50 protein-coding genes and 1 tRNA gene are annotated in these 53,802 nt (G+C 48.3%); 23 read left to right on the top strand and 28 right to left on the bottom strand.

Features of this window, described 5'->3' with window-relative positions:
• Positions 1–87: 87 nt before the first annotated feature.
• The 6 genes from fabG to yceD all read right to left on the bottom strand — a co-directional run bounded on the left by fabG (position 88) and on the right by yceD (position 4,613).
• A complete protein-coding gene (gene fabG / locus N3Z11_RS07765; RefSeq protein WP_409566859.1) occupies positions 88–819 on the bottom strand; it encodes a 3-oxoacyl-ACP reductase FabG in 732 nt (243 codons plus the stop codon).
• A gap of 25 nt (positions 820–844) precedes the next feature.
• On the bottom strand, positions 845–1,786 hold the full coding sequence (gene fabD / locus N3Z11_RS07770; RefSeq protein WP_260656593.1) for an ACP S-malonyltransferase: 942 nt from the start codon (positions 1,784–1,786) through the stop codon (positions 845–847).
• A gap of 108 nt (positions 1,787–1,894) precedes the next feature.
• Positions 1,895–2,854 carry a beta-ketoacyl-ACP synthase III gene (locus tag N3Z11_RS07775; RefSeq protein ID WP_260656594.1) on the bottom strand — a complete coding sequence of 320 codons (960 nt, stop codon included), beginning with the start codon at positions 2,852–2,854 and terminating at the stop codon, positions 1,895–1,897.
• Between the two features lie 6 nt (positions 2,855–2,860).
• On the bottom strand, positions 2,861–3,901 hold the full coding sequence (gene plsX / locus N3Z11_RS07780; protein ID WP_260656595.1) for a phosphate acyltransferase PlsX: 1,041 nt from the start codon (positions 3,899–3,901) through the stop codon (positions 2,861–2,863).
• 6 nt (positions 3,902–3,907) lie between these two features.
• Positions 3,908–4,072 carry a 50S ribosomal protein L32 gene (rpmF, locus tag N3Z11_RS07785; protein ID WP_031564938.1) on the bottom strand — a complete coding sequence of 55 codons (165 nt, stop codon included), beginning with the start codon at positions 4,070–4,072 and terminating at the stop codon, positions 3,908–3,910.
• 16 nt (positions 4,073–4,088) lie between these two features.
• Positions 4,089–4,613, bottom strand: coding sequence for a 23S rRNA accumulation protein YceD (gene yceD / locus N3Z11_RS07790; protein ID WP_260656596.1), 525 nt, complete (start codon positions 4,611–4,613; stop codon positions 4,089–4,091).
• 139 nt (positions 4,614–4,752) lie between these two features.
• Between yceD and N3Z11_RS07795 the strand changes: the two genes are divergently transcribed.
• Entirely contained in the window at positions 4,753–5,343 is a 591-nt protein-coding gene (locus N3Z11_RS07795) for a Maf family protein (protein ID WP_260656597.1), read from the top strand.
• 12 nt (positions 5,344–5,355) lie between these two features.
• Here the strand turns inward: N3Z11_RS07795 and N3Z11_RS07800 are convergent, their stop codons facing one another.
• Both N3Z11_RS07800 and rluC read right to left on the bottom strand, forming a co-directional pair.
• Positions 5,356–6,003, bottom strand: coding sequence for an HAD-IA family hydrolase (locus tag N3Z11_RS07800; protein WP_260656598.1), 648 nt, complete (start codon positions 6,001–6,003; stop codon positions 5,356–5,358).
• 92 nt (positions 6,004–6,095) lie between these two features.
• A complete protein-coding gene (gene rluC, locus N3Z11_RS07805; protein WP_260656599.1) occupies positions 6,096–7,049 on the bottom strand; it encodes a 23S rRNA pseudouridine(955/2504/2580) synthase RluC in 954 nt (317 codons plus the stop codon).
• Positions 7,050–7,586: 537 nt separating this feature from the next.
• Between rluC and rne the strand changes: the two genes are divergently transcribed.
• A complete protein-coding gene (gene rne, locus N3Z11_RS07810; RefSeq protein ID WP_260656600.1) occupies positions 7,587–10,766 on the top strand; it encodes a ribonuclease E in 3,180 nt (1,059 codons plus the stop codon).
• Between the two features lie 122 nt (positions 10,767–10,888).
• Here rne and N3Z11_RS07815 read toward each other — a convergent pair whose 3' ends face one another.
• The 5 genes from N3Z11_RS07815 to N3Z11_RS07835 all read right to left on the bottom strand — a co-directional run bounded on the left by N3Z11_RS07815 (position 10,889) and on the right by N3Z11_RS07835 (position 14,820).
• Positions 10,889–11,992, bottom strand: a complete 1,104-nt coding sequence (locus N3Z11_RS07815; RefSeq protein WP_260656601.1) for an alpha/beta fold hydrolase — start codon at positions 11,990–11,992, stop codon at positions 10,889–10,891.
• Positions 11,993–11,996: 4 nt separating this feature from the next.
• Positions 11,997–12,548, bottom strand: a complete 552-nt coding sequence (locus N3Z11_RS07820) for an NADPH-dependent FMN reductase (protein WP_260656602.1) — start codon at positions 12,546–12,548, stop codon at positions 11,997–11,999.
• Between the two features lie 57 nt (positions 12,549–12,605).
• The gene (locus N3Z11_RS07825; RefSeq protein WP_260656603.1) at positions 12,606–13,049 is read right to left on the bottom strand and encodes a hypothetical protein; all 444 of its coding nucleotides are present in this window, start codon (positions 13,047–13,049) and stop codon (positions 12,606–12,608) included.
• Positions 13,050–13,167: 118 nt separating this feature from the next.
• A complete protein-coding gene (locus N3Z11_RS07830; protein ID WP_260656604.1) occupies positions 13,168–14,142 on the bottom strand; it encodes a CPBP family intramembrane glutamic endopeptidase in 975 nt (324 codons plus the stop codon).
• An 18-nt stretch (positions 14,143–14,160) separates the two neighbouring features.
• On the bottom strand, positions 14,161–14,820 hold the full coding sequence (locus tag N3Z11_RS07835; RefSeq protein ID WP_260656605.1) for a class I SAM-dependent methyltransferase: 660 nt from the start codon (positions 14,818–14,820) through the stop codon (positions 14,161–14,163).
• A gap of 137 nt (positions 14,821–14,957) precedes the next feature.
• Between N3Z11_RS07835 and N3Z11_RS07840 the strand changes: the two genes are divergently transcribed.
• Entirely contained in the window at positions 14,958–16,061 is a 1,104-nt protein-coding gene (locus N3Z11_RS07840; RefSeq protein WP_260656606.1) for a phosphoribosylaminoimidazolesuccinocarboxamide synthase, read from the top strand.
• 111 nt (positions 16,062–16,172) lie between these two features.
• Here the strand turns inward: N3Z11_RS07840 and N3Z11_RS07845 are convergent, their stop codons facing one another.
• From N3Z11_RS07845 to N3Z11_RS07875, 7 genes are all read right to left on the bottom strand, one after another.
• Complete coding sequence (locus N3Z11_RS07845) at positions 16,173–16,931, bottom strand: SDR family oxidoreductase (protein WP_260656607.1); 759 nt, start codon at positions 16,929–16,931, stop codon at positions 16,173–16,175.
• A gap of 71 nt (positions 16,932–17,002) precedes the next feature.
• The gene (gene mmsB, locus N3Z11_RS07850; protein WP_260656608.1) at positions 17,003–17,890 is read right to left on the bottom strand and encodes a 3-hydroxyisobutyrate dehydrogenase; all 888 of its coding nucleotides are present in this window, start codon (positions 17,888–17,890) and stop codon (positions 17,003–17,005) included.
• Between the two features lie 214 nt (positions 17,891–18,104).
• Complete coding sequence (locus tag N3Z11_RS07855; protein ID WP_260656609.1) at positions 18,105–19,256, bottom strand: enoyl-CoA hydratase/isomerase family protein; 1,152 nt, start codon at positions 19,254–19,256, stop codon at positions 18,105–18,107.
• A complete protein-coding gene (locus tag N3Z11_RS07860; RefSeq protein ID WP_260656610.1) occupies positions 19,256–20,029 on the bottom strand; it encodes an enoyl-CoA hydratase in 774 nt (257 codons plus the stop codon). Before N3Z11_RS07860 ends, N3Z11_RS07855 begins: the two co-directional genes overlap by 1 nt.
• 104 nt (positions 20,030–20,133) lie before the next feature.
• On the bottom strand, positions 20,134–21,291 hold the full coding sequence (locus tag N3Z11_RS07865) for an acyl-CoA dehydrogenase family protein (RefSeq protein ID WP_260656611.1): 1,158 nt from the start codon (positions 21,289–21,291) through the stop codon (positions 20,134–20,136).
• A 158-nt stretch (positions 21,292–21,449) separates the two neighbouring features.
• Positions 21,450–22,946, bottom strand: a complete 1,497-nt coding sequence (locus tag N3Z11_RS07870; RefSeq protein ID WP_260656612.1) for a CoA-acylating methylmalonate-semialdehyde dehydrogenase — start codon at positions 22,944–22,946, stop codon at positions 21,450–21,452.
• Between the two features lie 223 nt (positions 22,947–23,169).
• Entirely contained in the window at positions 23,170–24,354 is a 1,185-nt protein-coding gene (locus N3Z11_RS07875) for an acetyl-CoA C-acyltransferase (protein WP_260656613.1), read from the bottom strand.
• A gap of 435 nt (positions 24,355–24,789) precedes the next feature.
• Here N3Z11_RS07875 and N3Z11_RS07880 point away from each other — a divergent pair, with 435 nt between their 5' ends.
• The 8 genes from N3Z11_RS07880 to N3Z11_RS07915 all read left to right on the top strand — a co-directional run bounded on the left by N3Z11_RS07880 (position 24,790) and on the right by N3Z11_RS07915 (position 33,466).
• Positions 24,790–25,227: a MerR family transcriptional regulator gene (locus N3Z11_RS07880; protein ID WP_260656614.1), complete on the top strand. Its 438-nt coding sequence runs from the start codon at positions 24,790–24,792 to the stop codon at positions 25,225–25,227.
• Entirely contained in the window at positions 25,224–26,393 is a 1,170-nt protein-coding gene (locus N3Z11_RS07885) for an isovaleryl-CoA dehydrogenase (RefSeq protein WP_260656615.1), read from the top strand. The genes N3Z11_RS07880 and N3Z11_RS07885 overlap by 4 nt, the downstream gene beginning before the upstream one ends.
• Before the next feature lie 340 nt (positions 26,394–26,733).
• Positions 26,734–28,278, top strand: coding sequence for a carboxyl transferase domain-containing protein (locus tag N3Z11_RS07890; RefSeq protein WP_409566860.1), 1,545 nt, complete (start codon positions 26,734–26,736; stop codon positions 28,276–28,278).
• A 13-nt stretch (positions 28,279–28,291) separates the two neighbouring features.
• Positions 28,292–29,131: an enoyl-CoA hydratase-related protein gene (locus N3Z11_RS07895; RefSeq protein ID WP_260656617.1), complete on the top strand. Its 840-nt coding sequence runs from the start codon at positions 28,292–28,294 to the stop codon at positions 29,129–29,131.
• Position 29,132: 1 nt separating this feature from the next.
• Positions 29,133–31,109 (top strand): acetyl/propionyl/methylcrotonyl-CoA carboxylase subunit alpha, encoded by a 1,977-nt coding sequence (locus N3Z11_RS07900; RefSeq protein ID WP_260656618.1) that lies wholly within the window; start codon positions 29,133–29,135, stop codon positions 31,107–31,109.
• A 1-nt stretch (position 31,110) separates the two neighbouring features.
• A complete protein-coding gene (locus N3Z11_RS07905) occupies positions 31,111–32,037 on the top strand; it encodes a hydroxymethylglutaryl-CoA lyase (RefSeq protein WP_260656619.1) in 927 nt (308 codons plus the stop codon).
• Between the two features lie 56 nt (positions 32,038–32,093).
• The gene (locus tag N3Z11_RS07910; RefSeq protein ID WP_260656620.1) at positions 32,094–32,795 is read left to right on the top strand and encodes a CoA transferase subunit A; all 702 of its coding nucleotides are present in this window, start codon (positions 32,094–32,096) and stop codon (positions 32,793–32,795) included.
• Positions 32,796–32,806: 11 nt separating this feature from the next.
• Positions 32,807–33,466 (top strand): CoA transferase subunit B, encoded by a 660-nt coding sequence (locus tag N3Z11_RS07915; protein WP_260656621.1) that lies wholly within the window; start codon positions 32,807–32,809, stop codon positions 33,464–33,466.
• A gap of 100 nt (positions 33,467–33,566) precedes the next feature.
• Here N3Z11_RS07915 and N3Z11_RS07920 read toward each other — a convergent pair whose 3' ends face one another.
• A complete protein-coding gene (locus tag N3Z11_RS07920; protein ID WP_260656622.1) occupies positions 33,567–34,064 on the bottom strand; it encodes a hypothetical protein in 498 nt (165 codons plus the stop codon).
• 187 nt (positions 34,065–34,251) lie between these two features.
• Positions 34,252–35,151: an NAD(P)-dependent oxidoreductase gene (locus tag N3Z11_RS07925; protein WP_260656623.1), complete on the bottom strand. Its 900-nt coding sequence runs from the start codon at positions 35,149–35,151 to the stop codon at positions 34,252–34,254.
• 86 nt (positions 35,152–35,237) lie between these two features.
• Between N3Z11_RS07925 and N3Z11_RS07930 the strand changes: the two genes are divergently transcribed.
• Both N3Z11_RS07930 and N3Z11_RS07935 read left to right on the top strand, forming a co-directional pair.
• Complete coding sequence (locus N3Z11_RS07930) at positions 35,238–35,738, top strand: glutathione peroxidase (RefSeq protein ID WP_260656624.1); 501 nt, start codon at positions 35,238–35,240, stop codon at positions 35,736–35,738.
• A gap of 60 nt (positions 35,739–35,798) precedes the next feature.
• Positions 35,799–36,782, top strand: coding sequence for a 2-hydroxyacid dehydrogenase (locus N3Z11_RS07935; protein ID WP_260656625.1), 984 nt, complete (start codon positions 35,799–35,801; stop codon positions 36,780–36,782).
• A gap of 88 nt (positions 36,783–36,870) precedes the next feature.
• On the opposite strand, the gene N3Z11_RS07940 is transcribed toward N3Z11_RS07935, so the two are convergent.
• Positions 36,871–39,099, bottom strand: coding sequence for a S9 family peptidase (locus N3Z11_RS07940; RefSeq protein ID WP_260656626.1), 2,229 nt, complete (start codon positions 39,097–39,099; stop codon positions 36,871–36,873).
• Positions 39,100–39,398: 299 nt separating this feature from the next.
• Between N3Z11_RS07940 and N3Z11_RS07945 the strand changes: the two genes are divergently transcribed.
• The 4 genes from N3Z11_RS07945 to N3Z11_RS07960 all read left to right on the top strand — a co-directional run bounded on the left by N3Z11_RS07945 (position 39,399) and on the right by N3Z11_RS07960 (position 44,844).
• Positions 39,399–42,017, top strand: a complete 2,619-nt coding sequence (locus tag N3Z11_RS07945; protein ID WP_260656627.1) for a TonB-dependent siderophore receptor — start codon at positions 39,399–39,401, stop codon at positions 42,015–42,017.
• A gap of 262 nt (positions 42,018–42,279) precedes the next feature.
• Positions 42,280–43,152 (top strand): alpha/beta fold hydrolase, encoded by an 873-nt coding sequence (locus N3Z11_RS07950; RefSeq protein ID WP_260656628.1) that lies wholly within the window; start codon positions 42,280–42,282, stop codon positions 43,150–43,152.
• Between the two features lie 123 nt (positions 43,153–43,275).
• Complete coding sequence (locus tag N3Z11_RS07955; RefSeq protein ID WP_260656629.1) at positions 43,276–44,376, top strand: META domain-containing protein; 1,101 nt, start codon at positions 43,276–43,278, stop codon at positions 44,374–44,376.
• A gap of 93 nt (positions 44,377–44,469) precedes the next feature.
• On the top strand, positions 44,470–44,844 hold the full coding sequence (locus N3Z11_RS07960) for a potassium channel family protein (protein WP_260656630.1): 375 nt from the start codon (positions 44,470–44,472) through the stop codon (positions 44,842–44,844).
• Positions 44,845–44,909: 65 nt separating this feature from the next.
• Here N3Z11_RS07960 and rplT read toward each other — a convergent pair whose 3' ends face one another.
• The 4 genes from rplT to thrS all read right to left on the bottom strand — a co-directional run bounded on the left by rplT (position 44,910) and on the right by thrS (position 48,067).
• Positions 44,910–45,269, bottom strand: a complete 360-nt coding sequence (gene rplT / locus N3Z11_RS07965; protein WP_260656631.1) for a 50S ribosomal protein L20 — start codon at positions 45,267–45,269, stop codon at positions 44,910–44,912.
• 16 nt (positions 45,270–45,285) lie between these two features.
• On the bottom strand, positions 45,286–45,483 hold the full coding sequence (gene rpmI, locus N3Z11_RS07970; RefSeq protein ID WP_068069322.1) for a 50S ribosomal protein L35: 198 nt from the start codon (positions 45,481–45,483) through the stop codon (positions 45,286–45,288).
• 103 nt (positions 45,484–45,586) lie between these two features.
• On the bottom strand, positions 45,587–46,129 hold the full coding sequence (gene infC, locus N3Z11_RS07975; RefSeq protein ID WP_313771345.1) for a translation initiation factor IF-3: 543 nt from the start codon (positions 46,127–46,129) through the stop codon (positions 45,587–45,589).
• A 27-nt stretch (positions 46,130–46,156) separates the two neighbouring features.
• Positions 46,157–48,067 carry a threonine--tRNA ligase gene (gene thrS / locus N3Z11_RS07980; RefSeq protein WP_260656633.1) on the bottom strand — a complete coding sequence of 637 codons (1,911 nt, stop codon included), beginning with the start codon at positions 48,065–48,067 and terminating at the stop codon, positions 46,157–46,159.
• Positions 48,068–48,340: 273 nt separating this feature from the next.
• Between thrS and N3Z11_RS07985 the strand changes: the two genes are divergently transcribed.
• From N3Z11_RS07985 to N3Z11_RS07995, 3 genes are all read left to right on the top strand, one after another.
• Complete coding sequence (locus N3Z11_RS07985; RefSeq protein WP_260656634.1) at positions 48,341–49,201, top strand: fructosamine kinase family protein; 861 nt, start codon at positions 48,341–48,343, stop codon at positions 49,199–49,201.
• A 23-nt stretch (positions 49,202–49,224) separates the two neighbouring features.
• The gene (gene hxpB / locus N3Z11_RS07990) at positions 49,225–49,872 is read left to right on the top strand and encodes a hexitol phosphatase HxpB (RefSeq protein WP_260656635.1); all 648 of its coding nucleotides are present in this window, start codon (positions 49,225–49,227) and stop codon (positions 49,870–49,872) included.
• A gap of 153 nt (positions 49,873–50,025) precedes the next feature.
• Positions 50,026–50,226, top strand: a complete 201-nt coding sequence (locus N3Z11_RS07995; protein ID WP_260656636.1) for a CPXCG motif-containing cysteine-rich protein — start codon at positions 50,026–50,028, stop codon at positions 50,224–50,226.
• A 76-nt stretch (positions 50,227–50,302) separates the two neighbouring features.
• Here the strand turns inward: N3Z11_RS07995 and N3Z11_RS08000 are convergent, their stop codons facing one another.
• Positions 50,303–50,947 carry a riboflavin synthase subunit alpha gene (locus N3Z11_RS08000; RefSeq protein ID WP_260656637.1) on the bottom strand — a complete coding sequence of 215 codons (645 nt, stop codon included), beginning with the start codon at positions 50,945–50,947 and terminating at the stop codon, positions 50,303–50,305.
• A gap of 78 nt (positions 50,948–51,025) precedes the next feature.
• Between N3Z11_RS08000 and N3Z11_RS08005 the strand changes: the two genes are divergently transcribed.
• The 3 genes from N3Z11_RS08005 to N3Z11_RS08015 all read left to right on the top strand — a co-directional run bounded on the left by N3Z11_RS08005 (position 51,026) and on the right by N3Z11_RS08015 (position 53,674).
• Entirely contained in the window at positions 51,026–52,426 is a 1,401-nt protein-coding gene (locus N3Z11_RS08005) for an MATE family efflux transporter (RefSeq protein ID WP_260656638.1), read from the top strand.
• Complete coding sequence (locus N3Z11_RS08010) at positions 52,371–53,468, top strand: DUF3080 domain-containing protein (RefSeq protein ID WP_260656639.1); 1,098 nt, start codon at positions 52,371–52,373, stop codon at positions 53,466–53,468. Before N3Z11_RS08005 ends, N3Z11_RS08010 begins: the two co-directional genes overlap by 56 nt.
• 129 nt (positions 53,469–53,597) lie before the next feature.
• A tRNA-Val gene (locus tag N3Z11_RS08015) sits at positions 53,598–53,674 on the top strand.
• Positions 53,675–53,802 lie beyond the last annotated feature (128 nt).

Here is a 53,802-nt window from a genome sequence, read left to right on the forward strand (position 1 = left end):
AATTTTGGATGGCGGCTAGTTTAGTGGCAAGCGCGGTCTGATGCAAGCAATGAGCGTTTCATTTCCTGCTGGTCAAACCTGATTCGCTTACACCATGTACATGCCACCGTTTACGTGAATCGTTTCACCGGTGATATAAGCCGCCTGGCGGGATGCCAAAAACGCGACCGTTGCCGCAATTTCTTCAGGCTGACCGAGACGATTCGCCGGTACCTGACTAAAGATTGCTTGCTTTTGCTCATCTGACAGATCTTTGGTCATATCGGTGTCGATAAAACCAGGTGCAATAGCGTTGACAGTTATACCACGAGACGCCACTTCTTTCGCAAGAGATTTTGTAAAACCAAGTACACCGGCTTTAGCAGCTGAGTAGTTGGTCTGACCGGCGTTACCCATTGATCCTACTACAGATCCAATAGTGATAATACGGCCTTGACGTTTTTTCATCATGCTGCGAAGCACGGCTTTGCTCATGCGAAATACCGAAGTTAAGTTGGTTTGCATAATGTCAAACCACTCTTCATCTTTCATCCGCATTAATAGGTTGTCGCGGGTAATACCGGCGTTATTCACCAGAATATCAATGTCACCAAAGTTGGTTTTAATGCTTTCGAGGCATTGGTCGATAGATTCTGCGTTAGCTACATCCAATACCAAACCCTGACCTGCGCCTAAATAATCGGCAATGGCCTGAGCGCCTTTTTCAGTGGTGGCGGTGCCAATCACTTTGGCGCCCAGTGCAGCAAGCTGCTCAGCAATAGCACGGCCGATACCACGGCTGGCACCTGTCACCAACGCGACCTGGCCTTCTAATGAAATAAAAGCTGTCATTTATGAAAATTCCTTATTCTGCAGCCGGAGTTAAGGCCGCTTTTAAACTGGCAACATCGTTCACCGAAGTTGTCAGCAGATTTTTATCAATACGTTTAATCAAACCGGCCAGTACTTTGCCTGCCCCAAGTTCAATCACTTCGGTGACGCCCTGAGCGGCCAGCCATTCGATACTTTCTGTCCAGCGTACCGGGCTGAATAACTGACGCACCAGCGCATCTTTAATTGCTGCTGCGTCGTTGGTAACGGCAACATCAACATTATTCAGCACCGGGATGACAGGGCTGTGAAATGACAGCGCTGCTAAGTCAGCGGCCAGTTTATCCGCGGCCGGCTTCATCAGGGCACAATGTGACGGCACGCTGACCGGCAGTGGTAATGCTCTTTTTGCACCATAACTTTTGCAAAGTTCGCCAGCCCGTTCAACAGCGGCTTTATTGCCGGCAATCACCACCTGGCCTGGTGAATTAAAATTGACCGGTGACACTACTTCGCCCTGCGCTGCTTCTTCACAGGCTTTGGCAATCAGCGCATCATCCAGACCAATAATGGCTTGCATAGCGCCAGTGCCGGCAGGCACTGCTGTCTGCATATAATGGCCGCGGTTTTCTACCAGCTTTACCGCATCTTTCAGGCTTAACACTCCGGCACAAACCAAAGCTGAATATTCACCTAAAGAGTGACCCGCCAGATAAGCCGGCGTCTTACCGCCCTGCTGTTGCCATAAACGCCATACCGCCACCGATGCGGTAAGCAGTGCAGGTTGAGTGCGGAAAGTTTCATTTAATGCTTCTTCCGGGCCATTGGCGACCAGCGCCCATAAGTCGTAGCCCAAAGCTTCGGAAGCTTCGGTAAAAGTGTCACGAACCAGAGGAAATTCGGCATAAAGTTCAGCTAACATGCCAAGGCTTTGTGAACCCTGACCCGGGAATACCAATGCAAGTTTGTTGGTCATTATTTTGCTCGCTTTGTATTTGTATTGTTTGGATAGCACAGCGCACTGCGCAACAACGGCCAGCAAACGACTGTTGTGCAGCAGTACTTCTCAGGCTTTATGCCGCTGTTAATATTTCACCAGCGCCGAAGCCCAGGCAAAACCACCACCAAAAGCTTCCAGCAGCAGGGTTTGTCCACGTTTGATACGGCCATCGCGGACTGCTTCATCCAGCGCTGTTGGCACTGTTGCCGCTGAGGTATTGCCATAACGGTCCAGGTTGATTACCACCTGGTCCATCGACATCTCCAGTTTGCGGGCAACTGCGGAGATAATGCGTAAATTCGCTTGATGCGGCACCAGCCAGTCAATCTGAGATTTATCCAGATTATTGGCAGCCAGCGTTTGTTCTACTACTTCAGACAATTTAGTGACGGCCACTTTAAACACGTCATTGCCTTTCATAACACCCCAGCTGTTGTGGATAGAAGCTTCATCACCACGGCGCGGGTTGTTGACGTATAAAAGCTCTGAATATTTACCGTCAGAGTGAATATGAGTTGATAAAATGCCCGGCTCTTCGGAGGCTTCCAGTACCACAGCACCGGCAGCATCCCCAAATAAAATCACCATAGAGCGATCTTCCGGACTGACTAACTGCGATAAACAGTCAGCACCAATCACCAGCACCCTCTTTGCCATGCCACCTTTAATATATTGATCAGCAATACTTAAGGCATAACAAAAACCGGCACAGGCCGCAGAAATATCAAAGGCGGGAATATTCGGAATATCCAGTTCACGCTGTACTTCACAGGCTGAACTGGGTAAAGCGCGTGAACCACTGGTGGTGGCCAGCACTATCATATCAATAGAATTTTTATCAATACCTGCAGCTTCAATGGCTTTTAATGAAGCTTGTGTACTCATGGTGGCCACAGTTTCGTGTTCACCAATAATACGGCGTTCACGGATGCCGGTACGTTCAATAATCCACTCGTCGGTGGTTTCTACCATGCTTTCTAAATCGGCATTGGTACGGATTTGCGCCGGGAAATAACTGCCGGTGCCTATAATGCGTGAATACATGAGGACCTACGCTTTATCGATTAATACGTGTTCCAACCGGTCTTTTATTTTTGCGGGCACCTGGCGTTCAACCTCGCGCACCGCCTGCCGGATGGCACTGAGAAATGCTTCTTTTGTCGCATTTCCATGACTTTTCACTACAATTCCGCGCAATCCTATCAGACTTGCACCGTTATAGTGGTCGGGGTTCACGCCGGTTCCGATACTTTTTAACAAAGGTTTGATCATCCAGCCGAATAAATGCGCAGACATACTGTTTTTCAGCGCCTGTTCAAACCTTTTAATAATGAGTTTGGCCACACCTTCACAGGTTTTTAGTGCCACGTTGCCAACAAAACCATCACAGACAATGACGTCGGCTTTGCCGGAGAAGATATCATTGCCTTCGATATAACCTATGTAGTTAATATCAGCGCATTCAGACAATAATAAAGAAGTGCGTTTGATTTGATCCGAACCTTTTATTTCTTCTTCGCCCATATTCAACAGCGCTACTTTGGGCCGGTGAATACCTTCAACTTCTTCGGCCATCACAGCGCCCATCACGGCAAACTGAAACAAGGTGTCGGAATCACAGTTCACCGTAGCGCCTAAGTCCAGCATAAAGACCGGGCTGCCAACTGTGGTGGGTAAAGCACTAATCAAGGCAGGTCGTTCTACGCCACCCAGCATTTTTAAGACAAAATGCGCCATCGCAATTAAAGCACCGGTATTACCGGCACTGACACAGGCATGCACCTGTTGTTTTTCTGCTAAATCCAGGGCAACACGCATTGAAGAGTCGCGTTTATTTCGCAGCGCTACCGAGGGTTTATCGGTCATTAGCACCTGTTGGGATGCATGTTTTACAGAAAGTTGCGGATGGTTAGAGATGCCAGCTTCAAGCAATTGCTGCTCAAGCGTCGTGGCGTCACCACAAAGAATTAAATCAAGATTGGGAAATTCTTCTACAGCAGCTATGGCTGCAGGAATAGTAGACAGGGGGCCATGATCGCCCCCCATCATATCTAAAGCTATTTTAAGCCGTTCTGGTTGCAACGAGTGCACCGCGACTTATTTAACTTTACGGCCTTTGTAGAAACCGTCAGCAGTGATGTGGTGACGACGGTGCGTTTCACCAGTTGTTGCGTCTACAGACAGCGTTGGGCCTGTCAACGCATCATGAGAACGACGCATATCACGTCTTGCACGAGATTTTTTGTTCTGTTGTACAGCCATTGCTATTCTCCTAAATTCACTTTTTCTTCAATTCTTGCAATATTGCAAATGGGTTCGGTTTTTCTGGTTCCGGCTCTATATGCCCGAAGCTCGTTTGCAACTTCGCTGGATCACATTGATCAGCATCATGCATCGGGAACAACGGTAAAGCCAGAATTAATTCGTCCTCAACCAATTGCCTCAAGTTAACTTCGCCGTGTTCGTCTTTTTCGATCACGTCGTAGCGTTCCGGAATTTCATCGTGAGCCGAATCATCCCCTTTTACAGGGGTATATGCAAAACTGCTGTCAATCGTCAGCGACATTTCGTCACCACACCTTTCACAGGTCAGACTGACAGTACACTGGGCTTCACCTTTAATAAAGACCAAGCCTTGTTCGTCGGTTCCGCAATCGATGATTACAGCAACATCACCTTCCGTGCTCAGCAATGACTCAGTAAAACGCGTCAGCGTGTTCAGCGGAATGATCCCTTCGTAACTCAGCCTTTTTTGTGCAGTACGGGACGGATCTATAGTGATTGGGATTTTTACCTTTTGCATAAGGCGCGCATCATATAGATCAAGGCCTGCACTGTCAAAGGGTTGATCACACTTTTGTCAATTTTTCACGCGCAAATCGGTGAAAAAATAAGTATAGTGCCGCCATTCATTTGCTTCAGAGAGAAAACGGAGCTGTTTTATGCCACAAAACCTTTGGCTCGCCTCAACTTCAGTCTATCGTAAAGCCTTATTAGAAAAACTCACCCCCAATTTTCAAACCGCTAAACCAGAAGTAGACGAAACAGCCCTGCCCGGCGAAACAGCAGAGGCGCTGGTAGAGCGGCTCGCTATTGCCAAAGCACGCGCAATTGCAGATAAGCTTAATGCGGGTCTGGTGATAGGTTCAGATCAGGTTGCTTTATTTAATGGTGCCATTCTTGGCAAACCTCATACTGTGGAAAACGCCTATAAGCAGTTAAAAGCTTTTAGCGGTCATAAAGTTACTTTTTTGACCGGTCTTGCCGTAGTTAATGCCGCAACGGGTAACGTCAGTCACTGTGTTGAGCCTTTTTATGTGCATTTTCGCGAGCTGAGCGATGATGACATCCACACTTATATCAAACGCGAACAACCGCTGAACTGTGCCGGTAGTTTTAAAAGTGAAGGATTAGGCATTACGCTGTTTTCCAGACTGGAAGGTGATGATCCGAACAGCCTGATTGGTTTACCACTGATTAAACTGCATCAGTTGTTAAAACAACAGGGCCGCGATTTACTGCTGCAGCCCTAACCCACATCAGACTCAGGCACAATGCGCCAACAGCTCCGGCAGCGAGTGGATCACCGCTTTTGGGGCAAATGGCGCAAAATCCAAAGCACTATGCACACCATGAGTAATGCCAACTCTTGGCATATCAATAGCGTGCGCCATTGCCAAATCATGAGTGGTATCCCCCACCATCAACGCCTGGTCTGCCGGGCAAGCAAGCTCAGCGAGAATAAGTTGCAGCATTTGTGGATCTGGTTTGGACTTTGCTTCGTCAGCACAGCGACTGGTGGCAAAAAAATGTGCGGTATTGGTTTCTTCCAACATCCGGTTGAGACCAATTCTGGTTTTACCTGTTGCCACGGCCAATAAATAGTCCTGTTGCCTGAGCCTTTCAAAAAGCTCGACAGCACCGGTAAAAAGTGGCGTCGCTGTTTTATCCTGATGCAGATATATATCTTTATAAGCTTCACATAACAATAAAACTGTTGGCTTATCAACATTGGGAAACAGAGTGGCAAAAGCGGTTTCCAGGCTCAGACCAATAATCTGTTTGGCCTGATGATGGTCTGGCACCGGAATATTCAGCGCTTTGGCTGCGCCTTGCACACAATTGACAATCTTGCCAATAGAGTCCATCACTGTGCCATCCCAATCAAAAATCACGACTTTTTGTGACGACATTTATTGCTACTACCTTTTATGCGAATAAAAAGCCGGCCGAGGCCGGCTTTTTAATCATCTGAACAAATGAAGGGGCTTTATGCTGTGTCTGGTTATTTTTTGGTGAGTTTCTGCAGAATTCGCTCAAGCTCAGCATCAAGCGGCGCTTCACACTTCATCACCGCCCCGGTATTGGGGTGGGTAAAAGCCAAAGTTTTGGCATGCAGATACAGCCGTTTTAACCCCAGCGCATTCATCTGCGCGGTAAATTCGTTGTCACCATATTTATCATCACAGGCTATAGGATGGCCAACACAGGCTGTGTGAACCCTAATTTGGTGCGTACGGCCTGTGACCGGAAAAGCTTCCACCAGGGTGCCTTCCACATAACGCTGCAGAATTTTAAAACGGGTTTCTGAGGGCTTACCGTCTTTTTCATCCACCCTTACCACCCGCTCACCGGACTGCAGGGTATTTTTCTTTAAAGGCTCTGTGACTTTTTTATTGCGGGCATCCCACTGGCCAGCCACTAAAGCCCAGTATTTTTTCTCGACAGTTTTTAACCGCAGCTGCTCATGCAAATGCGTCAGCACCGAGCGTTTTTTGGCAATTAATAAACAGCCTGAGGTATCGCGGTCAAGCCGGTGCACCAGCTCTAAAAACTTGGCGGTTGGACGCAAAGCACGTAAGGCTTCAATCACACCAAACTGCAAACCACTGCCGCCATGAACTGCCATGCCGGTAGGTTTGTTAATCACAATTAAATCGTTGTCTTCAAACAAAATATGGCTTTCAAGATTCTTTACCAGTGACAACTTGGTTGAGACCTGATCTTTTTCAGCCGACACCACCAGAGGCGGCACCCGCACCTGGTCACCGGCCTGTAATTTGTATTCAGGTTTGATCCGGCCTTTGTTCACCCGAACCTCACCTTTACGCACCACCCGATAGATCACACTTTTAGGCACACCTTTGAGCCTGGCCAGCAAAAAATTATCCAGGCGCTGTCCTGCATATTCTTCATCCACATCAATAAATTGGATCGGGGTTTTTATTTCATCAGTCATGCGTATTTGCTGCTCTGCTACTTCGGGTTTTAACAATATTTTCGGTTGCTATTATTTACTGATTGATGGGATAATCAGCCCGCTAATTGTGCCAGTGGTTTGAACCACTTACGGCCATTAGGGCGCTCATCAAGACGTAAGAGAAGATGTGAGGCACCGGTCGGGAGACAGATCATACCTAATTCGTGGTGAAAACCAACGACTTTATCTATCCCGAACGACAATAACGCCAGATGCTTGAGGTAATGCTGCGTAATTTGTTACCAACACCAGCACAACACCGCTTCCGGTCAATGAGCAAAAAAATAAAAGTAAAACGCTATAACGCAGCGCTCAAAAGCGATGTGGATCAGAGCAAATTTGTAATACGGCGGGGGTTTCAATCCGGCCGGATAAACAAGATTGACAATAACAATTGATAAATAATTGATTATTCAAGCATTCCAGTCGGGAGACTGCACCAGAATATGTTTGACAACATCTGACACGCAAACGCATGTTCGCTGTCGTTGTGGCTGAATGGACGAGTCAGACACAATGAAAAGAATGCTCATTAACGCCACGCAGGAAGAAGAAATCCGCGTAGCACTGGTCGATGGCCAGAAATTATACGACCTGGATATTGAAAGCCCGGGCCATGAACAAAAAAAGGCCAATATTTATAAAGGCCGTATCACCCGCGTAGAGCCAAGCCTCGAAGCTGCTTTTGTTGATTATGGTGCTGAGCGCCATGGTTTCCTGCCACTCAAAGAAATCTCCCGTGAATATTTCCCGCAAGGTTATTCTTTTGACGGTCGCCCGAATATCAAAGAAGTGGTGCGTGAAGGTCAGGAAGTGATTATCCAGATTGATAAAGAAGAACGTGGCCAGAAAGGCGCTGCGCTGACGACTTTTATCAGTCTGGCAGGCTCTTACCTGGTACTGATGCCAAACAACCCACGTGCCGGCGGTATTTCACGCCGTATCGAAGGTGATGAACGTCAGGAACTCAAAGACTCTTTAGGTCAGCTGGAAATGCCGGATGGCATGGGTTTGATTGTGCGCACCGCTGGTGTTGGCAAATCATACGAAGAGCTGGATTACGACTTAAAAGCGCTGATGAAACACTGGTCAGCCATTACCACTGAAGCACAGAACCGCCCTGCGCCTTTCCTTATTCACCAGGAAAGCAACGTGGTGTTCCGTGCCATCCGTGATTACCTGCGCCGCGATGTGGGTGAAATCCTCATCGACAACACCCGTATTTTTGAAGAAGCAAAACTGTATATTCAGCAGTTCCGCCCGGATTTTGCCCATCGCGTCAAAATGTACCAGGGTGAAGTACCGCTGTTTATGCATTTCCAGATTGAAACCCAGATTGAAACGGCCTTCCGCCGTGAAGTGCGGTTACCATCAGGCGGTTCAATCGTTATCGACTCTACCGAAGCTTTAACGGCTATTGATATCAACTCATCAAAAGCCACCAAGGGCGGCGATATTGAAGAGACAGCCTTTAACACCAACTTAGAAGCAGCGGATGAAATTGCCCGCCAATTACGACTGCGCGACTTAGGTGGTTTGATTGTCATCGACTTTATTGATATGACGCCGGTACGGCATCAGCGTGAAGTGGAAAACCGCTTAAAAGAAGCAGTGAAACAAGACCGCGCCCGGGTACAGATTGGCCGCATTTCCCGTTTTGGTTTATTGGAAATGTCACGTCAGCGTCTGCGTCCATCTTTAGGTGAGTCCGCCACTCATGTGTGCCCACGTTGTCATGGCCGCGGCACTATCCGCAGTACAGAGTCATCAGCTTTATCGATTTTACGGTTAATCGAAGAAGAAGCCATTAAAGACAACACCAGCCAAATCCATGCTCAGGTGCCGGTATCAGTTGCTACCTACCTGATGAATGAAAAACGCGAATCTATCCGCCGTATCGAAAGCCGGTTAGGCGTGCGCGTTTACATCATTCCAAACGAGCATATGGAAACACCCCACTATGAAGTAACGCGCATTCGCTTTGATGAAGAAATCGAAGAATCCAGTTACAACATGGTCAAAGCACCGGCAGTACAAAATACGTTGTATCAACCAGTGTCTGATGCTGTGAAAGAAAAACCGGCCATTGCCGCTATTTCTTTGCAGGAAACAGCTCCTGCACCGGCACCTGTTGCAAAAGCACAACCACAGGTTCAGGTGGCCGCAGCGGTCGAAACTGGACTGGTTGCTAAAGTCACTGGTTTCTTTAAATCGCTGTTTGGCGCTGCCCCGGCCAAGGTTGAAGAGAAACCTGAGCAGCCACAACGCCGTGTTAACAACCGCGACAACAAAAACCGTCGTAACGGCCGTAACCAAAACCGTCGTAATGAAGGTCAGGAAGAACGTGCACCGCAGCAACAACGTGAAGACGGCAAACCAGCGCGTCCGCAGCAGGATCGCCAGTCTCGTAACGAACGCAACGAACGCGCTGAGCGCCCTGCCCGTGGCGATCGTAATGAACGCACTGAGCGCGCTGAGCGTCCGGAACGTGCTGAGCGTACCGAACGTTTAGATCGCAACGAAAGCAAAAAACCAGTGGCGGAAAAACCAGCCAAGGTTGTTGCCGTTGACAGCGACGATGAAGTACCAAGTTCAAGCAAAGTGGCTGAACGCCGTCAGCGTCGTAACATGCGTAAATCAGTACGTCTGGAAAAAGCAGTTGCGGCAGACCAGGTAATTACCGCTTTAGAAGCTGCACCACAAAACCAGCCAGTAGCGGATACTGAAAGTGCCGGAGTTGCCCATGTTGCTGCAGCTGTTATGGCAGAAACCGTCACTTTGGCTACCACGCCTGAGCCAGAAACTGAGGTGGTCATTGATTCTGTTGCCACAGCAGAATCGGCAGCGGCAGAGATTGCTGTTGACGCTCAGACAGAAGCAGCTGAAGCCCAGACAGGCGAAAGTGCGGAGAAAGACAACAGCGAAAATCGCAGCCGTTCACGTCGTTCACCACGTCATTTACGTGCTGCTGGCCAAAAACGCAAAAAAGAGCAACAAAACGGCGAAGCGGACGAATCTGTTGAAGCCCGTTATCCGGCCGATGATGTTCAGCTGTCAACAGAGCAGCAGCTGGATCTGCCAATTCTGCCGGAGACTGTGGCTGAACCTGTAGCAGAAACTCAGCTTGAAGCTGTGACAGTGGCAACTGACGCTGAACAAGCGCCGGAAGCTGCCGCTAAACCACGTAGCCGCAGCCGTGCCAAAGCCGCTGTCCAGGCTGACGTCACAGCAGAAACTCAGGCGACGCCAGAACCAGCTGCAGTTAACGTCGCAGTAGCGACTGAGCCAGCCACTGCTGAAGTGGTTGCGCAGGCTGAGGTTGTGGTCGCAGTCCCTGCGGTTGAAGTTGCACCAGCTCCTGTTGCCGCTCCAGCTTCAGCAGCTGCGGTTGCACAAGCTGAAGCCCCGGCGACTAAACCAGCCCCTGTTGAGTCTGCTGAGCCTGTTGTGGCAGTTGCACAAGCTGTTATTACGCCTGCACCTGTTGCAGCGCCGGCAGCAGCCAAAGGCAACCGCTACGGCAATATGGTGACCTCCACCATGACTAAACCAGTTGTGGTCGATGCTGAACCTGCATCTGAAGTGCCAACCGGCATGCCGGCAGCTGAACGTCCGGTAGTGGTATCCACACCACGCACCGCAGCACGTCAGGTCACAGCAGCGCCTATGACCAAACCAAAAGCTGTGGATGAATAAGCTGCAGCACAAAGCCGGGGTGAACCCCAGCTTGTAATCGATACAAAAAGCCAGACTTGAGTCTGGCTTTTTTATGCTTTGCAATAAAGTTGCGACAGCGGATATCAACTAAACCCGGCAGCTTAAAGCGCCAGTTGTTGCTGATAAAAACGCAAAATTTCGGTGAGAGCTGGCATACGATATCGATCGGCTTCAAATAAAATCTCGTGCCTTGCCCCCGCAATTTTCATCACAGCACCACCGTCACAATACCTTCCCAGTGTGTCGCAAAATAATTGCTGCGCCTCTGCGGTAACAGCTAAATCTTCACCTGCCTGCAGAATTTTGACCGGCACGCGAATTTGACTGGCAATGTCTGGCATTTGATCGGCAATAGCACAAGCCTCCCTCAGCCACTGCCAGCTGGGACCGCCCAGCTGCAAACCGGGTTGTTGCTTAAATAGTTGCCTAAAACGCCGATACCGCACTTCAGAGTGACTGTAGATATTATTGGCAAAAGCACTGTTCTGATAAGGACTGCTGGCAAAACCGGCGTAACAATCCGGGCAAGTCCAGCCAAGCAACTGTTGTAAATAACACCCATCTTTCGCGCCAAAAACCAGCTCGGTATTAGGCGCATGCATTGGCGCCGACAAAGCCGCAGCTTTAAAAACACCAGGATAGGTTGCCAGATAACTGCTGGCGACAGCGCCGCCCATCGAATGGGCTAATAACACTTTGTCTTTGGGTAATAATGGGCTCAGCTCTTTTTGCAGCAAATGCAAATCCTGCACATAGTCGGCAAAAGATGTTACGTGGCCAATTTGGGCATCCGCCAGCAAACGGCCGGATTGCCCTTGGCCACGATGATCATAACCAAGTACGGCATAACCTAAACGACCCAGTTCAAAAAACAGCTCCTGGTATTTAGCAATGGCTTCAGTTCGCCCTGTCACTATCAGGATGGTGGCTTTGGCCTCTGCAGGTTTGTGATAAGCATAAAAAAGTGGCGTGCCATCAGCCGCCTTCAAAAAACCTGTGACGACCTGCTGCTGCCAGAATTGCGCTAATTCAACGTCTTTTTGTGCAAGCTCCTGTTCAGTCAGCAACATAAATGGATTATCGGGGCCCGTATTCTGCTCTGTATTTGTATCGGCAGCTGCAAAACCAGCACCACTGAGCAGCATGGCAGACAGCAGCTTACTCAGTACTTTTGTCGTTTTTATCTTAGATAACTTCTGCAGCACCGGCTTACCCTTTCATTTTCTGACTGAGCAAGACCAATGCCTGCAGTTGCTGCACTATCAGTTTTTGTAAACGCTCGTCGGTTAATTCACCGGTCGCAGCATCAAAGCTACCGGAAAATGCATTGGCAAATACTTCTGGTTTATTGACAAAATGCAGATCTAAAAACACCCCTACCTGACGCAAATGATACTGCGCCCTTGAAGTGCCCATGCCGCCGCCGGCCCCCATTATGGCAGCGGCTTTGCCGGCAATCAGCCGGTTATCGGGTTCACGGGACGCCCAATCCAGCGCATTTTTTAACGCTGGCGCCAGCGAATAGTTATATTCAGGGCAACCAAACAAAAAGCCATCAGCTGCTTCACATTGCGCCAGCAGCTGCTTTACTGCGTCTGGTTTATCAGTGATATCGGCGTTGTAAAAAGGCACCTGGGATAAATCGGCAATGGTAATATTCATCCCGGCCGGCGCATGCGCCTTTGCATACTTAAGTAAGGTCAGATTATGGGATTTGGCCCTTAAACTACCGCAAATCGCCAGAATATTTAACTCAGACATCACAGCTCCTTATGATTTAAAACTCAGGGTTATTGAAAGCTCGGGGAGCATCAAAGGCTATTCATCAATAATTTCAGTTTCAGCATGGTGCGGATAACAACGGTTAAGCAGATAACCGGTCAAAAGCCCCAGCAGTGGCAAACATACCAGCGCAGTGACAGACACCCAAAGCGGATGCGGAATAAGATACACATTGGCAAGTGTCGCTAGCCACACCATGGCGGTGATCACGACCACAAAAAGCCGGCTTACTCTTTTCACCAGAAAAGTGGCGGCCGTTATACCCACCACAACACCACTAAACCAAGCCAGCAACACCAATAAATAAGCACCCACCGGCAGTGAGTGCATATAAGAGGCAACAGCAGAGGGGTCTTGCCAGTCAGGTTGTGAACCCAGTGGATACAACCAATGGCTGAATTGTTCCAACAACGCAATAGTGCCGATACTGACCATCAGACCGACTAACAACGCCAGAATTTTTTTCAGCGCGAGTGGCATCATGGCTCCTTGGCTGGTGAAGTGTAATTTTTGTACTGGCAGTATGGCCTGCCCGCGAAAAAAAAGGCAAGTGCAACAACCACTTTGCAGCTATTGCTTAGTGGCGTGACGCGCAGCGTTAACCTAGCGCCGGATAAGTTAAAGCCAGAAAATGCACCAGATTCACCGCAAAATGCCCGGCAACGGCAACGACAAGGCTGCCACTTCGCCAATACAGGTAACCGTAAAACAGACCTGCCAGACCCGCCAACATCGCGTACCATACACCACCCGCCAGATGTGCCAGCCCAAATAACAAAGCTACTAAAAATATCGCAACCAGAGGGCCGGTTTTTTGCCTGCATAAACGCTGCAGATACCCCCGGAAGAACGCTTCTTCCACCACAGAAGTAAACAGCAGGTTATTCAGCGCAAACAACCACCACCAATGCGGTAACTTCCATTCCAGTGCAACAAAACCCAAAGCTATCGCCAGGAGCGACAGTGCAACAATAGCAAGCAGACTTATCGATAAGAGTTGTGCGCTTGCGTTGAAGTTCAACTGATAACGCCCGGGTAAATCAGGCAGCAGCAATAACAGCAAAAAAAATACAATGGGTTTATCCAGATTCAGATACAAAGAAAAAGGCCGGCTTTGTTCACTGAGCTGAATGTGGTCAAGCTGTAACCAGTTTTCAAAACCTGGCAGCAGATGCAGGCTCAGTAAAAGCGACAACACTATCACCAGGCTATGGCGTGCCACCTGCTGCCAGCGCTGCCCACCATTTTTCAGCCAATAGAGCAGCGCAAAAGCAAACAGCAGCGTAGCAAAAGTCAAAGGCGCCAGCCGCTCAAACAATAAAGCTGCCACTAAAGCAGCCGCAAAACTGAACCAGGCCAGCTGACGAGTCCTCTGCTGGCTGATAAAGGCCGCAAACCAGTGGCAATAAAAAGCTTGTTGTGCCTGATGCCAAGGCTCTGGTTGTGGTTCTTGTTGTTGCAAAGGCCCCCTATCTGATGCCAAAGCCTGGCTCTGAACGCCAGTTATAAATACCAGCAGGATGGCAACAGCCAACAACAACCAAATCAGCAGCTGAGGTTGTAACAAATCCATTTGACCGGACTCCTTAATTTAAAGTTTTTTATGCAGTAAAATCACATCGTTGCCAATAAACTCAACGGCAAATCCATCCCGCTTGGCCAGAAATAAAAATGTCTCGCGGCTAAAAAAACACACATGTGTCGGGTCATTTTTATAATGCCAGCGGGCAAATTCATCCTGAGATGGCGCTAATTTGGTCATCAGCCCAAGCCAACCGCCAGCTTTGAGTAACTTCAGCCACAAGGTCCACTCTTTGGCTGGTTGATAAAAGTGTTCTATGGCTTCAGTACAACAAATAAAATCGTATTGTTGCTGCAGTACCTCGGGCTGATTGGCAAAATAAGGGTCGAACAGGGCCATTTGCTGCCCTGCTTCCTGCAGCATCAAAGATAAAGTTGGCCCGGGGCCACAACCAAAATCCAGCCCTGTTAATCCTTTGGTTTTAAGTCGCTCTAACAAAGGTGCTGCCAGTTTATTTAAAAAAGCACGGTAGCGTAGATCCTGCGGGTTGTTTTCATGCTGGCGGTAAATGGCCACTTCCGCATCGGCGGCTAAATGACTGCCGGGATCGGCAAATACCAGTGCACAGTGTGCGCACTGCCAATAGCTACGTTGTTTATCCTGCTGATAAAATCTGTTGTCACCGCCCACACATAAAGGGCAAGACGCCGGTGCAAGAACCTCAGCCATCACAGAATAAATCCTTATTTTGAATACAAAAAACGAACATGATACCAGAGCCATTTTATCTGTACCGCCAGATTCTGTTGTGGCCTGCTTTCTGTTAGACTGAGCCCCGCCTTTTTTCAGCAACAGAAGATGTGATTATGACTCTTGCAACCCAGGTTCTGGCGGTGAACGACGATCTGCCAATTCGTACCCATTTACCTGTACACTCCGGCAAAGTCCGCAGTGTGTACTGGCTGACCGAAGCGGACAGCGCGCGCCTTATCAAAGAGAAACACTATCCGGTTGCCGCCGACACCCCGCTGGCCATTATGGTGATCAGCGACCGTATTTCTGCATTTGATTGCATCTGGCAAGGTGAAAACGGCTTAAACGGCGTGCCTGGCAAGGGCGCGGCGCTTAATGCTATTTCTAATCACTGGTTCTCGTTGTTTAAACAACATGGCCTGGCCGACAGTCATATTCTGGATATTCCGCATCCGCTGGTATGGATAGTACAAAAAGCGCGGCCGGTAAAAATTGAAGCTATTGCCCGCCAGTACATCACAGGCTCTATGTGGCGTGCCTACAGCAAAGGTGAACGTGAGTTTTGTGGTATCACTTTACCGGAAGGCCTGAAAAAAGATCAAAAACTGCCGGAAATTCTCATTACCCCATCGACCAAAGGCATTCTGACCGGCCTTGCCGGTGTACCTGAAGCGGACGATGTCAATATTTCCCGCGCAGATATTGAACGTCATTACCAGGCTTTTGGTTTTGAACAGACATCAGACATTGATCTCTATGAAAAACTGTTAAAACAGGGCTTTGGTGTGATCAGTGACGCCTTAGCAGCCCTTGACCAGATGTTTGTTGATACCAAATTCGAGTTTGGTTATGTCAAAGGCGCTGACGGTGCCAGCAAGCTGATTTATATGGACGAAGTAGGCACACCAGACAGCTCACGGATTTGGGATGGTGCCGCCTGGCGTGAAGGTCAGATTGTGGAGCAGTCCAAAGAAGGTTTCCGTCAATGGTTATTAAACAACTTCCCTGATCCGGATATTCTGCTGAATAAAGACCGCATGCCGGAGCGCGAAGCACTGGCACGTGACAACAAACTGCCAACCGCTGTGATGATGGACATTTCCCGCACTTATTTAGGCATTGCCGAAAAAGTGATTGGCAAAGCCATTCAATTATCCGCCAATCCGAAAGCAGAAATTATTGAAGTCCTGAAACAACAATATGGCTTGATTGATTAATATTGTTCTTTGAGTGACTAAAAAGCCCGCTTTTAACGCGGGCTTTTTCTTATTCATTTTCACGCAACTTTGCTGGAACTGATTTAAATAACAAGCCGCAAACGCTTGTTATTACATCGAAATACCACCATCAATTTCCACCACACGGCCGGTGAAAAAGTCGTTTTCGAAAATATAACGGGCGGTATGAGCGATTTCACTGGCTTCACCCAACCGCCCTACCGGCTTCATTTTTTCCAGACGGTCGCGCGCTTCCGGTTTCATGGCGTCTGTCATGGCAGTACGAATCACACCAGGCGCAATAGCACCAACCCGAATGCCATAACGACCCAGCTCACGGGCCCAGGTCACTGTCATCGCAACTACACCGGCTTTGGACGCTGCGTAGTTGGTCTGGCCCATATTACCGGCACGCGCCACGCTGGACATATTAATAATCACACCTTTGCGGCCACGTTTGACCATGCTGGCAGCAGCTTCACGGCCACACAAAAATACACCGGTCAGGTTTACATCAATCACCGACTGAAATTGTTGTAATGACATTTTGCTTTGCAGCTCACCGTCTTTAAATTTCAGCAATAAACCGTCACGCAAAATGCCGGCGTTGTTGATCAGGCCATCAATACCATCAAAATCTGTATCAATAACAGCAAAAGTGGCTTCCACTTCAGTTTCATTGGCAACGTTTGCCAGATATGTACGCACTGTCACAGCAGAGCCCAGTTCAGCTTTTGCACTTTGCAGCTGCTGTTCATTCATATCAATCAGCGCAAGATTAGCGCCTTGTGAAGCACACATTTTGGCCATCTCCAGACCCAGGCCCTGAGCACCGCCTGTGATCACTATGGTTTTACCTTGTAAATTCATAACTAACCTTTCTTAAAACGCTTTGCAATACAAAGCCTTGCCGTCAAAATTTATGCTTCGAAGAGCCTGTATTATTTTTTTCCAAAGAGGCGGAAAATACTGGAGAAATCCAGTTTGCCATTGCCCTGACGCTGATGGGTCACATATAAATTACGCGCCAGCGAACCCATAGGCGTGGCGGATTGACTGAGCTGCGCACATTCAGCGGCCAGACCCAAATCTTTCGCCATTAAATCCACCATAAAACCACCCTGGTAATTGTTGCTCGATGGCACATTCGGCTGCACATCAGGGCAAGGGTTATACAACTCCAGCGTCCAGTTGCGGCCAGAGCTTTTCAGCATAATGTCTGACAATACTTTTGGATCCAGCCCGTTGTCGATGCCCAGCTGCAGGGCTTCGCTGGTGCCGGCCATTAAAATGGACAGCAGCATATTGTTACAGATTTTTGCCACCTGACCTGCGCCCACATCACCGGCGTGGAACAGGTTTTTACCCATGGCTTCCAGCACTGTTTTGGCACGTTCAAAATTCTGCGCCGATCCTCCGACAATAAAAGTCAGAGTACCGGCTTTGGCCCCGCCGACACCACCAGACACCGGCGCGTCGATAAAAGCAATGCCCTGTGCTGCCAAACCAGCCCCCACATTACGCGCCGTGGCTGCATCTATTGTGGAACAATCCAGCACCAGCGCATTTTTCTCAAGATGAGCAGCAACCCCCTGCTCGCCCAGATATAAACCAGCCACATGTTTACCGGCCGGCAGCATAGAGATAATAAATTCAGCGCCTTTAACGGCGTCCACAGCAGAAGCGGCCACTACTGCACCTTCAGCCTGCACCTGCGCCAGCGCGTCTTTTGATAAATCAAAAGCCTGCACCTGATGGCCGGCTTTAAGTAAATTGATGGCCATAGGGCCACCCATATTTCCTAAACCAATAAAAGCAACTAACGCCATGATATTTCCCCGTTTTCTCTGAACCGGCGGACTGCTTTAGCAGCTTCTGCAAACCGGTATTGTCTGGTTTTGGCAAAAACACTGCCAATGCTGATGTCTTGCTCAAAAGCGCCATCATTGACAGTGTGGGTATTACATACTGCGACTAAAAGTTGATGCTGCCTTGTAATGCTACAAGGCTGTATAAAACAACCTTTATCACTGATATTTATCTCTAATGTACTTTTCCAAGCTCACGCAGCGGATGTTCATTGTCTGGCCATGGGGAGCGGAATAATTCATCAATCACCGTCTGCGGCACTGCGGCCACATCCGGATACAACCACTGTGGTTTCTGATCTTTATCAATCAACAGCGCCCGCACCCCTTCGGTAAATTCACCCAATTTGCCACATTGCACACTTAAACCAAGTTCCAGCCGGAAACTGTCCGCCAGAATTTTGGACTGACCCAGCTGCAATAATCGGTACACAATATGGGCAGTAATAGGGCTGCCGTACTGTAATGACGCTTTTGCTTTACTCAGCCAATTGTCATCACCTTTGATGTCCAGAATGGCCTGCATGGCACTGGCTAAATCCGGCTGAGCATCCAACTCTGCAATGGCCGTCTGATGTAAGCGGATTTGACTCGCTGGCTGCTGGTTGCGGTACAGCTCTTCGATATTGTGCAGCACGTCGGATAATTTTTGATGATTCAGCGCTACTGTATTGCCCCAGCGAATCGCTTTAAGCTGCTCAATCACCTGCGTTTTTTGCTCATGTGGAATAAAATGGTCTGCTAAATCAATCAGCTTGGCGTCTGCTGCATTAATAGAAGCGCCGGTTAAACCTAAAAATAAACCACAACCTTTGGGCATCCGGTTTAAAAACCAGCTGCCGCCTACATCAGGATATAAACCAATTGCCATTTCCGGCATGGCAATACGGGAGGTGGCGGTCACAATACGGTGCGACGCGCCAGCCATTAAGCCAAGGCCACCACCCATCACTATGCCGTTGCCCCACACCAACACGGGTTTATCAAAGGTATGAATTAAATAATCCAGACTGTATTCTTTGGTGAAAAAATCCTGCACATAGTGCTGGTAAGTGCCTGGTTCACTTTTCATGCTGTGGTACAAGTCACGGATATCACCACCGGCGCAAAAGGCTTTATCGCCTGTGCCCTGCAGCAGGACCATGGCGATATTGTTATCCTCTTTCCAGGCCTGCATTTGTGGCAGCAACAGTTCTACCATTGGTAAACTCAGCGCATTCAGTGATTTTTCACTGTTGAGCGTCGCCACCGCAATCAGCTTGCCGTTGTCGGCGGCAATAGTGCTAAACAGCACCACTGCATCTGCAGTTGTTGTCATCTCTGTCATCAGCCGTTCACCCAGTTTGCTTTACGTTTTTGTAAAAATGCCGACACCCCTTCCACTTGATCTTTGGTGTCAAACAAACCGACAAATAACTCACGCTCAAGCGGCAGTGCCGCTGTAATGCTGCCGCTACGGCCTTGCTGAATAAGCTTTTTACAGGCAGTCACAGCTGGCGGGCTTTGTTCTGCAACTTTATCGGCCAGTAACAAAGCTGTTTCCAGCGCAAGACCGGTGGCAACCACTTCTTCTACCAAACCAATTTGCAAAGCTTTGGCAGCGCCGATGCGCTCACCACATAAAATCATCCGTTTTGCCCAACCTTCACCCACCAGCCAGGCCAGATTTTGGGTGCCACCGGCGCAAGGCAATAAACCTACTTTGGCTTCCGGCAACGCCATTTGCGCCTGCTCTTCGGCAATACGTAAGTCACAGGCCAAGGCCACTTCCAGACCGCCGCCCATGGCATAACCATTAATGGCAGCGATAGACACACCACGAAAGGCCGATAAAGTTTCAAAGGCTTCACCAAAAATACGCGACATCTCACTGGCCACCGCTTTATCACCTGAAGCAAACAGATTTAAATCGGCACCCGCTGAGAAAAACTTCTGACCTTCACCTGTGATCACCAGCGCATAAATATTTTTATCCTGCTCAAGCGACCTGACCGCATCACGCAGCTGTGTCAAAGTTTCGCGCGTCCAGGTATTGGCGGGAGGATTGCTGATGGTGATAAGAGCCGTGTGGCCACGTTTTTCCAGCTTCAGTTGTGACATGTTTTATCCTTTTTATTCTTCTGTGCCTGCGGCAGCAGCCTTAGCCGCTGCTACCTTTATTTCAGTGTGTTTGCGCTTGAGCTACGCCTTGTGACAACAAAGGCTTATAAAATATCGCTGGCTGCTGTGTCGAGTAAACGACGGCCAATGATTAAACGCATAATTTCGTTGGTGCCTTCTAAAATCTGGTGCACCCTTACATCACGGAAATGCCGCTCCAGCGGATATTCTTTGATATAACCATAACCACCATGAATTTGCAGTGCCTGGTCGCATACCTGAAAACCGATATCAGTGGCAAAACGTTTGGCCATAGCACAATAAGCTGTTTTTTCAGCGTCATCAGTGTCCAGTTTAAATGCTGCTAAGCGTACCAACTGTCTGGCTGCAACCAGTTCAGTTGCCATGTCAGCCAGTTTGAACTGTAATGCCTGAAAAGCAGCCAGTGGTTTGCCAAACTGCTCACGCTCCAGCATATAGTTGCGGGCTGTATTCAGCGCCTGCTGCGCAGTGCCTATAGAACAGGTGGCAATATTAATACGACCGCCGTCTAAGCCTTTCATAGCAAAAGTAAAACCTTCACCTTCATTGCCCAGCAGGTAATGCGCCGGAATACGCACATTGTCAAAAGTCACTAAGCGGGTTGGCTGCGCGTTCCAGCCCATTTTCTCTTCTGCTTTGCCGTAAATCACGCCGGCAGCATCAGCTGGCACCACAAAAGCCGAAATACCTTTTGGACCTGGCTCACCGGTACGGGCCATCACCACTAAAACTTCAGTAGAGCCGGCGCCAGAGATAAACATTTTTGAGCCGTTCAGCACATAAAAATCGCCGTCTTTTTTGGCGCTGGTACGAAGTGAAGCTGCATCAGAGCCTGAACCTGGTTCTGTTAAACAATAAGAAGCCAGCTTCTCGCCTGTCACCAGACTTGGGCACCACTCATTTTTAGCTTGTTCTGTGCCCCAGCTGGCAATCATCCAGGTAGCCATGTTGTGAATAGTTAACATGGCAGTGGTGGCGGTGCAGCCCATGGCCAGCTGCTCAAAAATAATCGAAGAATCAAGGCGCGACAAACCTAAACCACCGGCATCTTCCGGGGTATATAACGAACAAAAGCCCAACTCACCGGCTTTTTGTAATACTTCTTTTGGAAAATGATGGGTTCTGTCCCATTCAGCGGCAAAAGGCGCCAGTTCAGTTTCCGCAAACTGACGAGCCGTTTCGGCAAAAGCCTGTTGATCTTCGGTTAAATTGAAATTCATTGGATTACCTTTTTTGTACTGATAAGAGATGACTATCGATGATCTCGTGCAGCCATATTATTGGTTCTGGTAAAGCGGATAATTAAAAGCCGCGCATAAATAGCCCGGCGGGTCCGCGTGTCAGAGCCGGTCACACGGCTCTGACATCCAGTGCCACATTAACGCAGGTTAATCGACATATTGGGGCCTGTTGCGGCCATATCGTCTTCAAACCAACGGGCGGTAATGGTTTTGGTTTCAGTGTAAAAACGCACAGCCTGCTTACCGTAAGCATGTTGATCACCGTAGAATGAGCCTTTCCAGCCGGTGAAAGAGAAAAACGGCAGTGGTACCGGAATTGGAATATTAATGCCCACCTGACCAACTTCAATTTCATGTTGATATTTACGGGCGGCATGGCCACTGGCGGTAAAAATCGCGGTGCCATTGCCGTATGGGCTGGCGTTTACCAAAGCAATAGCTTCATCCAGTGAATTCACTGTCATGGTGTTGAGCACTGGGCCAAAAATTTCTTCTTTATAAATGGCCATGTCGGTAGTGACGTTGGAGAACACTGTCGGGCCTACCCAGTTGCCGTTTGGATAACCTTCTACCTCAATAGTGGAGCCGTCCACCAGGCAAGTCGCGCCTTCTTTTTTGCCTTGTTCAATCAGCGATAAGACGCGGGCACGCGCCTGAGGGCTGATTTGCGGGCCATATGCGGCGTTAGGATCGGTATAAACACCAGGGCGCACTTTGGCAATGGCAGCTGCCACTTCGGGGATCCACTCAGCGGCAGCACCAACAAACACAGCAACAGAAATCGCCATACAACGTTGACCTGCCGCGCCCACTGATGCACCAACCAGGGCGTTGACCACCTGATTTTTATTGGCATCAGGCATAATGACCATATGGTTTTTTGCGCCGGCAAAAGCCTGCACCCGTTTTAAATTGTCGGTGCCGGTTTTGTAGATGTACTGGCCAACATTGACTGAACCGACAAAAGAAATAGCTTTAATTTCTTTGTGATGCAGCAATACATCAACCTGTTCTTTATTACCGTGTACGACCTGCAGCACACCTTTTGGCGCGCCAGCTTCTGCAAACAGCTCAGCAATACGGTTCACCGTCATTGGATCTTGTTCAGAAGGCTTTAATACAAAGGTGTTACCACAGGCAATGGCCATCGGGAACATCCACAGCGGGATCATGGCCGGGAAGTTAAAGGGCGTAATACCGGCACAAACACCCAGTGGCTGAATGTAGCTATAAGTGTCGATGCTGCGCGCCACGTTTTCTACAGTTTCGCCCATCATCAGGGACGGAATATTGGCGGCTTGTTCTACGACTTCAATACCACGCCAGACGTCACCTTTGGCATCTTCCACTGTTTTGCCAAGCTCACGGCAAATAATGTCGGCGATATCCGCCTGATGTTCTTTTAACAGTGCCGCAAAGCGCATCATTAAACGGGCGCGCTCTGATACTGGCGTTTCTTTCCAGCTTAAAAAGGCTTCTTTGGCAGAGCGGATGGCATGCTCCATTTCGTCCATGGTGGCACAAGGCACCTGAGCGATCACTTCCTGCGTTGCAGGGTTGGTCACCGGGATAAACTTTTCACTTTTTGAGTGCACAAACTCGCCGTTGATAAACAGCTGAACCTGAGTGGTCATAACTTTTTCCCCGTTTGGAAGCAGCCACCTTCTGAGCGCTGCCCCGGATTTTCAGAAAAACCCGGAGCTGTTTGCTCCGGGCTTTGGATTTGTTGCGTGGTAGTTGCCACTGCTTATAATTTTTAGACTTCGTTTTTTGCTTAATAGTTTTGGTTTAGTTTGTTGGCTTTGCGTTTTGGCTGCCAAAACGGCTTTTTTTACTACAGCCTGTTGTGATCAACAGTTAAACAACTTCAACCGCCAAAGCCACAGCCTCACCACCACCAATACATAAAGAGGCGATACCACGTTTCAGGCCACGGGCTTTTAACGCGTGAATTAAAGTCACCAGAATACGGGCACCTGAAGCACCAATAGGATGGCCTAAAGCACAAGCACCACCATTGACGTTTACTTTCGTGCTGTCCAGGCCCATTTCTTTAATAGCCAGCATAGTGACCATGGCAAAAGCTTCGTTAATTTCCCACAGGTCTACATCGTTTTTGTCCCAACCTACATTCGCCAGCAGTTTGTTCATGGCACCAACAGGCGCGACAGTAAACAACGCCGGTTCCATTGAATGAGTGGCATGACCAACAACACGAGCCAGTGGCTTGGCGCCTTGCGCTTGTGCATCAGCTTCACGCATCAGCACCAGCGCCGCAGCGCCGTCTGAAATAGAGCTGGAGTTAGCGGCTGTAATAGTGCCGTCTTTGGCAAAAGCCGGACGCAGTGTTGGAATTTTATCAACTTTGGCATTGCCTGGTTGCTCGTCTGTGGCAAATACCACTTCACCTTTACGGCTTTGAATAGTCACAGGGGCAATTTCAGCAACAAAAGCACCATCAGCAATGGCTTGTTGTGCGCGGGTCAGCGACTGCACAGCAAAAGCGTCCATCGCCTCACGGCTAAAATCCTGCTCATTGGCCGTCTGCTGCGCAAAACAACCCATGGCTTTACCGTCGTAGGCGTTTTCAAGGCCATCGAGCATCATGTGATCTTTGACTTCACCATGGCCCATCCGCATACCTGAGCGCGCTTTTGGCAGAATATAAGGTGCGTTGGACATTGACTCCATACCACCGGCCACCACCACATCGGCGCTGCCGGCTTTTAATAAGTCAGAAGCCAGCATCACAGCTTTTAAACCTGAACCACAGACTTTATTAATAGTGGTGGCACCGGCTGATAACGGCAGACCGGCTTTTAACACTGCCTGACGCGCTGGCGCCTGACCGAGTCCGGCTGGCAACACACAGCCCATAATCACTTCACTGACTTTCTCCGCAGCTACACCGGATTGAGCCAAAGCTGCACTGATAGCAGTTGCGCCAAGATCGGTGGCACTTACATCCGCCAAACCACCAATAAAGCCGCCCATTGCTGTGCGTTTTGCCGCCACTATCACCACTTGATTCTGCTGCGCCATGAATTCTGCTCTCCGAAATTTGTTGGGGTTCAACCCTGCTGTTTGCAACTGTGCATGAGCCTACACCAAATTTACGTTTACGCCAACGTCAACCAGCCAAGACTTTGGTGTTATGCCGCTATTTTACCGTGTTCAATAGTCCCAAATTCCGGCCAATTTTTGGCAGTTAAAATTTACATCTGCCAAATACTCCCCTTTGAAGTCACGGCTGCACATACAAAATAAACGACGAATAATCGCGACGCAAAGCCGTGACCGCTGAAACAAACCAATGTAACATACTGAATAGTATTGATAATTAATCAGATGATCGGCTCAGCAGCGGTTATGCAGAGCTGCTGCAACCTTTCCCCACCTGAATACAACAACAACCCTTCAGCTTTACCTTTACGTAAACTTCACTTATAGTTACCGGCGATTTTTACGGTGGCCGAAATGACAGAAAAAGACGACAAAACCTATAGCATCAGCGAACTTGCCAAAGAGTTTGATATCACCACCCGCAGTATTCGTTTTTACGAAGATCAGGGTCTTATCACACCTTTGCGTCAGGGGCAGACCCGTATTTACAGTAAAAGAGACAGGGTCAGGCTGAAACTGATTTTACGCGGTAAACGTTTAGGTTTTAGCTTGTCGGAAACCGGCCAGCTGTTTGAACTTTATGACGCTGACAAATCCAGCGTCACCCAACTCACCATTATGCTGAAACTGATAGAGCAGAAAAAAGCCGAACTACATCAGCAAATGGACGACATTAAAGTGGTTCTGATGGAACTGGTGACAGTGGAGAAACGCTGCCGCGAGACGCTCACTGATGCCAAAGCCACAGAAGCCAAAACCAATAACCAATCCGCAAACGGGGAACTTTCATGATTAGCAGTTATAAATCGCTTAACTTCGACCTGGGTGAAATGGTCGATATGATCCGCGAACAGGTCAACGCCTTTGCCCGCGAAGAAATTGCCCCACGTGCCGCCCAAATTGATCATGACAACGCTTTTCCAAATGATTTATGGCGTAAATTCGGCGACTTAGGATTGCTTGGTGTCACTGTAGACGAAAAATACGGTGGTTCTGGTTTAGGGTATTTAGCCCATATTGTCGCGATGGAAGAAATCAGCCGTGCCTCAGCTTCTGTTGGTTTGTCTTATGGCGCCCACTCCAATCTCTGTGTGAACCAGATTTTCAAAAACGGCAACGAAGCACAGAAAATGAAATATCTGCCAAAACTGTGTTCTGGCGAGCATATTGGTGCTTTGGCCATGTCAGAACCGAACGCCGGCTCTGATGTGGTTTCGATGAAACTGCGCGCAGAAAAACGCGGTGATAAATACATTTTAAACGGCAATAAAATGTGGATCACCAATGGCCCGGATGCCGACACTTATGTGATTTATGCCAAAACCGACGTCAACGCAGGCTCAAAAGGCATTACTGCTTTTATCGTCGAACGTGGTTTTAAAGGTTTTTCTCAGGCGCAAAAACTCGACAAACTTGGCATGCGCGGTTCAAACACCTGTGAGCTGGTGTTTGAAGATTGTGAAGTGCCGGAAGAAAACGTGCTGGGCGCAGTCGGTTCTGGCGTTCGGGTATTAATGTCGGGTCTGGATTACGAACGTCTGGTGTTATCCGGCGGTCCGCTTGGCATTATGCAAGCTTGTATGGACATCGTTGTGCCATATATTCATGACCGCAAACAATTTGGTCAGGCCATTGGTGAGTTCCAGCTGGTACAGGGCAAAATCGCCGATATGTACACTCAGATGAATGCCGCCAAAGCTTACGCTTACACAGTTGCCAAGGCTTGTGATCGGGGTGAAACCACCCGTAAAGACGCTGCTGCGGTGATTTTATATACAGCGGAACTGGCCACCAAAATGGCGCTGGATGCCATTCAGCTGCTTGGTGGTAACGGTTATATCAACGAATACCCGACAGGCCGTTTATTACGTGACGCCAAGCTGTATGAAATTGGCGCCGGCACGTCGGAGATCCGTCGTATGCTGATAGGCCGGGAACTGTTTAACGAGTCGAATTAATTGCCTTTGCTGGCGACCCTGCCTTAGGCGGGTTGCCACTTACAGAACGCCGACACGCCCATTAACCCATCCCTGGGGGGCTCGGTTCGCGCCATCCATGGCGCTCAACGGTCGTCTTATCTGTAAGTGACACCCACCCTCTGGATATCCACCAGCAATCTGAAAGAAAACAGCAAAATCCGACTCCGGGGCTGCGCCCCTGCTTTCGTCGCGGTAAGAGCAACAAGCGCAGTTACAGACAAAGCGCGACTTCCAATAATTTCTAAAGGTGACTTCAGTGACCAGATTAAGCAGCAAAATTAACCCAAGAAGTGCGGAGTTTTTGCAAAACGCAGCAGCGATGCAAGCTTTGGTGGACGATCTCAACAGCAAGGTACAGCAAATTAAACTCGGTGGTGGTGAAGCCTTAATCGCCCGTCATACCAGCCGCGGTAAGTTGTTTGTGCGCGACCGTATTCAAAAGCTGCTGGACCCTGGCTCACCCTTTTTAGAAATTGGTCAGTTTGCCGCCTGGCAATGTTATGACGACTATGTACCAGCAGCCGGTGTGGTGGCAGGGATAGGCCGTGTCAGTGGTGTGGAATGTATGATTGTGGCCAATGACGCGACCGTCAAAGGCGGTACTTATTATCCGCTGACCGTGAAAAAACACTTACGTGCCCAGGAAATTGCTGAACGTTGCCAGCTGCCTTGTATTTATCTGGTCGATTCTGGTGGTGCTAACTTGCCGCGTCAGGACGATGTATTCCCCGACAAACTGCATTTTGGCCGCATTTTCTTTAACCAGGCCAATATGTCAGCCAAAGGTATTCCACAAATTGCCGTGGTGATGGGTCTTTGTACCGCAGGTGGTGCTTATGTACCTGCGATGGCGGACGAATCTATTATCGTCAAAGAACAAGGCACGATTTTCCTGGCTGGCCCGCCGCTGGTCAAAGCCGCCACAGGTGAAGAAGTGTCCGCCGAAGATTTAGGCGGTGCTGATGTGCATTGCCGTATCTCAGGCGTTGCCGATCACTATGCCCAAAACGATGAACATGCACTGCAACTGGCGCGTAACAGCATTTCCCGCTTAAACCGGGCAGCACCGCAGCTGAGGGATGTCAAACCTTCACAAGAACCTTTGTTTGATGCCAAAGAGTTATACGGCATTGTTGGCACTGATCTTAAAAAACCATTTGATGTACGTGAAGTTATAGCCCGTATTGTTGATGGCTCTGATTTTGATGAATTTAAACAGCTGTACGGCCCTACTTTAGTTTGTGGTTTTGCCCGTATTTTTGGCAATCCTGTAGGCATAGTTGCCAATAACGGTATTTTGTTTTCTGAGTCGGCGCAAAAAGGCGCGCATTTTATTGAGCTCTGCTGCCAGCGCAAAATTCCACTGTTGTTCCTGCAAAACATCACAGGTTTTATGGTTGGACAAAAGTACGAAGCCGAAGGTATTGCCAAACACGGCGCCAAAATGGTCACAGCCGTATCCTGCGCCAAGGTGCCTAAATTTACCGTGTTGATTGGCGGCTCTTATGGTGCCGGTAACTATGGTATGTGTGGCCGCGCTTACGACCCAACCATGATGTGGATGTGGCCCAATGCGCGGATTTCAGTCATGGGTGGTGAACAGGCCGCTGGCGTGATGGCGCAGGTGACCAAAGATGGTTTAGCCCGTAAAGGCGAAACTTTATCGGCGGACGCTGAAGCTGCTTTGAAAAAACCTATTATCGAGCAGTACGAGCAGCAGGGTCACCCTTATTACGCCTCAGGCCGGTTATGGGACGATGGCATTATCGACCCGGCGCAAACCCGCATGGTGGTAGGCCTGGCTTTAGCCGCTTCACTGAACGCGCCTATTGAAGATACACGCTTTGGCGTGTTCCGCATGTAACGGGAGCCTGATGATGCAAAATTTTAACTACATCAGCACGTCCATCGACCCGCGTGGCGTGGCGCAGCTGGTGTTAAACCGCCCTGAAGTGCATAACGCCTTTGACGACAAGATGATCAGCGAGCTGATTCAGGCACTGGATTTGTTTGCTGCAAACCCGGCTGTTCGGGTGTTATTGCTGCGCTCGAGCGGCAAAAACTTTAGCGCTGGCGCCGATTTAGGCTGGATGCGCTCCATGGCCGACAAAAACTATGCTGAAAATCTGCAGGACGCCGGTGAGCTTGCCAGGCTGATGCAAAAACTCGACAACTTCCCTGCCCCAACACTTGCCATAGTGCAAGGTGCGGCCTTTGGTGGTGCTGTCGGTTTAGTGGCTTGTTGTGATATTGCCATTGCCAGTGATAAAGCCAGCTTTTGTTTAAGCGAAGTGAAAATTGGTTTAATACCGGCTGTGATTAGCCCCTATGTGGTGCGTGCCATGGGCGAGCGCGCCAGCCGCCGGTATTTTTTAACGGCCGAGCGTTTTTTTGCTGCCGAAGCTTTGCATTTAGGTTTGCTGCATCAGCTGGTCAGCGAAGACGAATTACACGGTGTGTCGGATGCGATGGTGCAAACCCTGCTCGCCAACAGCCCGGCGGCGGTAAAAGCGGCAAAAGACTTAATTTTTACCGTGGCCAATCAGCCGACAACTCAGGCTTTAATTGACGAAACCAGCCGCCGTATTGCCCAAATTAGGGTATCCAGCGAAGGTCAGGAAGGTTTATCGGCCTTTTTACAAAAACGCACACCGGCCTGGCAACAAAGGCAGCATGCTGCAGACACTCAAGACACAGACAATAAAGGACAGGCTTAATATGTTTCAGAAAATTTTAATAGCCAACCGTGGTGAAATTGCCTGTCGAGTGATTAAAACCGCTCATCAGCTGGGTATTCGTTGTGTGGCGGTGTATTCCGAAGCAGACGCCAACGCCCGCCACGTGCAAATGGCCGACGAGGCTTATTTATTAGGCCCGGCACCGAGCAAAGAGTCGTATTTACGTGCCGACAAAATTCTGGAAATAGCGCAAAAATCCGGTGCCCAGGCTGTGCATCCGGGTTATGGTTTTTTATCAGAAAATGAAGAATTTGCCGAGGCATGCGCCAAAGCCGGTGTGGTCTTTATTGGCCCGCCGGTGCCTGCTATTGCCGCTATGGGCAGTAAAAGTGCCGCCAAAGAAATTATGAGTAAAGCCGGTGTACCGCTGGTACCTGGCTACCATGGTGATAATCAGGATGAAGCCTTTTTAGCGCAGGAAGCCGATAAAGTTGGTTATCCGCTGCTGCTCAAAGCCGCCTACGGTGGCGGTGGCAAAGGCATGAAAGTGGTATGGCAAAAATCCGAGTTTCTCGAGCAGCTGCAAAGTGCTAAACGCGAAGCGCTCAACGGTTTTGGTAACGATAAAATCCTGATGGAAAGATATCTGACCAAACCACGGCACGTGGAAATTCAGGTGTTTGCCGATAATTTTGGCAATGCAGTGTATTTACACGAACGCGACTGCTCCATTCAGCGCCGCCACCAAAAAGTGATTGAAGAAGCGCCGGCGCCGAACTTTAGCGCGGCGCAGCGTAAAGCCATGGGCGAAGCTGCGGTTAAAGCAGCGCAGGCCATTGGTTATGCCGGTGCCGGTACTGTGGAGTTCCTGTTTGACGAAGATGGTTCTTTCTATTTTATGGAAATGAACACCCGTTTGCAGGTGGAGCATCCGGTCACTGAAATGATCACAGGTCAGGATTTAGTGAAATGGCAGTTGTTGGTGGCCAGTAACCAACCGTTGCCGCTGACACAAGATGAAATTCCGCTGGATGGCCATGCCATTGAAGTACGGGTATATGCCGAAGATCCGGACAATAACTTTCTGCCCGCCACCGGCAAACTGACTTATTTACGCCAGCCGGACGCCAACCGCCATGTGCGCATTGACACTGGTGTGGTGGAAAATGACGAAGTATCCCCTTTTTATGACCCGATGATCGCCAAGCTTATTGTCTGGGATGAAAGCCGCGATCGTGCTATTGCCCGTATGCGCCGTGCGCTGGATGACTATCGTATTGCCGGGGTTAAAACCAACTTAAACTTTTTAACCCGTCTGGTTGAGCATCCGGCTTTTGCCAAAGCTGAACTTGACACTCACTTTATTGAACATCACCAAAAAGTGTTGTTCGCCCCTGAGCAACAGGAGCCCACCCAGGCGCTGATCCTGGCGGCTTTGTATTTATTGTTAAAACAGCAGCCGGAAAACACAGCCAGCTCACCATGGCAGACTGCTATTGGCTGGCGCATGAACGAAAACGCCAGTGTCAGCTTTGTACTGACTCAGGATGACGAAGCAAAAACTGTGCTGATCACCCAGTCCTCCGATGCTTTTGTGGTCTGTGTAGGTGATTTATGTTTAACCATAAAAGCCCAGCTGCAACAGGACGAATTGACGGCCAATATCAGCGGCCATCAGTGCAAAGTACGGGTTAGTCAGTACGGCGACACGGTTTCAGTGTTTATCAAACAACAACGTTTTGATTTTGATTACAAAACTACAGTTGAAGTGGCGACAAACGACGAAAGCGCCGGCAGTTTAAAAGCGCCAATGAATGGCACTGTTGTCGCTGTACTGGTCAGCGCTGGTCAGGAAGTTGAAGCAGGCCAGACGCTGCTGGTGATGGAAGCAATGAAAATGGAATATGCCATTAAAGCACCGGCTGCCGGTGTGGTGAATGCGCTGTTTTATGCCGCCGGTGACTTAGTCAAAGACGGCGCTGAGCTGGTGGATTTTGCCGCCCAAGCGGAGGCTTAAGATGAGCCAGCTCACTCACAACGCTTTTCCAAAGCAGGTGCAAATTGTTGAAGTTGGCCCACGCGACGGCTTGCAAAATGAAGTGGCAGTGCCACTTGATGCCAAAATAGCACTGGTGAATGCTTTGGCTGACGCCGGTTTAACCACCATCGAAACCGGCTCTTTTGTCAGTCCCAAATGGGTGCCACAAATGGCAGACTCAGCCGCCGTATTTGCCGGTATTCAGCGCAAAAAGGGCGTGACTTACACCGCCCTCACACCCAACTTACAGGGTTATCAGGCAGCTAAAGCAGCTGGTGCAGATGAGGTTGCTATTTTTGGTGCCGCTTCTGAAGCCTTCAGCCAGAAAAATATCAACTGCTCTATCAGCGAAAGCCTGGCGCGTTTTGAGCCTGTAGTTGCAGCGGCCAAAGCCGATGGACTTCGCGTACGCGGTTATGTGTCTTGTGTGGTGGGTTGCCCTTATCAGGGCGACGTAAACCCGACTGAGGTTGCGCGGGTGGCCAAAGCCTTACTGGATATGGGCTGTTATGAAATTTCGTTAGGCGACACTATCGGGGTCGGTACGCCGGCCAAAGTGCTGGCGATGCTGGATGCTGTACTTGAAGTGGTGCCTGTGAACAAAATTGCCGTACATTTTCACGACACTTATGGCCAGGCGTTAACAAATATTTACGCCGCGCTAAGCCGTGGTGTGGCTGTGGTCGACAGCGCAGTAGCCGGCCTTGGCGGTTGCCCTTATGCCGCCGGCGCGTCAGGCAATGTTGCCACTGAAGATGTGGTGTATTTACTAAGTGGCCTTGGCATCAGTCATGGTGTTGATTTAAATACGCTCGCCCGCGCGGGCTGGGCTATTGCAGAAGCTTTGGGGAAAACACCTAGTTCTAAAGTAGGATTGGCGCTCAAAGCCAAATGTCAGCAGAATTAAGCCGCTTTTGGGCATCGCAGCGGCAACACAGCATATAAAAATGAAGAGGACTTCAAATGGCAGGGTTTAATAAAGTTGTACACAGCTACGACGAAGCAATGGCAGGCCTGGAAAACGGCATGACAGTGATAGCCGGCGGTTTTGGCCTGTGTGGCATTCCGGAAGGTTTAATTGCACAAATCAAAAAGATGGGCACCCGCGATTTAACAGTTGTTTCCAACAACTGTGGTGTCGATGGTTTTGGTTTGGGTGTGCTTTTGGAAGATCGCCAAATCAAAAAAATGGTGGCTTCTTATGTTGGCGAAAATGCTTTATTTGAAAAACAACTATTAAGTGGCGAGTTAGAAGTAGAACTGACGCCACAGGGCACACTGGCAGAAAAAATCCGTGCTGGTGGTGCTGGTATTCCGGCCTTTTTTACCGCAACAGGCTACGGCACGCCAGTGGCTGAAGGCAAAGAAACCCGTGAAATTAACGGACGCAACTATGTGTTAGAGCCTTCTATTACCGGCGATTTTGCCATAGTGCGCGCCTGGAAAGCCGACCGTTACGGCAACTTAGTCTTCCGTCACACTGCGATGAACTTTAACCCTATGGTGGCGACAGCCGGTAAAATTACCGTGGCTGAAGTGGAAGAAATTGTCGAACCCGGCGAACTTGAGCCTTCACAAATTCACACCCCTGGCATTTATGTGCAAAGAGTGATTCAGGCCAAATTCGAAAAACGCATTGAACGTCGTATGGTTCGCCAAGGTTAAGGAGCAGAAAAATGGCATTATCCCGTGAACAGGTCGCAATGCGTGTAGCGCAGGAACTAAAAGACGGTTATTACGTAAATTTAGGTATTGGCATCCCTACTTTAGTGGCCAACTATGTACCAGCTGGCATTGAAGTGATGTTGCAATCAGAAAACGGTTTATTGGGTATGGGCCCTTATCCGACTGAAGCAGAGATTGACGCTGATATGATCAACGCTGGTAAAGAAACAGTCACCGCCATTAAAGGCGCGGCGATTTTCAGTTCAGCAGAAAGTTTTGCCATGATCCGCGGTGGCCATGTGGATTTAACGGTATTAGGTGCTTTTGAAGTAGACCAAAACGGCAATATCGCCAGCTGGATGATCCCGGGCAAACTGGTTAAAGGCATGGGCGGTGCTATGGATTTAGTGGCTGGCGCGCAGAATATTGTGGTGACTATGACGCACGCTGACAAATACGGCAGCTCTAAGCTCCTCGACGCCTGTACGCTACCGCTGACTGGTGTGGGTTGTGTGAAAAAAATCGTCACTGACTTAGCAGTGTTAGAAGTGAAAGACGGCGCTTTCCATTTACTGGAAAGAGCACCTGGTGTCAGCGTTGATGAAATTCAGCAAAAAACAGCCGGTAAACTGGTGATCAAAGGTGAAGTACCTGAGATGGTGTTTGCTTAAAACCAGCCTTCCGCTCTGAGTAAAAAAAAAGCCCGCAATGCGGGCTTTTTTTATCTGAACTATGTGAACTATGTGAACTATGTGAACTATTATTGCGCTTTTATTGAGCTGCAACTAAATCGCGCTGATGTATATTGCCGCCCACCAGCGCTGTAGTGCTTGGCGTGCTGACTAAGGTGATTTCAGCCGGGTTGCCAATCAGCATCACAAATGCCATTTTCCCATTGGCCAGCAAATACCAACCCACCTGATAATCGGGCAGATTAATGCCGTTAATGGCAACATCAGGCCTGTACTGCCCGAGTTCTTCCTGAGGGATCACGTCAATCACACTTTGCGGCAATGACAGATCTGTCACAGTGGCCTGATAAAAGCCTGCCTGCAACAACATACTGTTGTCGCCGATTTCAACCGAGTTACGGGTTAACCACCAGGCCGACCATAAAAATAATGAAGCGCAGGCAGGCACAGACCATAACAAAGGTTTTAACCAACGTTGATCCAGACGATACAAGATCAAGCCAATCATGGCGGGGATCCCGACCAGCAGGCTGAATAAAATCAGATACAGCTGCCAGCCTATATCAATAAAATTCATAATTTCACAACATAAACACATTAAGTTACAAAATTGTATCACAGCAAAATAAAAGTGCCCGTAAAAATAACAGAGTTTTATACACAAAAAGTTAACCGCACATTAAATATACACTTTTTCTTATTTAGCAAAGACCGGAACAACAAAAAGCCTTATCAGCAAGGCAAAAGGCCAGAAAAAAGGCCACTTAAGTGGCCTTGGCAGGTGATTTAAAGCGGGTAATAAGACTGGAGGTATCAAAACGCCCCCCGCCCTGAGCCTGCACTTCGGCGTAAAACTGATCAACCAGTGCGGTCAGCGGCAACTGAGCACCATTACGTCTGGCTTCCTGCAGCGTGATGCCAAGATCTTTGCGCATCCAATCCACGGCAAAACCAAAATTAAACTGGCCATCCACCATAGTGTAACCGCGGTTTTCCATTTGCCAGGATTGGGCCGCCCCTTTTGAAATGACATCGAGCACAGCTTTCACATCAAGCCCGGCCTGATCAGCAAAGTGGAGGGCTTCAGACAAGCCCTGTACCACACCGGCAATACAAATCTGATTGACCATTTTGGCCAGCTGGCCGGCACCGGCGCCCCCCAATAAACGACAGCTTTTGGCATAACTTTGCAGCACGTTTTCAGCTTTAGAAAAGTGTGCAGCTTCACCGCCCACCATAATAGTCAGTTGACCATTTTGCGCGCCGGCCTGACCACCGGACACCGGTGCATCAAGAAAGCCAATATTTTTTGTTTTGCATACTTCAGCCAGTTCGCGGGCTAAATCAGCTGATGCTGTGGTGTGGTCAATCAATAAAGCACCGGATTTCAGGCCAGACAACACGCCATTGTCGCCGTACACTACTGAACGTACATCGTCATCATTGCCAACACAGAGCATCACCATGTCGGCTTGCTTAGCTGCCTGCGCCGGTGTTGTAGCACTTTCACCGCCATACTGTGCCACCCAGGCCGCGGCTTTGTCGCTACTTCGGTTATAAACTGTCACCTGATAGCCTTTTTGCTGCAGGTGGCCAGCCATTGGAAATCCCATTACCCCAAGGCCGATAAAGGCCAATCTGAACTCTTTTGCTGCATTTGCCATATAACTGTCTTAATTCTGTGACACACTGAACTTTAGCTTACAAAGTTATGATACAAATAGCAAAAATGCCCGCGGCAGGAGAACTCATGGCCAATGTGCACCAGTTTAAAGTGAAAACAGCAACAGGCGAAATGATCGATCTCGGTCAGTTTCGCGACAAAGTACTACTGATTGTCAATACCGCCAGCCAGTGTGGCTTTACCCCACAGTATCAGGAACTGGAAGCCTTACATCAGCAATATAAAGATCAGGGTTTAGTGGTACTGGCTTTTCCCTGCAATCAGTTTGGTGGTCAGGAGCCCGCTTCAGATCAGGCCATTCAGCAGTTTTGCCAACTCAATTACGGCGTCAGTTTTCCGGTACTGGCAAAAATTAATGTAAATGGTCCGGAAGCAGAACCTTTGTTTGAATACCTGAAAGATCAGGCCAGAGGTTTGTTAAAAACCCGTGCCATTAAATGGAACTTCACCAAGTTTTTGGTGAACAAAGACGGTGTAGTGGTAAAACGTTATGCACCAAGAACCAAACCAGGCCAGTTTATCGACGCCATTCGGGAAGAGCTGGCGTTATTGCCAAAACAACAATAGCGCTTAAATAACTGTATCATCCCCTGATAAACTCAGTAAAACTGCGCCATGGAGATCAGGATGAAAGTTACAGTATTCAGCAGCCAGCCTTATGATGAGCGGGCTTTACGCCAGTACAGCCCGGATAATATCAACTGGCAATTTTTGCCGCAAAAACTGGATCTATTAAGTGTGGCAGCTGCTGCTGGCAGCGACGCTGTCTGTGTATTTGTGAATGATGATTTATCGGCAACAGTACTGCAAAAACTCTCTGAGCTTGGCATTTTTGCGGTGGCGCTGCGCTGTGCCGGTTTTAATAATGTCGACCTTACTGCCGCTAAAAAGCTCGGCGTAAAGGTGATGCGGGTGCCGGCCTATTCGCCGCAGGCTGTCGCTGAGCATACAGTGGGTATGATGCTTTGTTTAAGCCGCAAATTTCATAAAGCCTATAACAGAACCCGCGACAATAACTTCGATTTAAATGGCCTGCTCGGTTTTAACCTGTACCAAAAAACCGTAGGCTTAATTGGCACAGGTCGTATTGGTATAGCTACAGCCCGTATTTTACGGGGGTTTGGCTGTGAACTGCTTTGTGTTGATCCAATCGAAAACCCCGAATTACAACAACTTGGCGCCCGTTATGTCAGCCTTAGCGAGCTTTACCAACAAAGCGACATTATCAGTCTGCATTGCCCGCTGACACCACAAAGTCAGCATCTTATTAATGAAGAAACGCTCGCTCAGATGAAAAGCGGTGTGATGTTAATCAACACCAGCCGCGGTGCCCTGATTAACACCAAAGCAGTGATCCAGGCGCTGAAATCCGCAAAAATTGGTTACCTGGGCCTGGATGTCTATGAGCAGGAAGCGGATTTATTCTTTAAAGACCTGTCTGATCAGGTCATCTCTGATGAAGTATTCCAGCGCTTGTTAACCTTCCCCAATGTGCTGATCACCGGGCATCAGGCTTTTTTTACCAAAGAAGCTATGGCGCAAATCAGCCAGACCACTATCCATAATCTGCTTTCGTTTTCCCGACAGCAAAATTCAGGCAATGAATTGTAATCATCAGATTAAACCTCTTTTCAGCGAAAAAAACGGTCAGCATGCTGACCGTTTTTTTTCTGATAACTCCCCCCCCTTTTCCGGAGAATTATTTGCCCCTGTTTAACAAAGTGCGGTCAAAGAAGTTGGTAATGGTTTGATGTAAATGGGTTTGCACCTGCTGACCAAACATGGCGTGTTTACTGCCGGGATAGGTCATCATGTCAAAATTTTTGCCTTTATTCTGTAAATCAGAAAACAGTTTAGTGCTGTTGCTAAACAACACGTTGTCATCGGCCATACCGTGGTAAATCAGCAAATCCCCTTTTAAAGCATCACTATAAGGGAAAACCGAACTTGCCAGATAACCTTGGGCATTTTGCGCCGGATGACCTAAATAACGTTCGGTATAGTGAGTGTCGTATAAAGTCCAGTCGGTGACTGGGGCGCCTGACACACCGGCTGCAAAATAATCACCGGCCTTAAACATCGCCATAATCGCCATATAACCACCGTAACTGTGGCCGTATACCCCTATTCTGCTGCTGTCGACATAAGGTAAGGTGCGTAAATATTCCACACCGGTAATTTGATCTTCGACTTCAACCACACCCAGCTGTTTATAAATTGGATCTTCAAAGTTTTTACCGCGGTTTTCCGACCCCCTGTTATCCAGCTGAAAGACGATATAACCACGCTGCGCCATATAGTGGAAATATAAATCTTTGCCGCTCCAGCTATTGGTGACACGTTGTGCACCAGGCCCACCATAGACACTGACAATCACCGGATGTTTTTTGCCGTGATCGAGATTTTTAGGTTCAAACACACGGTAATGCAGGGTTTGGCCATCTTTGGCGGTTAAGGTACCAAAACGCGGCTGCACCAGTTCGGGCCAGTATGGCGTTAACGGATGGTCAGCGTTCAGTTCATTCGCTTCCAGCACCGTGAGGGTTTTGCCGGTATTATCGTTCAGTTGTACTTTAGGCAGGCTGTTTACCGCAGAATAACTGTCGAGGAACCCACTGCCATCTTTGGCCACTACTACAGCGTGGCTGGCGCCCGGTGTTGTCAGCCGGGCAATGTGTTGATTGTTCAGGTTTAAGCGGTATAAGTGGTTCTCGAGCACTGTATCTTTGCGGCCGGTAAAATAAAGTACGCCATTTTTTTCATCAACAGACTCAATTTTATTCACCACCCACTGCCCGGACGTCAGCTGCAACGGTGCTTTACCATCAAACTGATATAAATACAGGTGTTTAAAACCGTCACGCTCAGACGCCCAGATAAAACGTTTTTTATCTTTGAAAAAGTACAGGTCATCATGCAGGTTCAGCCAGGTATTGTTCTGTTCGGTCAGTAAAATCTGTTGTTGGGCACTGGTTAAATCCACCATTCTCAGCTCCAGCTTTTGCTGATCGCGGCTTTGCCACTGATAAGTCAGCTGATTAGGATTTTGTGTCCATTGCACTCTGGGTAAATAGAAGTCTTTTTCCTCCCCGAGATCCAGCCATTGCACCGCTGCTGATGACAGTGCCACAACCCCAAGTTTAATACTGACGTTATTGGCACCAGCATAAGGGTAACGCTGGTTATAAAGTTTGATTTCATTGGCATAAATTTCATTACGCAGTACTTCAGGCACAGCAGCGTCATCAAACTGGGTAAAGGCTATTTTGCTGTCATCAGGAGCCCACCAGTAGCCTGTCATCCGCGCCATTTCTTCCTGCGCCACAAACTCGGCCATACCGTTTTTTATCGTGCCCTTGCCATCTGTGGTCAGTTGCTGCTCTTTACCACTGATCAAATCCAGCACATAAATATTTTGTTCACGCACAAAAGACACATAACGCCCTTTAGGACTGATTTGCGCGTCGGTTTCAAATTCTTTGGTGTCGGTGAGTTTACGCGCCTTATTTTTTGCCAGATCGTAATAATACAAATCGCCGTTTAACGGGAATAACAAAGCTTTGCCATCTTTTGACCAGCTGTAACTGACGATACCACTGGCAAATAACCGCAGACGCTCCCGTCTGGCTTTTTCTTCATCGGACAATTCTTCCGGACCACTGAATAGGGTATATGAGTCAACCAACAAACTGTGTTTACGGCTTTTCAGCTGGTATTGCCACAGGTCAAGCCGGTTGGCGTCTGTCGTTTTGCCTTTGAGATAAGTCACACGGCTTCCATCCGGCGAATAACTCAGTGACTTGGGGGCCTGGCCACTTAAGGCCGGATCAGCAAACAAAGCTTTGAGTTCGAGTTGTTTGGCATTCACGGCCACGGAAAATGTTGCGGCGGCAACCAGAGTCAGACCTGTGGTCAAAGAAGGGTTCATAAAAAATCCTGAAAACAAAGAAGGACTTCCATCTAACGCCAGCCAATTAATTTTTTCAATCAAATCCGTCCAGTCCCGTATTAAAGCCGTTCAAAGGACCAAAACACCGCTGCAAGCCTTCGCTGGCGCGAAAATACCCAAATCAACAACGAGCGGCTATAAATATTCTGCAACAGTTTTGAGATAAATCGGGCATTTTACAGGTTGGACAAACGGACAAAATTGCCATAAGTTAGTTCACGAGCTCATACAAATAAAACGAGCCGTATAAAAACGATCCAGGATTAAAAGGCATAATTATGAAAAATAAGACAAAACTTGCGCCGCTTGCGGCGGGAATTAAGTTTGCGCTGACCGGTAGTGCCCTGTTGATGTTAAGTGGTACCAGCTTTGCCGCTGTAGCTCAGGATGCAGCCCAAGCGCAAAAAACGGAAGATGTTGAGAAAATCGTCGTTGTAGGTTCTCGCGGTGCGCCGCGCTCGGTGGGCGATTCGGCGGTACCTGTAGATGTCATCGGGGCCGATGAATTTGTTAAAGCCGGCCCAAGTGACATGATGACCCTGATGAGTTCCGCTGTTCCCTCCTTTAACGTTAACACCCAACCAATCAATGATGCTTCTACCTTAGTTCGCCCCGCTAACCTTCGTGGTTTACCACCAGACAGCACCTTGGTTTTAGTCAACGGTAAACGTCGTCACCGCTCAGCAGTAATTACATTCTTAGGCAGTGGCTTATCAGACGGTTCACAAGGTCCTGATATTTCTGTTATTCCATCTATTGCATTAAAGCAGGTTGAGATTCTGCGTGATGGTGCAGCGGCCCAATATGGCTCTGACGCTATTGCCGGTGTAATTAACTTCCGCTTAAAAGACGCCAGTGAAGGTGGTGCGGTAGAACTGAAAACCGGTCAACATTATGACGGCGACGGCGATTTACGTCAGGTTGCAGCCAATATCGGTTTACCTTTCACTGACAATGGTTTTGCTAACTTCAGTACTGAATTTAAGCAATCAGACCCAACCAGCCGCTCAGTACAACGCGGAGATGCGGCAGGTTTAGCTGCCAACGGCAACACACAAATTGCCGATCCGGCCCAGGTCTGGGGTTCACCTGAGTTTAAACGTGACTTCAAAGTTTTTGGTAACATCGGCTTAGAAGTTGCGAAGAACAAAGAGTTTTACGCTTTTGGTAACTTTGCTCAGCGTAATGTGGAAGGTGGTTTTTACTTCCGTAACCCACAAACCCGTGGTGGTGTGTATTCAAATGATGGTGGTGATTCCTTATTGGTTGGCAATCTCGATGCCAGTAAGGGGGCATGTAGCAATATTGATATTCAGGGCCTGAACTACAACCAGGTAACAGCTAAAGTAAATGCCCTGCCGTCTCACTGCTTTACCTTCTTCTCTATGCTGCCTGGCGGTTTTACGCCGAAGTTCGGTGGTATCGTCACTGATGGCGCCCTGGCCGGTGGTTTGAAAGGCGAAATGGACAATGGCTGGTTTTTTGATTTAAGCACCAGCTATGGCCGCAGCGAAGTGGAGTTTTATATTAAAAACACCATCAACGCGTCTATGGGGCCACGCACCCCACGTGACTTTAACGCTGGTAAATACGTACAGCAGGAACAAGCCATCAACTACGATATGAATAAACTGATTGAAGTTGATGCACTGCCATACCCGCTGGCTGTGGCCGGTGGTCTGGAATACCGTATTGATACCTTCGAAATCTATGCCGGTGACAAAAACTCCTTTGAAGTTGGCCCGCTGGCTTCACAAGGTTTTGGTATAGGTTCAAACGGTTTCCCGGGCTTTAAGCCTGATGATGCTGGTTCCTTTAACCGTTATAACTATGCAGCCTACACTGAATTTGGTGCGGAATTTTCTGACCGTTTCCGTTCAGACTTTGCCCTGCGTTACGAAAACTATGAAGATTTTGGCACCACCACCAATGCTAAATTAACAGGTCGTTTCCAGGCAACTGATGAAATGGCTTTACGTGGTGCGGTGAGCACAGGTTTCCGTGCACCAACCATTGGTCAATCCATGGTGCGTAACGTCACTACATCTTTTGCTGCAGGCCAGGGTTTAGTGGATAACGCCACTCTGCCGCCGACTCACCCTATTTCTGTGCTCAAAGGCGGTAAAGCCTTAACACCGGAAGAGTCGACTAACTATTCATTTGGTACTGTGGTTGAAGTGGATGATTTTTATGCCACCTTAGACTACTACCGTATTGAAGTAGAAGACCGTATCAGTCAGTCTTCATCTCAGACCTTAACACCTGCCGATATTCAGGCGCTGTTAAATCTGGGTGTGGCGGATGCAACCAGCTTCGCCGGTGTAAAATATTTCACCAACGACTTTGACACTACAACTCAGGGTGTTGATTTTGTTGCCAACTACGCTGCGGATTTAATGGGTGGCCGCACCACTTTTGCCCTGGCACTGAACTACAACAAAACAGAAGTGGACCGCATCACCGAAAGACCGGGTGTAGATGGTGACGGCAACCCTGTGATGCTGCGTAATATCAACGAAGCCAAAGTCAAACAAATTGAAGATGGTTTACCAAAAGTTCGTGGCAGCTTTACCGTGAGCCAGAACTGGGGCGAAATTGGTGGTTTTATCCGGTTAAATCACTATGGCTCTTATTTTGAAGACCATGCTGACTCTGGCGCGTTAAGAGTTGAGGATGACGGTTTACCACTGTTCTTAGGTGCAGAACAAACTGTTGATGTTGAGTTGAATTATAGCTTTAGCGACAATTACAACATCGCTGTAGGTGCTAATAACCTGTTTGATGAAGTACCGGACGAGAACCGCTGGGCTGACGTGCTGGGTGCGAAGTACCCAACCACCACAGTGATGGGTTTTAACGGCGGTTTCTACTACGCCCGTTTAACTTACAACTTCTGATCATGCAATAAACGGTTTATCTGAACCGGTATATTGTTCCAAAACACCCGAAGCAAAACTTCGGGTGTTTTTTATGTGTGATAGTACAGCTACTTCTTTGATTATCATTTTCTGTTGCCTGACCGGCAGAAGGTGCACAAGACCACAGGTTCCCGGCCACTGACCTGATCGCTGCTGGTTACGGACACGGCGCTAAGCTTCGCTTGCTGCTTTAGTTAAAACATGGCATGGTTTTATTAGAGCATTTACTTGAGATTTAAGCGTGCAACTTATTCCCTGGCATTATCAAAGCCGTTATGGTTTTACCCTGCGTGGCCATCACAGCATCCCAAGCGGCAAACCCGTATTACATTTGTTGCACGGCAATGGTTTTTGCAGTTTGATGTATCTGCCACTGCTACAACAGCTCGCGCCCTACTTTGATTTCTTTTTATCAGATGCCCAAGGCCACGGTGACAGCGACCATGGCGGCAAGTTTATTGGCTGGAATCAAAGTGCAGAACTTGCAACGGCGGCCTTAAAACTGCATTTACCCAAATTCGGTGATGTGGCTTTGTATGGTTGTGGTCACAGTTTTGGTGGTGTGTTAACAGCCTTGATGAATGCACAACCAGAACAGCTCTTTCACAAAGTTATCCTGCTGGATCCTGTGTTATTTCCACCACTGTTACTGCGCTCTATGCAGACGTTGGATTTGCTGGGTTTATACCGGCATAACCCGATGGCAAAAAAAGCGTTAAAACGCCGGCAGTTCTGGCCAGACAGGCTGGCAACGGAGCAGTATCTGACCAACAGAGGTATGTTCAGAGGCTGGCAACAGGACGCATTGCAGGCTTATATCGACCATGCGCTGCATCATCAGGACGGCAGCCGGCTGAAATGTAAACCGGAACGCGAAGCGGAAATTTTTGCATCTTACCCTAAAAATTTATGGCGGGAATTAAAACGGCCTTGCAGCGACACTCTGGTGATTTATGGTGACGATACTTATCCTTTTGTCAGTAAAGCAGTACACAAATGGCTGGGGTTGAACTCAGCTATCACTTCATTACAAACACAAGGTGGGCATTGTTTTATGCAGCAATATCCAAAACAGAGTGCAGAGCTGATGCTAAAACACTGGGAATTTATCTGACTGGCACCATACTGATCTACAACTGATAAAAAGCGGCTCGTCACTGTTACAAAAAAACCGCTGCCGCTCTTTTTACAGTTTCAGTATAATGGCGCCAATTTTGGTTATCCGGTAATAATTCAAGTGAAAAAAAGCAGTGTAGTACTGAGCGTATTATTGATATCCGCCTGTTCTGTGGTTCCTGAGCAAGCCGCCAAACCCGCGCCTGTACAGGAAATTAAAGAAGTGGAAGTCGCTCCCGAGCTGGTGCCTGACGAGGTGGTGCATTCTGATAATGCACAGCCGATTGCCACCGACTTTGGTTTAATTTTTATTGACCGCGACATGAGTTTTACCGGCACTTTGCCCTGCAAAAAATGCCCTGGTGTGAACTACCATATCAATCTGTATCAAAATGGTAAGTTTGAAGCCCGCCGCGAATTTATCGACCGTAATGTTGTAGAGCTGATTGAAGGCAGCTGGCAACTGGACGAACGGACCTTACACTTCACCACCCAACGTCAGCAAATGCCGTCTTTCCAGTTTGCCAGCAATCAACATCTGGTGATGCTGGACGTTGCCGGCAAGCCTATTGTGTCCGCAGACAATATGACACTGACGCGTCAGGCCACAGTACAGAAAATTGACAGTCGGTTACCGTTATTAGGTATGTATCAGCTCAAAGGCAACGAAGCGAGTTTTACCGACTGTCAGACCGGCGAAAGTCATCAAATTGCCATGACCCAACATCATTTGCCGATGATGCGCAGTTATCAGACTAACCCTGTCATAAATGGTAAATCTGTGGTCGCGACTATGACCGCCAGAAAGAGTCCGGACAATAATCAGGCGTTATTTGTTGATAAGTTCGACCAGTTTTGGCCTGGAGCCACCTGCCCTAATCAGGCAGCACCTGGTTCTGCCCAGGGTGTGGTCTGGCGGTTAAATTCAGTATCTCAGATTGGTGTACCACAAAAGCTGAATATCCGGATGATGTTTGCCGACAACAAGTTATATGGTTTTTCCGGCTGTAATAACTTTAATGCATCTTATGAGCAAAAAGACAATCAGTTAAAAGTGATGCCTGTGGTCAGCACACGCAAACATTGCGCTGACGCCAATTTTTACGAGCAACAATTTACCCGGCAGTTACAGCTGGCTGATCGGATTGAAGTGAATCAATCTAAACTGCAATTGTTTAAAGACAACGCCATTATTATGGAATTTACTGCTGCAGTGAATTAAGCCTTTAGGGCGATTGCAAATCAAACGCTATGAGATGGCTATTTAACTACACCTCCTTTGGAGGTGTTTTTTTAGCTGAAACGGATTCTTATCATGAAAAAATTACTGATCTACACTGCAAACCGGCTATGGCTCATTCTGGCGTTGTATGCAACCAGTTTATTATTTGGTGCTTTGTGTTTTTCACTGCTGGAAGCAAAATCATTTGCGGACGGTTTATGGTGGGCAACTGTCACTTCATTGACTATAGGTTATGGCGATCTGACCCCTGTCACTACTGCTGGCCGTATTATTGGCATCTTATTTGGCCATTTCTGGATCTTTGTGGTGATCCCAATGATAGTGGCCAATATCATTATGCATCTGGTTGAAGATAAACATTTATTCAGCGATGAAGAGCAACGCGAGCTGATGGATAAACTGACAAGAATTGAGTCACACCTGATACAGCAAGATAAGAAAAATTGATCCTTAGTTTCAGACAGCACAAAAACAAAAAGGCAGCCGGAGCTGCCTTTTTTACTACTTAAAAATTAAGCAGTTAAAGCTTGTTTCGCTTTGGCAACTAAAGCAGCAAATGCGCCTTTGTCGAATACAGCGATGTCAGCCAGAATTTTACGGTCGATTTCAACAGATGCTCTTTTCAGACCATCGATGAAACGGCTGTAAGATAAACCGTTTTGACGTGAAGCAGCGTTGATACGCGCGATCCACAGTTGACGGAATTGACGTTTACGTTGACGACGGTCACGGTAAGCGTATTGGCCGGCTTTGATAACTGCTTGGAAAGCTACACGATAAACACGGCTACGGGCACCGTAGTAACCTTTAGCCTGGTTTAATACCTTCTTATGACGCGCACGTGCGGTCACACCACGTTTTACTCTTGGCATTTCAGTCTCCTAAATATTATGCGTATGGCAAGCAGCGAGCGATACCAGCAACGTCAACTTTTGCAACTAACGTTTTTGGACCTAACTGACGCTTACGCTTAGAAGACTTCTTCGTCAGAATGTGGCGAAGATGTGATTGCTTACGTTTAAAACCACCAGAAGCGGTTTTTTTAAAGCGCTTTGCAGCACCTTTATTGGTTTTCATCTTAGGCATAGTTAAATAACTCGCATTGTTTAATTACAACGAATAATAAGGCGAAAAATCAAACACCACTGCGTTGCCGCAGTGGTGTACGACTTCTACTTGAATGCGCTTATTACTTCTTATTTGGGGCCAGCATCATGATCATCTGACGACCCTCAACACGGCTTGGGAAAGATTCGCAGATAGCAATATCTGACATATCTTCTTTAATCCGGTTAAGCATCTCAATACCGATGTCCAGATGCGCCATTTCACGACCACGATAGCGCAGCGTTACTTTAGCTTTGTCACCCTCTTCAATGAAGCGACGCAGGTTGCGTAGTTTTACCTGGTAATCGCCTTCATCAGTTCCAGGCCGGAATTTAATTTCCTTGATCTGGATCTGTTTTTGCTTCTTCTTCTGCTCTTTAGCAGCTTTGCCCTTTTCAAAAAGGAACTTACCATAGTCCATCAACTTACAAACAGGAGGTTCAGCTGTTGGACTGATTTCTACCAGATCACAACCACCTTCTTCTGCCAATTTAATGGCTTCAGCAATACCTACTACCCCTAATTGCTCACCTTCCAGACCAATCAAACGCACTTCGCGGACGCTGATTTCTTCGTTAATACGATTCGGTCTGTTCGTCGGTAACGGTTTCTTTCCTACTTTAATGGTATGTTCCTCCAAGGATTAATATCATCAGACCCGGTTTTTGATTTCTGTCGTCAGCTTGTCAACAAAAGCTGCAATAGTCATCTTACCGAGGTCTTCGCCTTTGCGTGTTCTCAGTGCTAAATCGCCGGCTTCAACTTCTTTGTCGCCAACAACCACTAAATACGGAACACGAGACAGCGTGTGCTCGCGGATTTTAAAGCCTATCTTCTCATTTCTCAAGTCAGAAGTTGCTCTAATACCGTGAGATTTGAAAGTTTTTACTAATTGCTGGGCATATTCGGCCTGATTGTCGGTAATATTCATCACCACAACCTGAGTTGGCGCTAACCATGCCGGCATAAAACCTGCGTATTCTTCAATTAAAATACCGATAAAACGCTCCAGCGAACCTAAAATGGCGCGATGGATCATCACCGGAATTTGTTTTTCGCCGTTTTCCGCCACATAAGAGGCGCCTAAACGGGCTGGCATTGAAAAATCGAGTTGCACGGTACCACATTGCCAGGCTCTGTCCAGACAATCGTGTAAGGTAAATTCGATTTTTGGACCATAAAACGCACCTTCACCAGGTAAGTACTGGAATTCAATGCCTTTACTGGTCAGAACGTCAGCCAGTGCTTTTTCGGCTTTGTCCCAGATTTCATCAGAACCTACGCGTTTTTCCGGCCGGGTCGACAATTTCACCACAATTTTATCAAAACCGAAGGTTTGATAAGTCTGATATACCATGTCGATACAAGCGCCCACTTCGGCTTCTATTTGCTCTTCAGTACAGAAAATGTGCGCGTCGTCCTGGGTAAAACCACGTACCCGCATTAAACCGTGTAACGAACCTGAAGGCTCATTACGATGACAACAACCAAACTCGGCCATCCGCAGCGGTAAATCGCGGTAAGACTTTAAGCCCTGGTTAAAAATCTGCACGTGACCCGGGCAGTTCATCGGTTTAATTGCGTATTCGCGTTTCTCTGACTCGGTGGTAAACATGGCACTGGAGTATTTATCCCAGTGACCTGACTTCTCCCACAAAGAGCGGTCCATCATCAGCGGGCCTTTGACTTCGTCATAATCAAATGAACGCAATTTCTCCCGGACAAATTTTTCCAGCTCAGTGTAAATAGTCCAGCCGTCGTTATGCCAGAACACCATACCCGGCGCTTCTTCCTGCCAGTGGAATAAATCCAGTGCTTTACCAATTTTACGGTGGTCGCGTTTTTCTGCTTCTTCTAACCGGGTCAAATAAGCAGCCAGCTGCTTTTTATCGGCCCATGCAGTGCCGTAAATACGTTGCAGCATTTTGTTTTTTGAGTCACCACGCCAGTATGCACCCGCCACTTTCATAATTTTGAAGTGTTGGCAAAAACGCATATTTGGCACGTGTGGACCACGGCACATATCGATGTATTCTTCGTGATGGTATAAACCCGGCTGGTCGTCTTTGGCGACATTCTGCTCGAGAATTTCCATTTTGTAGCTTTCGCCACGCGCTTTGAAGGTGTCGTAAGCCTGTTGCCAGCTCACTTTTTTCTTCACAACGTCATATTCAGTTTTGGCCAGCTGCAGCATACGCTCTTCGAGCGCTGCTAAGTCTTCAGCACTGATAGCCCGGTCTAAATCAACATCATAATAAAAGCCGTTGTCGATGACAGGACCAATCGCCATTTTGACATTTGGCCAGAGTTGTTTAATGGCATGTCCCAGCAAGTGGGCGCAAGAGTGGCGCAAAATTTCCAGGCCCTCTTCGTCTTTACTGGTGACAATAGACAGTTTGCTGTCACGGTCAATTATTTCGCAGGCGTCTACCAATACACCGTCAATTTTGCCGGCGATAGTGGCTTTGGCAAGACCAGGACCAATGTCTTTGGCAACGTCTAATACAGATAAAGGGGCTTCAAAAACGCGCTGACTTCCGTCAGGCAGAGTAATAACTGGCATGTCATTTTCCTTACAGTGGTGGCCCATACCAAGGGACACTTGTTTTATCAAATCTGAGTGGATGCCTGATGGTGTTCAACCATACGAACGGTTAAACCAACAATTGCCGGCACGTAGCTGGCAATTATCAGCCAAAAAGCGTCGTTATCTTACTGGCACAATGGCGCTCAGGCAAGGGTGTTGCTGCTGCGTATAACAACTCCACTTTGGCCAAATTTGCACCATACTACTGATATCCCCTGCTTTATTCCCAGACAACACCGGAGTTTATTCATGTGGCAAGCACTCGCAGAACAAATCAGCGCCGAATTACAGTGTGATTTTAAGGTTGAACAAAAACACCAGCTGTCCACCCACTCCGGCAATATGTTGTATCACCTCAAAGGTCAGGAGTTAGAGTTTTTTGTCAAACTGAATCAACGTGAGGTGCTGGACAGTTTTGACACCGAGGCGCTTAGCATTGGGGCACTGACACAGCGTCAATGTGTCCGCCTGCCCAAGGTGATCTGCGCTGGCCAAACCCTGGATAAATCCTTTCTGGTGCTGGAATATTTGCCTATGACCAATGCTCATCCTTATGGCTGGCAGGCACTTGGCCATCAACTGGCTTTTTTACATCAGGCAGACGATCAGGCCATGTATGGTTTTGATTGGGATAATTATTTAAGCGCCACCATGCAGCCGAACCAGTGGCAGGCCAATTGGTCGACTTTTTTTTCCGAGCAACGTATAGGCTGGTTATTACAACTTTTAGCCGAACAACATCAGGAATTTGGTGACATTGATAAAATAGTGGAACGGGTGCGCCAGCAATTGCATGGCCATCAGCCCAAACCTGCGCTGCTACATGGGGAACTGGTGCGCGGCAACATCGGCTTTTTATCGGAAGTACCGGTGTTATTTGACCCAGCCAGCTATTTTGGTGATCGGGAAACAGATTTGGCCTACAGCCAGATGTTCGACCCTTTGCCTGACAGTTTTTTTAATGCATACAATCAGGTGTACCCGCTCGACAGCAATTACGAAGACAGGAAAGATCTTTATAATCTGTATCATTTATTGCACCATGCGTATATCCGTGGCGGTCGTTACAGCTGGCAAGCCAGAGATTTGATCCGTCAACGTTTGTTGTAAGCTTTTTAAATTATGGATAACTGATGATCCAAGCTGTCATTTTTGATCTGGACGGCTTGTTGCTCGACTCAGAAAACTTCTGGCAACAAGCTGAATATACAATCTTTTCTTCCCTTGGCGTACCGCTCAAACCTGAAGACACTGCACAAACGCTGGGCTGGCGCTGTGATAATGTGGTGCAGCACTGGTATCAGCATTTTGCCTGGCAAGGCCCCACTCAGGCGGAAGTGGCCGATATGATTATTGAGCGGGTTATCGGCATGATCATCAGCAAAGGCAAACTGATGCCGGGCGCTCTTGATGCGCTGAAGTTGTGCCAGTCGCTCAAACTGCCGATGGCTCTGGCCACTTCATCAAACCACAAAATGATGCTGGCCATTTTGCAGCATTTTGATCTACAAAACTTTTTTCAGGCAACCTGCTCGGCTGAATTTTTACCACTGGCAAAACCTCATCCGCAGGTCTATCTCAATGCGGCCGCTGCTTTAAACGTACCGCCACAACAATGTCTGGCTCTGGAAGACAGTGTCACAGGTCTGATTGCTGCCAAAGCGGCCCGGATGCGCTGTATTGCAGTGCCGGATAGCGCACATCGCCATGCTCCGGGTTATGCCATTGCTGACCTGGTACTTCAATCGCTGACTGAACTACATCCGGAGCATTTGCGATAACACCGTCTTGCGCCTGACAAGTTTCACTGCAATATGGCTGCGATATGAGGGCGGGCTGACATAACAGCGAATTAGCGCCTACACTAGTGAGGATTGGCTAAGCCCGTGCATCAATGGCAACGGCAATATACAACAATACGTCTGGAGGATATGATGGACTTGATTAACAAAACCATTATCTGCCCGTTTTGTGGCCACCCGACCCATATCACGCTCGATGTCAGCGGTGAAGATCAGGACGATTTTGAAGATTGCAGCAACTGCTGCAACCCTATCCATATTAAAACGCACAAAGATGAAGCGCACCGCAGCGTGCAGGTGTTTATCGACGCCGATGACGAGCAGATTTATTAATAAAAGCTGCAAAGGTGCAGCAGCCTAAGTGCTGCCGCCTCTGCTTGCATGCGCCTGATAGTGATCGGATTAAATGTTACTGAATCAAACCGCGCTCAGCCAGCATACGTTCCACACTTTGCACTATGGTGTAACTTTGCTGGTCAATTTCGATATTCACCCAGTCACCACACTGACGTTTACCAAGATTAGTTACGGCTAAAGTTTCCGGTATTAAATGCAGCGAAAACACACAGCTTTGGTCGGCATTAAGTTGCAGCTGCCCTACTGTCAGGCTGATGCCGTCAATGGCAATAAAACCTTTGCTAAACACATAACTGCCAAAAGGCGCAGGCAACTGCAGCTGCATAGCACAATTGTTCTCTGTTTTGTTGATATCGATAATCTGCGCCGTGGTATGGATATGGCCCGATAAAATATGGCCACCCAGCTCTTTGCCAATAGTTAAAGAGCGCTCAAAATTAACCAAATCCCCGATTTTTAATAAGCCAAGGTTAGTCAGGCGCAGCGTTTCGTCAATCACATCAAAACTGACGTGACCTTCACTATCATTGGCAGTAAAACCCACCACGGTTAAACAAGTGCCGTTAATGGCAATACTGGCGCCCTGCTCCAGCAAAGTCAGATAAGGTGCTGCAACTTTAAGCTGTAACTGACGAAAACCTGGCTGGTCCTGGATTTTGTCGACAATGGCCTGAGTCTGAACTATTCCGGTAAACATCACTGCCCCTGTTTGTGCTAAATTAACCGCTGTTTCGCGCCGAAAAAATCGCGTCTAATCCGTCTGTTGTGAGTTGCCATGTTACCTTTTTCCCGCTTTGAAGCCAAAACCATTCTGAAACTGTCTGGCCCTATAGTACTGGCGCAGCTGACTCAAACCATGATGTATGTGGTGGACACCCTGATGGCGGGTCGGGTCAGCCCTGTGGATATGGCCGGTATTGCTGTGGCATCTGCGTTGTGGCTACCAATTATTCTGACGTTTCAGGGACTCTTGCTGGCGCTCACACCAATGATTGCGCAGCATTATGGTGCCAGCCATAAAAAAGAAGTGACAGCCGTGACTTTGCAGGGCGCTTATCTTGCTTTTGCACTGGCTTTGCTGGTGTTTTTCTTGATGCAGTTTATTGCAGTGCCGGTTGGCATGATGGAGATGGACGATACGCTCAGGCAAAAAGCGCTGGATTATATGGCCTATATTGCCTGGGGTGTGTTCCCCGCCGCCGGTTATATGGTGCTGCGTAATTTATTTGAAGGCATTGGTTATACCAAAGCCACCATGTGGATAAGCTTCGTTGGTATTTTAGTGAACATTCCGGCGAACTATATTTTTATCTATGGCAAGTTCGGCATGCCGGCGCTCGGAGGTGCCGGTTGTGGCGTGGCAACCTCTCTGGTGTTCCTGGCCCAGCTGCTGGCCATTAGTCTGTATGCGCTTAAAAGCGCCCGCACAGCGCCTTACCGACTGAAACTGCCTGACTACCAACCAAAAATCCGCGAGATTTGGCAAATCATCGCACTTGGCACCCCTATCGCTTTTGCCATGTTTTTTGAAGTCACTTTATTTGCCTGTATTCCGCTGATGATTGTGCATTTGGGCCCAACTGTGGTCGCGGCGCATCAGATTGCCAATAATTACAGTGCTTTAGTTTTTATGCTGCCACTCAGTATGGGCATGGCGACCACTATTCGGGTCGGTCATCTGGCTGGAGCTATGGACGTGCGCGAACTTCGTACAGCCATCAGTACCGCGATAGTACTGGCGGTGATCATGGCTTTTGCGATTGCCGGCTTTACTTTCTTAACCCGCAGCTGGGTGGCCTCTTTATACACAACAGATGCCACTGTGATCGCCATGGCAAGTTCTATTCTAATCCTCGCCTGTTTTTACCAGATTTCCGATGCGATTCAGGTAGTGTCAAGCTGTGCACTGCGCGGCTTAAAATATACCAAACCAATATTTTTTATTACGCTGATTGCTTACTGGCCTATAGGTTTTGGATTAGGCACAGTGCTTGGTCTGACCGACTGGCTCACCCCTAAAATGGGAGCGCACGGATTTTGGGTGGGCATTATCGTCGGATTGACCGTTGCGGCCGTATTACTGGCCATAATCCTGAAACAGCAACTGCACCGGATAGAACATGGCCAACAACAAAACAACACCACAAAATCAGCAGCACCTGACAGCGCAGCCTGATCTGCCGAGCGGGCAACTGTTTTACGCTTTGCTGCCGCTGTTGTTGTGTGTCACCCTCAATGGCTGCAGCAAGTCCGATGCCGAAGATTTATGGCTGGATTATCACAGCAGACTACAACGCATGTTGGCGCTGCCAGAGCTCGACGCTCAGCTTGCCGCAGTGCCTGAACTGCCACAGGTGCGAACGCTTTATAAGCCACTACCAGACTCAAAACTGAATTTACTTGATCTGGTGGTGCTACGCCGCTGTGGTTTGCAGCAACTGGTGGCCGAGCGCAACAACAGCCTTGGCAAAACCATGACGGTTGCCAATCAGCTTGGTTATGAACTGCAGTTAATCAGTCAGCTCAAACCCTGCCTGCAGCATCCGGAGCTGGATGCTGACTTACAACAAAAACTGCAGCAAATTTATCTGGAAAAACAACAACAACTACCCGGGGTGCTGGCCAATTTCCTGCTGACCGATCAGACATTACGCCAACAATTGCACGGCAGTCAGCGCGGCATAAAAAGCGGTGTCAGTATTACCACGACTTTGACGGCACTGGCGCAACTTGGCGACTTACAAGACAAGGTACAAAAAGCGGACCTGGCCGCTCTTACAACCACTGATGCTGCTTTTATTAATCAACAGGTTGGCGCGCTATATCAAAGTCAGATACTGGCCGACTGGCAATATAGCCTGAGAGTCAATAACAGCTGGCTCAGCGCACTGAATGCCCAACTTGATACTGTTGACCTTGACCTGTTTTGTAAACAACCTCAGGTCAAAGATAAAACAGAAATTCTCAACAACATTTTATTGCAGCAGTTTATTGGCAAAATTCAGCCCCGTTTGGCCGAACTGGATGGCATGAGTCAGCAATTGCAGCCCGCTTTAAACCGGATATATCAGCAAAGCCCGATAGCAACAGTTCTTTATCAGCGCACTGAAGCCCAGCATCAGGCGCTTAAACAACAACTCAGCCACCATGTCGCCTGGTGGCAACGTTTACAGCAGCATTGCCAGTTTAAAATTGCCGCTAAAACCGGGGAAAGCTGAGCAGAGCTTAGATTTCGCACAAAATAACAGCGCTTGGCGGGGCTTGCCAAAAAATCACTTGCAATAGCCTGGCCGCGAAAATACTATAGCGTCCGTTGTCAAAACCACCTGGCGGTGGAATTGCAAAATGCGTCCTTAGCTCAGTTGGTTAGAGCACCACCTTGACATGGTGGGGGTCGGTGGTTCGAGTCCACTAGGACGCACCAATTTTACAGCGCCCGCTGTAAAAATTGCGATAAAGTCTGACAATCACTGAAAAAATGCGTCCTTAGCTCAGTTGGTTAGAGCACCACCTTGACATGGTGGGGGTCGGTGGTTCGAGTCCACTAGGACG

Origin of the sequence: Rheinheimera sp. 4Y26 (assembly GCF_025245835.1) — a bacterium.
In the GTDB taxonomy this organism is placed as follows: Bacteria; Pseudomonadota; Gammaproteobacteria; order Enterobacterales; family Alteromonadaceae; genus Pararheinheimera.

Bases quoted from the DNA above. Each gene is read 5' to 3' on its own strand.
- fabD (WP_260656593.1), bottom strand. From the start codon at position 1,786: ATGACCAACAAACTTGCATTGGTATTCCCGGGTCAGGGTTCACAAAGC.
- N3Z11_RS07775 (WP_260656594.1), bottom strand. From the start codon at position 2,854: ATGTATTCACGCATTATAGGCACCGGCAGTTATTTCCCGGCGCAAATC.
- rpmF (WP_031564938.1), bottom strand. From the start codon at position 4,072: ATGGCTGTACAACAGAACAAAAAATCTCGTGCAAGACGTGATATGCGT.
- yceD (WP_260656596.1), bottom strand. From the start codon at position 4,613: ATGCAAAAGGTAAAAATCCCAATCACTATAGATCCGTCCCGTACTGCA.
- N3Z11_RS07795 (WP_260656597.1), top strand. From the start codon at position 4,753: ATGCCACAAAACCTTTGGCTCGCCTCAACTTCAGTCTATCGTAAAGCC.
- N3Z11_RS07800 (WP_260656598.1), bottom strand. From the start codon at position 6,003: ATGTCGTCACAAAAAGTCGTGATTTTTGATTGGGATGGCACAGTGATG.
- rluC (WP_260656599.1), bottom strand. From the start codon at position 7,049: ATGACTGATGAAATAAAAACCCCGATCCAATTTATTGATGTGGATGAA.
- rne (WP_260656600.1), top strand. From the start codon at position 7,587: ATGAAAAGAATGCTCATTAACGCCACGCAGGAAGAAGAAATCCGCGTA.
- N3Z11_RS07820 (WP_260656602.1), bottom strand. From the start codon at position 12,548: ATGTCTGAGTTAAATATTCTGGCGATTTGCGGTAGTTTAAGGGCCAAA.
- N3Z11_RS07825 (WP_260656603.1), bottom strand. From the start codon at position 13,049: ATGCCACTCGCGCTGAAAAAAATTCTGGCGTTGTTAGTCGGTCTGATG.
- N3Z11_RS07830 (WP_260656604.1), bottom strand. From the start codon at position 14,142: ATGGATTTGTTACAACCTCAGCTGCTGATTTGGTTGTTGTTGGCTGTT.
- N3Z11_RS07835 (WP_260656605.1), bottom strand. From the start codon at position 14,820: ATGGCTGAGGTTCTTGCACCGGCGTCTTGCCCTTTATGTGTGGGCGGT.
- N3Z11_RS07840 (WP_260656606.1), top strand. From the start codon at position 14,958: ATGACTCTTGCAACCCAGGTTCTGGCGGTGAACGACGATCTGCCAATT.
- N3Z11_RS07845 (WP_260656607.1), bottom strand. From the start codon at position 16,931: ATGAATTTACAAGGTAAAACCATAGTGATCACAGGCGGTGCTCAGGGC.
- mmsB (WP_260656608.1), bottom strand. From the start codon at position 17,890: ATGGCGTTAGTTGCTTTTATTGGTTTAGGAAATATGGGTGGCCCTATG.
- N3Z11_RS07855 (WP_260656609.1), bottom strand. From the start codon at position 19,256: ATGACAGAGATGACAACAACTGCAGATGCAGTGGTGCTGTTTAGCACT.
- N3Z11_RS07860 (WP_260656610.1), bottom strand. From the start codon at position 20,029: ATGTCACAACTGAAGCTGGAAAAACGTGGCCACACGGCTCTTATCACC.
- N3Z11_RS07865 (WP_260656611.1), bottom strand. From the start codon at position 21,291: ATGAATTTCAATTTAACCGAAGATCAACAGGCTTTTGCCGAAACGGCT.
- N3Z11_RS07870 (WP_260656612.1), bottom strand. From the start codon at position 22,946: ATGACCACTCAGGTTCAGCTGTTTATCAACGGCGAGTTTGTGCACTCA.
- N3Z11_RS07875 (WP_260656613.1), bottom strand. From the start codon at position 24,354: ATGGCGCAGCAGAATCAAGTGGTGATAGTGGCGGCAAAACGCACAGCA.
- N3Z11_RS07880 (WP_260656614.1), top strand. From the start codon at position 24,790: ATGACAGAAAAAGACGACAAAACCTATAGCATCAGCGAACTTGCCAAA.
- N3Z11_RS07885 (WP_260656615.1), top strand. From the start codon at position 25,224: ATGATTAGCAGTTATAAATCGCTTAACTTCGACCTGGGTGAAATGGTC.
- N3Z11_RS07890 (WP_409566860.1), top strand. From the start codon at position 26,734: ATGCAAGCTTTGGTGGACGATCTCAACAGCAAGGTACAGCAAATTAAA.
- N3Z11_RS07895 (WP_260656617.1), top strand. From the start codon at position 28,292: ATGCAAAATTTTAACTACATCAGCACGTCCATCGACCCGCGTGGCGTG.
- N3Z11_RS07900 (WP_260656618.1), top strand. From the start codon at position 29,133: ATGTTTCAGAAAATTTTAATAGCCAACCGTGGTGAAATTGCCTGTCGA.
- N3Z11_RS07905 (WP_260656619.1), top strand. From the start codon at position 31,111: ATGAGCCAGCTCACTCACAACGCTTTTCCAAAGCAGGTGCAAATTGTT.
- N3Z11_RS07910 (WP_260656620.1), top strand. From the start codon at position 32,094: ATGGCAGGGTTTAATAAAGTTGTACACAGCTACGACGAAGCAATGGCA.
- N3Z11_RS07915 (WP_260656621.1), top strand. From the start codon at position 32,807: ATGGCATTATCCCGTGAACAGGTCGCAATGCGTGTAGCGCAGGAACTA.
- N3Z11_RS07920 (WP_260656622.1), bottom strand. From the start codon at position 34,064: ATGAATTTTATTGATATAGGCTGGCAGCTGTATCTGATTTTATTCAGC.
- N3Z11_RS07925 (WP_260656623.1), bottom strand. From the start codon at position 35,151: ATGGCAAATGCAGCAAAAGAGTTCAGATTGGCCTTTATCGGCCTTGGG.
- N3Z11_RS07930 (WP_260656624.1), top strand. From the start codon at position 35,238: ATGGCCAATGTGCACCAGTTTAAAGTGAAAACAGCAACAGGCGAAATG.
- N3Z11_RS07935 (WP_260656625.1), top strand. From the start codon at position 35,799: ATGAAAGTTACAGTATTCAGCAGCCAGCCTTATGATGAGCGGGCTTTA.
- N3Z11_RS07940 (WP_260656626.1), bottom strand. From the start codon at position 39,099: ATGAACCCTTCTTTGACCACAGGTCTGACTCTGGTTGCCGCCGCAACA.
- N3Z11_RS07945 (WP_260656627.1), top strand. From the start codon at position 39,399: ATGAAAAATAAGACAAAACTTGCGCCGCTTGCGGCGGGAATTAAGTTT.
- N3Z11_RS07960 (WP_260656630.1), top strand. From the start codon at position 44,470: ATGAAAAAATTACTGATCTACACTGCAAACCGGCTATGGCTCATTCTG.
- rplT (WP_260656631.1), bottom strand. From the start codon at position 45,269: ATGCCAAGAGTAAAACGTGGTGTGACCGCACGTGCGCGTCATAAGAAG.
- rpmI (WP_068069322.1), bottom strand. From the start codon at position 45,483: ATGCCTAAGATGAAAACCAATAAAGGTGCTGCAAAGCGCTTTAAAAAA.
- thrS (WP_260656633.1), bottom strand. From the start codon at position 48,067: ATGCCAGTTATTACTCTGCCTGACGGAAGTCAGCGCGTTTTTGAAGCC.
- N3Z11_RS07985 (WP_260656634.1), top strand. From the start codon at position 48,341: ATGTGGCAAGCACTCGCAGAACAAATCAGCGCCGAATTACAGTGTGAT.
- hxpB (WP_260656635.1), top strand. From the start codon at position 49,225: ATGATCCAAGCTGTCATTTTTGATCTGGACGGCTTGTTGCTCGACTCA.
- N3Z11_RS07995 (WP_260656636.1), top strand. From the start codon at position 50,026: ATGGACTTGATTAACAAAACCATTATCTGCCCGTTTTGTGGCCACCCG.
- N3Z11_RS08000 (WP_260656637.1), bottom strand. From the start codon at position 50,947: ATGTTTACCGGAATAGTTCAGACTCAGGCCATTGTCGACAAAATCCAG.
- N3Z11_RS08005 (WP_260656638.1), top strand. From the start codon at position 51,026: ATGTTACCTTTTTCCCGCTTTGAAGCCAAAACCATTCTGAAACTGTCT.
- N3Z11_RS08010 (WP_260656639.1), top strand. From the start codon at position 52,371: ATGGCCAACAACAAAACAACACCACAAAATCAGCAGCACCTGACAGCG.